Origin of the sequence: Leuconostoc sp. BM2 (assembly GCF_002095565.1) — a bacterium.
Lineage (GTDB): Bacteria > Bacillota > Bacilli > Lactobacillales > Lactobacillaceae > Leuconostoc > Leuconostoc falkenbergense.
Map to the genome: position 1 here is coordinate 170,262 of NZ_MOWQ01000001.1, position 44,579 is coordinate 214,840.

Annotated in this window: 36 protein-coding genes, 1 tRNA gene and 3 pseudogenes (1 of these 40 only partly in view); 2 read left to right on the top strand and 38 right to left on the bottom strand. The window is 39.6% G+C overall.

Annotation, left to right across the window (positions count from 1 at the left end; all coding sequences use genetic code 11):
- From obgE to BMG01_RS01015, 25 genes and pseudogenes are all read right to left on the bottom strand, one after another.
- Nucleotides 1–453, bottom strand: the 5' portion of a protein-coding gene (gene obgE, locus BMG01_RS00895) for a GTPase ObgE (protein WP_004915468.1). It extends 867 nt beyond the left edge of the window; the window shows 453 of its 1,320 coding nt (coding positions 1–453); the start codon lies at nucleotides 451–453; its stop codon lies off the left edge, out of view.
- Nucleotides 454–561: 108 nt separating this feature from the next.
- Nucleotides 562–2,361 (bottom strand): excinuclease ABC subunit UvrC, encoded by a 1,800-nt coding sequence (uvrC, locus tag BMG01_RS00900; protein WP_004915471.1) that lies wholly within the window; start codon nucleotides 2,359–2,361, stop codon nucleotides 562–564.
- A 98-nt stretch (nucleotides 2,362–2,459) separates the two neighbouring features.
- Entirely contained in the window at nucleotides 2,460–4,076 is a 1,617-nt protein-coding gene (locus BMG01_RS00905) for a CTP synthase (RefSeq protein WP_004915474.1), read from the bottom strand.
- A 172-nt stretch (nucleotides 4,077–4,248) separates the two neighbouring features.
- Nucleotides 4,249–5,631 (bottom strand): amino acid permease, encoded by a 1,383-nt coding sequence (locus BMG01_RS00910; protein WP_004915477.1) that lies wholly within the window; start codon nucleotides 5,629–5,631, stop codon nucleotides 4,249–4,251.
- A gap of 381 nt (nucleotides 5,632–6,012) precedes the next feature.
- Nucleotides 6,013–6,086: transfer RNA gene (locus BMG01_RS00915), tRNA-Lys, on the bottom strand.
- Nucleotides 6,087–6,274: 188 nt separating this feature from the next.
- Nucleotides 6,275–7,309 (bottom strand): HoxN/HupN/NixA family nickel/cobalt transporter, encoded by a 1,035-nt coding sequence (locus BMG01_RS00920; RefSeq protein ID WP_004915479.1) that lies wholly within the window; start codon nucleotides 7,307–7,309, stop codon nucleotides 6,275–6,277.
- A gap of 435 nt (nucleotides 7,310–7,744) precedes the next feature.
- The gene (locus tag BMG01_RS00925) at nucleotides 7,745–8,734 is read right to left on the bottom strand and encodes a DUF4097 family beta strand repeat-containing protein (protein WP_004915482.1); all 990 of its coding nucleotides are present in this window, start codon (nucleotides 8,732–8,734) and stop codon (nucleotides 7,745–7,747) included.
- A gap of 1 nt (nucleotide 8,735) precedes the next feature.
- A complete protein-coding gene (locus tag BMG01_RS00930; RefSeq protein WP_004915485.1) occupies nucleotides 8,736–9,341 on the bottom strand; it encodes a DUF1700 domain-containing protein in 606 nt (201 codons plus the stop codon).
- 4 nt (nucleotides 9,342–9,345) lie between these two features.
- Nucleotides 9,346–9,654, bottom strand: coding sequence for a PadR family transcriptional regulator (locus tag BMG01_RS00935; protein ID WP_004915488.1), 309 nt, complete (start codon nucleotides 9,652–9,654; stop codon nucleotides 9,346–9,348).
- Nucleotides 9,655–9,858: 204 nt separating this feature from the next.
- The gene (locus BMG01_RS00940) at nucleotides 9,859–10,647 is read right to left on the bottom strand and encodes an L-threonylcarbamoyladenylate synthase (RefSeq protein ID WP_004915491.1); all 789 of its coding nucleotides are present in this window, start codon (nucleotides 10,645–10,647) and stop codon (nucleotides 9,859–9,861) included.
- 61 nt (nucleotides 10,648–10,708) lie between these two features.
- Nucleotides 10,709–11,293, bottom strand: a complete 585-nt coding sequence (gene leuD, locus BMG01_RS00945; RefSeq protein ID WP_004915493.1) for a 3-isopropylmalate dehydratase small subunit — start codon at nucleotides 11,291–11,293, stop codon at nucleotides 10,709–10,711.
- 9 nt (nucleotides 11,294–11,302) lie between these two features.
- Nucleotides 11,303–12,679, bottom strand: coding sequence for a 3-isopropylmalate dehydratase large subunit (leuC, locus tag BMG01_RS00950; protein WP_004915496.1), 1,377 nt, complete (start codon nucleotides 12,677–12,679; stop codon nucleotides 11,303–11,305).
- Nucleotides 12,676–13,749 (bottom strand): 3-isopropylmalate dehydrogenase, encoded by a 1,074-nt coding sequence (gene leuB, locus BMG01_RS00955; protein WP_004915499.1) that lies wholly within the window; start codon nucleotides 13,747–13,749, stop codon nucleotides 12,676–12,678. The genes leuC and leuB overlap by 4 nt, the downstream gene beginning before the upstream one ends.
- Nucleotide 13,750: 1 nt before the next feature.
- Nucleotides 13,751–14,923, bottom strand: coding sequence for a 2-isopropylmalate synthase (locus BMG01_RS00960; protein WP_004915502.1), 1,173 nt, complete (start codon nucleotides 14,921–14,923; stop codon nucleotides 13,751–13,753).
- A 302-nt stretch (nucleotides 14,924–15,225) separates the two neighbouring features.
- Complete coding sequence (locus BMG01_RS00965; RefSeq protein WP_004915505.1) at nucleotides 15,226–15,531, bottom strand: metal-sulfur cluster assembly factor; 306 nt, start codon at nucleotides 15,529–15,531, stop codon at nucleotides 15,226–15,228.
- Between the two features lie 3 nt (nucleotides 15,532–15,534).
- Nucleotides 15,535–16,965 (bottom strand): Fe-S cluster assembly protein SufB, encoded by a 1,431-nt coding sequence (gene sufB, locus BMG01_RS00970; protein WP_004915507.1) that lies wholly within the window; start codon nucleotides 16,963–16,965, stop codon nucleotides 15,535–15,537.
- A gap of 13 nt (nucleotides 16,966–16,978) precedes the next feature.
- On the bottom strand, nucleotides 16,979–17,413 hold the full coding sequence (gene sufU / locus BMG01_RS00975; protein ID WP_004915510.1) for a Fe-S cluster assembly sulfur transfer protein SufU: 435 nt from the start codon (nucleotides 17,411–17,413) through the stop codon (nucleotides 16,979–16,981).
- Entirely contained in the window at nucleotides 17,400–18,626 is a 1,227-nt protein-coding gene (locus BMG01_RS00980; RefSeq protein ID WP_036067211.1) for an aminotransferase class V-fold PLP-dependent enzyme, read from the bottom strand. The genes sufU and BMG01_RS00980 overlap by 14 nt, the downstream gene beginning before the upstream one ends.
- The gene (sufD, locus tag BMG01_RS00985) at nucleotides 18,607–19,797 is read right to left on the bottom strand and encodes a Fe-S cluster assembly protein SufD (protein WP_004915514.1); all 1,191 of its coding nucleotides are present in this window, start codon (nucleotides 19,795–19,797) and stop codon (nucleotides 18,607–18,609) included. The genes BMG01_RS00980 and sufD overlap by 20 nt, the downstream gene beginning before the upstream one ends.
- A 1-nt stretch (nucleotide 19,798) precedes the next feature.
- Nucleotides 19,799–20,599, bottom strand: a complete 801-nt coding sequence (gene sufC, locus BMG01_RS00990; RefSeq protein ID WP_004915517.1) for a Fe-S cluster assembly ATPase SufC — start codon at nucleotides 20,597–20,599, stop codon at nucleotides 19,799–19,801.
- Complete coding sequence (locus BMG01_RS00995) at nucleotides 20,580–21,443, bottom strand: helix-turn-helix transcriptional regulator (RefSeq protein ID WP_004915518.1); 864 nt, start codon at nucleotides 21,441–21,443, stop codon at nucleotides 20,580–20,582. Before BMG01_RS00995 ends, sufC begins: the two co-directional genes overlap by 20 nt.
- Before the next feature lie 323 nt (nucleotides 21,444–21,766).
- Nucleotides 21,767–22,333, bottom strand: a pseudogene (locus BMG01_RS01000) (ECF transporter S component).
- Nucleotides 22,320–23,120: a hydroxymethylpyrimidine/phosphomethylpyrimidine kinase gene (locus tag BMG01_RS01005; RefSeq protein WP_004915528.1), complete on the bottom strand. Its 801-nt coding sequence runs from the start codon at nucleotides 23,118–23,120 to the stop codon at nucleotides 22,320–22,322. The pseudogene BMG01_RS01000 and the gene BMG01_RS01005 overlap by 14 nt, the downstream one beginning before the upstream one ends.
- A 273-nt stretch (nucleotides 23,121–23,393) precedes the next feature.
- Complete coding sequence (rpoE, locus tag BMG01_RS01010; RefSeq protein ID WP_004915531.1) at nucleotides 23,394–23,984, bottom strand: DNA-directed RNA polymerase subunit delta; 591 nt, start codon at nucleotides 23,982–23,984, stop codon at nucleotides 23,394–23,396.
- A gap of 26 nt (nucleotides 23,985–24,010) precedes the next feature.
- Complete coding sequence (locus BMG01_RS01015) at nucleotides 24,011–24,457, bottom strand: DUF1934 domain-containing protein (protein WP_004915534.1); 447 nt, start codon at nucleotides 24,455–24,457, stop codon at nucleotides 24,011–24,013.
- A 66-nt stretch (nucleotides 24,458–24,523) separates the two neighbouring features.
- On the opposite strand from BMG01_RS01015, the gene BMG01_RS01020 reads away from it, so the two are divergent.
- The gene (locus BMG01_RS01020; RefSeq protein WP_036067221.1) at nucleotides 24,524–25,870 is read left to right on the top strand and encodes an HD domain-containing protein; all 1,347 of its coding nucleotides are present in this window, start codon (nucleotides 24,524–24,526) and stop codon (nucleotides 25,868–25,870) included.
- Nucleotides 25,871–25,910: 40 nt separating this feature from the next.
- On the opposite strand, the gene pgmB is transcribed toward BMG01_RS01020, so the two are convergent.
- The 12 genes and pseudogenes from pgmB to BMG01_RS11620 form a co-directional block, all read right to left on the bottom strand.
- Nucleotides 25,911–26,585 carry a beta-phosphoglucomutase gene (gene pgmB / locus BMG01_RS01025; RefSeq protein ID WP_004915538.1) on the bottom strand — a complete coding sequence of 225 codons (675 nt, stop codon included), beginning with the start codon at nucleotides 26,583–26,585 and terminating at the stop codon, nucleotides 25,911–25,913.
- On the bottom strand, nucleotides 26,578–28,944 hold the full coding sequence (locus BMG01_RS01030) for a glycosyl hydrolase family 65 protein (RefSeq protein ID WP_084013407.1): 2,367 nt from the start codon (nucleotides 28,942–28,944) through the stop codon (nucleotides 26,578–26,580). The genes pgmB and BMG01_RS01030 overlap by 8 nt, the downstream gene beginning before the upstream one ends.
- Before the next feature lie 25 nt (nucleotides 28,945–28,969).
- A pseudogene (locus BMG01_RS01035) lies at nucleotides 28,970–31,015 on the bottom strand (glucose PTS transporter subunit IIA).
- 31 nt (nucleotides 31,016–31,046) lie between these two features.
- Nucleotides 31,047–31,748 carry a trehalose operon repressor gene (treR, locus tag BMG01_RS01040; protein ID WP_004915547.1) on the bottom strand — a complete coding sequence of 234 codons (702 nt, stop codon included), beginning with the start codon at nucleotides 31,746–31,748 and terminating at the stop codon, nucleotides 31,047–31,049.
- A 230-nt stretch (nucleotides 31,749–31,978) separates the two neighbouring features.
- Entirely contained in the window at nucleotides 31,979–34,315 is a 2,337-nt protein-coding gene (locus BMG01_RS01045; protein ID WP_004915550.1) for a Xaa-Pro dipeptidyl-peptidase, read from the bottom strand.
- Between the two features lie 116 nt (nucleotides 34,316–34,431).
- A complete protein-coding gene (locus BMG01_RS01050; protein ID WP_036067733.1) occupies nucleotides 34,432–36,204 on the bottom strand; it encodes an oleate hydratase in 1,773 nt (590 codons plus the stop codon).
- 151 nt (nucleotides 36,205–36,355) lie between these two features.
- Nucleotides 36,356–38,890 (bottom strand): M1 family metallopeptidase, encoded by a 2,535-nt coding sequence (locus tag BMG01_RS01055; protein ID WP_004915555.1) that lies wholly within the window; start codon nucleotides 38,888–38,890, stop codon nucleotides 36,356–36,358.
- An 85-nt stretch (nucleotides 38,891–38,975) separates the two neighbouring features.
- Nucleotides 38,976–39,920 carry a phosphoglycerate dehydrogenase gene (locus BMG01_RS01060; RefSeq protein ID WP_004915558.1) on the bottom strand — a complete coding sequence of 315 codons (945 nt, stop codon included), beginning with the start codon at nucleotides 39,918–39,920 and terminating at the stop codon, nucleotides 38,976–38,978.
- Between the two features lie 2 nt (nucleotides 39,921–39,922).
- Nucleotides 39,923–40,885, bottom strand: a complete 963-nt coding sequence (locus BMG01_RS01065; protein ID WP_004915560.1) for a sugar kinase — start codon at nucleotides 40,883–40,885, stop codon at nucleotides 39,923–39,925.
- 25 nt (nucleotides 40,886–40,910) lie between these two features.
- Nucleotides 40,911–42,188 (bottom strand): hypothetical protein, encoded by a 1,278-nt coding sequence (locus BMG01_RS01070; RefSeq protein ID WP_004915563.1) that lies wholly within the window; start codon nucleotides 42,186–42,188, stop codon nucleotides 40,911–40,913.
- 8 nt (nucleotides 42,189–42,196) lie between these two features.
- Nucleotides 42,197–42,940, bottom strand: coding sequence for a sugar phosphate isomerase/epimerase (locus BMG01_RS01075; RefSeq protein WP_004915565.1), 744 nt, complete (start codon nucleotides 42,938–42,940; stop codon nucleotides 42,197–42,199).
- A 10-nt stretch (nucleotides 42,941–42,950) separates the two neighbouring features.
- Nucleotides 42,951–43,208 carry a hypothetical protein gene (locus tag BMG01_RS11620; RefSeq protein ID WP_036067214.1) on the bottom strand — a complete coding sequence of 86 codons (258 nt, stop codon included), beginning with the start codon at nucleotides 43,206–43,208 and terminating at the stop codon, nucleotides 42,951–42,953.
- 110 nt (nucleotides 43,209–43,318) lie between these two features.
- Here BMG01_RS11620 and BMG01_RS01085 point away from each other — a divergent pair, with 110 nt between their 5' ends.
- A complete protein-coding gene (locus tag BMG01_RS01085) occupies nucleotides 43,319–44,305 on the top strand; it encodes a LacI family DNA-binding transcriptional regulator (protein WP_004915573.1) in 987 nt (328 codons plus the stop codon).
- Nucleotides 44,306–44,467: 162 nt separating this feature from the next.
- Here BMG01_RS01085 and BMG01_RS10895 read toward each other — a convergent pair.
- Nucleotides 44,468–44,579: pseudogene (locus BMG01_RS10895) on the bottom strand (IS30 family transposase); the annotation flags it as partial.

Sequence of the window (44,579 nt, forward strand, 5' to 3'; positions counted from 1 at the left end):
ATTGCGAATTTCACCTGGTTCACCATTTTCGGACAACTCTGGTGCAGGATTAGCAGGCGTAGCAAAATGAATGTTTCCACGACCGCCACGACCACCTTTAGCTACAACGAGTTCTTGCCCATTTTCTAGCAAATCAGCTAATACTTCACCCGTGTCAGCGTCGCTAACTGTTGTGCCTTGTGGCACTTTAATATAACGGTCATCAGCAGATGCCCCAGTCATACCTTTTGTACCACCATTACCGCCAGGCTGTGCCTTAAAATGACGGTTGTATCGGAAGTCCATTAATGTCCGCAGACCTTCGTCTACTTTAAAAATGATTGACCCACCGTGACCGCCGTCACCACCGAAAGGTCCTCCCATTGCTACGAACTTTTCGTGACGGAATGACACGATACCGTCGCCACCTTTTCCGGCTTTTACTTCAATTTGTGCTTGATCTACGAATGCCATAAAATTGTCATGGCGTTGACCTCAAGTCAGTCGCCACTTTTCTCCTTGTCTGCACACCCTGTGTGCTTGCGTATGTTAAACACTCTAGTTTACCATAAAAGCGTAAAATTAGCTACGCTCCCCTGCATTCAGGGACAGGTGAATAACCCGCGCTAGTTTTTCGTTAATGCCAATCGCTGCCAATTCATCAATGCTTGCCGCCGTGATTTTTGGTAATGACCCAAATTCACGCAATAATTTTTGGCGTGTCTTGGGCCCTACGCCTTGAATTGTGTCGAGTCGAGAAGCTAACGAATGCTTACTCCGTAATTGGCGATGAAAACTAATGGCAAAACGGTGAACTTCTTCTTGTACACGTTGAATTAAGAAAAATCCCTCAGATTGTTTGTCTAATGTCACAATTTGTTCTGTGTGACCATCAATTAAATCAGCCGTCTTGTGTTTATCATTTTTGACCATTGCAGCAATTGGGACATTTGTAAGGCCAAGTTCGTCGATCAATACCTCTTTAGCTGCATGTAGCTGAATCTCACCACCATCCATTAAAATCAAATCAGGTAAATCACCACCCTCTTTGAGCACACGACTGTAACGTCGACGGATTACTTCCTGCGTTTCAGCCCATTCATCAGCGTGATGAGTAGACTGAATTTTGTACTTGCGGTAGAGATCCTTGTTTGGGACGCCATCATCGAAAACAACCATCGCACTGACAATCTCGACCCCTTGCGTATGAGAATGGTCAAATGCTTCAATCCGATGTCCCATCGGGATATGCAACGCGTCGGTGATTTCTTTCATAGCACCAGTTGTTTTTCGTTCATTTAATTGCATCAAACGGAATTTTTCTTCTAAGACGATTTGCGCATTTTTGGCGGCCAAATCAAGTAAATCCCGTTTTTCACCACGCACTGGTATTCGAACTGGTACGTTCAATATTTCGGAAAGCGCCTTGGTATCGATGCCCTTTGGCACCAATACTTCTCGTGGCTTCTGAATATTTTTTTGTGCATAAAACTGCTGTATGAAGCTCGTAACCTCTTCATCAGCCTCGCCAACAATAGCAAAGGTTCGTTTAAATTGGCGAATTAGGCGGGCTTGGCGCAAGAAAAAGACTTCAACCGTCATCCAGCCCTTATCCAAATAATAATTGAATAAATCTCGTGGTGTGGTATCGCGTGATAATACCCGTTGGCTTTCAACTGTTTCATCAATATATTTCAACTGATCACGCAAATCCGCTGCATGTTCAAATTCCAGCGATGACGCTGCTTTTTGCATCTTTTCGGTGATTATTTTTCTCACTGCCTTAGTGTCGCCATCTAGAAAATGCTTGATACGTGTGATTTGTTGATCATATTCAGTTTTAGGCACTTCATGCCAACATGGTCCCAAACACTGCCCCATATTGTAATACAAACAAGGCCGCCCTTGAAACCCATTACAGCGACGTAAAGGATAGTTTTTCTCTAAAAATCGTAATGTTTCCTGCGCTGCATAAACGTTTGGATATGGCCCAAAATAAAAACCACCGTCTTTTTTAACTTCGTTGACTAACGCCATTTTAGGATCACGTTCTTTGGTGATTTTGATGTAAGGATATCCCGTACCGTATTTGAGCCGAATATTATAGTAAGGTTTGTACTTTTTAATCAATTCATTTTCAATTAAAAAGGCTTCCTTATCAGAATTAGTCACAATAAAATCAAAATCAACAATATTGGCAACCAATTCAGCTGTCTTGCCATCGTGATCTTGTTTAAAGTATGATCTTACTCGGTTTTTGAGATTTTTTGCCTTGCCGACATAAATAATTTTACCGTTAGCATCTTTCATTTGATAAGAGCCCGGTTCAGCCGGTAGCAAGGTTAATTTTTGTTCAATATGTTGTGATGGATTTGCTAACATAGTTTCATTATACCAGTCATGTCACGTACTGCTATAAAAACGGTCATGACAAGCGATTAAAAATCCTACCATTATAGATGATAGGATTTTGAGAATAATTATTTTTGATGCGCCAAGGAAGCTGCCAAAAAATCATGGTAAAGACCTTCTGGACGATCAGGACGTGATAAGAATTCAGGATGGTATTGCGCTGCAACGAAGAAGTCATTTTTAGGATATTCGATTACTTCCATCAAACGATCATCCGGTGAAGTTGCCGCAAAGACCATACCAGCTTTTTCAAATTCATCACGGAATTTGGTGTTAAATTCATAACGGTGACGATGACGTTCTTCCACTTCTGGCTTATTACCATAAGCTTTTGCTGTCAATGTGTCGTGCAACAACATAGCTGGATACAAACCTAATCGTAGTGTACCACCACGATTTTCAACATTTTCTTGATCTTTCATCAAATCAATAATTGGTGCTGATGTCTCTGGATTTAGTTCAGTTGAGTTGGCATCTTTGTAACCCAAAACATTTCTCGCAAATTCAACTGATGCTAACTGCATGCCCAAGCACACACCTAAGAATGGTGTATTATTTTCACGGGCATAACGAATCGCTTCAATTTTGCCTTCTGTACCACGTGCGCCAAATCCACCTGGTACAATCACACCATCTGCGTCTTGCAATAAATCGTTAACATTATCAGCAGTGACCGTTTCTGACTTAATGTGATTGATGTTAACTTCTGCTTCTTGCGAGTAACCAGCATGTTTCAAAGCTTCATTGACTGAAATGTAAGCATCTGGCAAGTCCGTGTATTTACCAACTAAGGTAATGTTAACTGCTTTCTTAGGATGCTTAATTGATTCAACCATTGTTGACCAAGCTGTCATATCAGCTTGTGGTGCGTCAATTTGCAACTTATTCAAAACCACATCATCCATGCCTTGTGCTTGCAAATTCAATGGAATTTCGTAAAGAGTTTCAACATCTCGTGATTCAATAACAGCGTCAGCTTTAACATCAGTGAAGGTTGATATCTTACGTTTGAGTCCTTCTTCTAAGGGTTCTGATGTACGTAAGACAATCATGTCAGGCTGGATGCCCAATGAACGCAATTGTGCAACCGAATGCTGCGTTGGTTTTGTTTTGGCTTCACCAGCTGCAGTCAAGTAAACAATCAAACTGGTATGAATATAAAAGACGTTTTCGTTGCCAAGATCAGACTTCATTTGACGTAACGCTTCAATGAATGGCAAGCTTTCAATATCACCAACCGTACCACCGACTTCGACAATAACGACATCCGCATCAGTCGATTCAGCAGCTTTCTTCATTTTGTCTTTGATAGCATCTGTGATATGTGGAATAACTTGAACTGTTCCACCGTCATAGTCACCACGACGTTCCTTAGCCAAAACTTCAGAATAAATACGACCCGTTGTCACGTTAGAATACATGTTAGTATTGATATCCATGAAACGCTCATAATGACCCATATCAAGATCTGTTTCCAGACCATCCCCTGTCACAAAAGTTTCACCATGTTGATAAGGTGACATCGTTCCGGGATCAATGTTGATATATGGATCTAGTTTTTGAATCGCTAACTTGAGCCCGCGATTTTTCAGCAAACGACCTAAAGATGCAGCCACAATTCCTTTACCAAGCGATGACACAACGCCGCCGGTAACGAAAATATACTTCACTTGTTTATCTGCCATGATGCCTCCTCATGATTCCATCTGCGTTTACAACCACAGAAATGACGTAACAATTAGGGGTAAAATAAAATAGAAAAGCTCCCAAGAAAGTCTTGAGAGCTTTTAACGTTTGTCCCAACAAATGGGAGCCCTAATTTATAATACAGAGTTAGTCCTCATTTGTCAAATTGAATTACTCATTAATTTTCTTAGCGTGCCAAGCACGTGTTGCAAAGAAAACAATTGTCATGATGATTAGAAAAGCCAACCCAACAAGCAATGGTGCTCGTGTGTCGGGGTTAATCATCATAAATACCAACGTTACCAATAACATCAAAATCGCAAAATAGTTGGTGTATGGCGCAAAAGGCATTTTAAAGGGATGATCTGCCATTAATGACGCATGAGCTTTGCGGAATTTGATTTGGCTAACCAAAATGACAAACCAAGGCACCATACCGGGCAACGTACTAGCTGAATAAACCAATACGAAAATGCTAGAACTACCATGCCAAAACATTGGCAAAACTGCATTTAAAATGATGCCTAACAAAATACCACCAGAAATTGCTAACACAGGCAGCGTTGGCACACGATGCTTAGATAATTTCAAAAACTTAGGTGACAATTCTTTTCCCAAAGCCAATGTGTACAGCATACGACTTGATGAAAAAATACCCGAATTCAAAGCCGACATTGCAGCGGTCATCATGACAAAATTAATGATCCCCGCAGCAGCTGTAATACCTACTCGTGAGAAAGTCTCCACAAATGGCGATCCCACTTGATCTAATTTATCCCAAGGATAGATAGTAATGATAACAAAAATAGCACCAATATAAAATATTAAAATACGCGCAACAATTGATTTGATAGACTTAACAATGGCAACCTGAGGATTGGCAGCTTCACCTGCTGTAATACCAATAATCTCAATTGCTTGATATGACGTAATGACAATTGATAACGCAAAGAAAAATCCTTTTATCCCACCAGCAAAAAATGGTCCGTGTGCCCACAAATTTGAAAAGCCTAACGGTTGCCAATGATTACCAAATCCTAGTAAAATCACGAGCAATCCTAGAATAATCATGAAGATGATAGTGACAACCTTGATTAACGAAAACCACGTTTCCATTTCACCATAGGCTTTCACTGTCACTAAGTTAGCTGCCGTCAACATCGCTAATACGACAACACCCGTCACCCAATCGGGAATGTGCGGGAACCAAAAGTCTAAGTAAATTCCCACGGCAATGGTTTCACTAACACCAACTGTCAGCCATTGAAATACATTTGCCCATACCGTGAGATATCCAGCTACGGGATGAATATATTTTGTAGCGTAATTCGCAAAAGATCCAACAGATGGATCAACATATAACATTTCTCCCAAAGCACGCATCACCAAATACAGCACTAAACCAGCCAATGCGTATGCTAACAGTACAGAGACACCGGTCCATTTAATAGTTGCTGAAGATCCCATGAAAAGGCCAACACCAATTGTGCCGCCTAATGCAATCATCTGCATTTGACGTGATGATAAATCTCGATTCAATTCTTTTCCTGCCATAACTCGTCCATCCTCTTTTTTAAACAAATAAAAGCGCCCTTAAATAAAAATTCAAGGGCGCTTTCCGCGCGGTACCACCTTAGTCATATCAGCCGTTATTACAACCAGCCAATTCATTTCACTCTCATTGGAATAACGACCAATGACACCGGTCATACTTTCACGTGCGCTACTCGTATGTCACTTCGGAGGTAGTTATTCACCATCATTGCTTTGCCACTCTCACCAAGTATGGCATCTCTTCAACAACAACAATAGTTACTTGTCCTCTTCAACGTTTTCATCAATAATACACTAATTTACTATTTTAAGCAAATAAAAAACAGAATTCCTAAGAATTCTGTTTTTTATGGATCACCCAAGGTCGCCTGATTAACTCAGTGCTCCCGCTCGGATTCGAACCGAGGACCTTGGGATTAAAAATCCCCTACTCTAACCAACTGAGTTACAGGAGCATTTCTTATGCCTTAGCACATTTATATATATTACAGACTTTTCTAAAAAAAAGCAACCCCTTTTTTCAACTAAGTTTTATTACTTTTACAAAGCTGACACAAGTGGCTTAGACCGGCAAATTTCAGTAGCTGTAAATGGCATAATGTCACTCATTTTCAAAGCTTAATGAACATGTCAGATAAAAAAACTATATGACTTGCTCCTCATCCCTTTCAGCTAAATGAAACACATGCCAGATAGTAATGGCAACAATCCAAGCCACAACAAACAAGCAAACCAAAATAATACCCATTTGGTTAAAATCTAACCCATTTGCCCATTTCGTTAAACCATTTTGCCAGCCAAACATGACGGCAAATGACTGAATAAAGTCCACAAACCCAATGAATCCTGCAGCTAAAATAGAAATGCCTGTAATCGTCAAATTATAATAGACTTTTCGATATGGTGACGAAAATACCCAATGATAAGTTGTACTCATAAAGAAACCGTCAACTGTATCCATCAAACACATTCCCGCTGTAAACAGCAACGGAAAAGCCATTGTTGAATACCATGGTATACCCTCATTAGCAGCGGTAGCAGACGTTGCTAAAACCGCAATTTGCGTCGCAGTGTCAAATCCTAAACCAAACAAAAAACCAACGATTGCAACTTGCCAATTATGTTTTATCATGCCCAATAATTTCAAAAATAAACGATATATTTTGGAGGTATTAACTTGCTCATCATCCTTATCCTCTTTACCATTGTGATTGCGCATTGACGCGAATTTCACCCAAATATCATGCAAAATGAAACTATTGACAATAGCTAACATCATCAACATAGCAGCTGCAATTGAAGTCCCTAAGGCACCACCAATATGTTCAAAAACCGGCATGGCATGTTTTGCCCACTCGACAAATAGAACTGTTGCCAATGCCATCAATACCACGACCATTGAATGACCAAATGAAAAACTGAAACCGACACCGCGTGTATTTTTGCCATCATTTAGCATTTTACGTGTCATGTTATCAATGGCAGCAATGTGATCGACATCAAATGCATGCCTTAGTCCCATGGTAAATGATAAATAAGCCATTGCTATCATTTCAGGATATTGCGACGCACTGGTCATTAATAACATTATTCCTGCAATTAAAAAAAGGACAATTATTGCGCCATAGCGCATTGCATCTGTCTGTAACGTTGTTTGTTTTTGTGTGCGTAACATCATATTTTTTCTTCTCCTTGCACTGTAAAAATAAGATTATCATAGGGTATATCTCTGGTAAACATAGCGAACAAATGGTGTCCTTAGTAGACAAAATATGTCCTTTTAACATGTTACTTTGACGAGAATATGATCGATAATCGCTGACTACATTTGTTGCTTTGAGTGCATCAACACAAAAACACCCCAACTATATTAAAGTTGGGGTGTTTTTAATGTTGTCCCAACTATCTACCAAACGATTTTTGTTTAGTAGATAGTCACTCAAAGAACCTACTAAACCTCAATTGAGAAGTAGGTAGAGGAGAGAATGATTGACTTGCTTCATTGTTTTATGCATAATTTTACCTCTTTTTTTGTTATTTATTTAACAATATAATTAAAAGTATATTATTAAAATTTCATTTTGTCAAACGTTTAATAAATCAATATTGTTTATCATTGCTTGATTCTTATATCCCCATCATCTGTTGATATGATATATTTGCCAGTTGTCCCTTTATAAGCATAAGTTGACTGATCATCCTCATGCTGATTAAAAGCCGAGATGTCGCCATCCTGCGTTTTAGCAACCACACTACTTCTACCAATAGCGATTGCAACATCACCATCTTGTGCAGTGATGTTTAGTTCACCTGAAAGCTCATTACTTAACAAATTAATATCACCATCTGACACATTTATTTCACCAACATTCATGTGGTTTTGATGCATGTTTAGATCACTATCTTGAAGTTGAATCGTCGTTCTATCGCTAATGTGCGTATTTTTTATAGTTACATCCCCATCATTACTTTTAATCGTAGCTGTGGACGCAGCGATGTTGTTTAAATCAGTGTCCTCAGTATCATCGAGTTTTAAGTCATGATTGACTGTCATGTCTTTTAACTTTGTATCTGCAACATGTTGTAACGTTATTTTATCTGCTTGAATACCTGACAGACTAACATCGCTGCTATTCTGACCATTAATTTGAAGATTAGACAAATTTTGTGATTGCGGTACTGTAATCACAATTTCTTCTTGGTATCTCTGGCTATGGCGCTGCCAAGTGAATCCAGTAATATTAAATTCAATATTAACCTCGCCTCGAGATACACTGCTAGTCTGTTTATCAGTAATTGTTAAATGACTTTGTTGATAGTTCATTTCAGGTAACTTGTGATAAGTGAATACCTTAACAGTGGCTTGCTTAACATCACCCGTGACAACGCGTACGGGTAAAGCTGTTGAAATATTAATGCTTTTTACATTGTCAAAAGTATATGATTTTTGCGATATTTTGCTTTTCTTTGTTTTTTGATCAATAACTTTGAAACCATTATCCCAAGTAATAGCACTAGAAGCCCCACCAAAGCAAATGCCAATTAGTGCCATTACAACACCAATAACAACCAAAGTTAATCCAATCTTAACGCCTCGTTTCATGTTACCTATCCTCCTGATGTACGTGATTTTTATCAATGAAACGACGATAAATTAACTTGCTAAACTTCGCCGTTTTATTAATTAGCCACCTCAAAAGAGCAACACCAGCTGGTATGCCAGCCACCATAATTCCTAATATCGTCAACCCACAGCCAATATAATAAAGGCCCGTCCAAGTTGACTGCAGCAATACACCAACGCCACTAATAGCTGCCAACATACCTGTCAAACCAAGCGCAATTATAATCGCAATCAAAGCCGCGACAAGGGCAAAACAAACCGCAACTAGCGTAACCAAAATAATAAACACAGGTAACGCTAACGGTGACGCCAACAGTGCCAAGGCAATCCACCAAATTAGTTTAATATTTGACCGTGAATTTTTATTATTTGTATCATCTGCTGATTTTTCATCAGCCTTAATTGAATAATCAGCTAAAATTTTTCGTGAGAGTTGTTTTGGTGTACCTAATTCACCTACACATGCTTCATATGTGATTAAATCTGCATCCATCAAATACTCACGATAGAAATTCAACGCTTCCTCTTTATCTGAATGGTGCAACTGGTTTAGTAATTGGTCTAATTCAGTCAAATAATTCTCCATCTGCTTATTTCTCCTTCAATAATGTGTTGACATTGGCTTGAAATATTAACCAATCTTGTCGAATACTAACCAGTTTGTCACGACCCTGCGCTGTAATTTGGTAGTAACGTCGATTTCTACCTTGATAAGGTTGATCATAAGTAGTCACGTATTGATTATTTTTTAATCGTCGTAACACCGGATATAGCGTTGATTCTGAAACGGAAATGGTGCCTTGTACTCTCTGTGTTAACGCATAACCGTAATAATCTTCTTTATCTAATATTGCTAACACGCAACCATCTAATAATTCTGAACTCATTTGAATTGCCATACTTATTTTCTCCAATACTATACGACATATAATATATGTTCAAAAATATTATATGTATTTTTAATTGTTCTGTCAACAAAAAAATATCTCAACAAATGTCGTCATTGAGATATTTTTTGTTGCCTAATTATCTTTTAATAACCTGCTATCAATGAGAAAGAAATCATAGTGGTAATTTGGCTTTTAACTGTTTTATGCAATTTTTTAATAATAAAATCCGTGACGATAATCCCATGACGAGAAAATATCACTCATAATTTTCATAATTTTATCGACATCTAGTCCTTTACGAATAACGATTGGTGCTGGTTGAACACCAACAGCGCCATTTTGTTCTGGGATAAGCTTACCTGCTTCGTCAACCATTGATACCATCACACCTTGTTCGTAACGTGTGTCCAGCGTCTTATCAGGTTGAATTGATGCCACATAATCATCGGCCTCAATAATTAGGTCAGCAGCATTTTCAATTTGATCACCAATACCAGCTACTAATCCTCGGTTCCCCTTACCAGAAGGATTAGCTGAACTTGCAAATGAGAACTTGCCATACTTTTCCCACATTTCTTTGGCAATATTTTCACTTGGTGTGCCAAACTTGATAACAAAACAACTCGTTTCACGTTGATCCATCATCAAATCTTTTGTACCGTCATTTGGTATCTTGCTCTTAGCTTCTTCTTGCCATGGTAAGATGCACCCCAACAAAATGTCCTCATCCCAATGTTGTTGATACATTTGTTCGATTTCAGGTGTCATCTGCGCTAATTCTTTAACTTGTTCTACTGAACCACATAATACGACACCTGGCTTGTTACGCTTACGATTTTTAGCAGCAAACTTTCTTTCTAATCCTTTATCGTCTGAAGTCATGATAATATAACCCACCTTTGTTGGGCTAACAATCATTCCGCCATCTTCTTTCAAGATATTAATGGCTTCAGCTTGAACGCCACCATTCCAATGAATCTTTGCTGTTGTTGCTTCTGTCATGATAAAATACCATCCTTTTAATATATTGCTTTTTGTTTTTGATTATAAATGCTTTACGCATTTATCCGAAATTTGGTCGCTGCTTTTCGAATTCAGCGATCAATTTTTCATATTTCATCGTGTTATCAATATCGTCTTCACCATTGATAAACTTTTCTTTCCATTGTGAGTTGATGTCAAAGTGGAAAATATTATTTTTATAAGTCACAGTTTGTTCGGGTAAATCAATTTGAATAGTTTCATCTGCTTGAATGCCTCGCAATATTTTCCGATTTTCTTCAGGCAGCACAATTGGTAGCAAGCCATTCTTGGTTGAATTCATGTAAAAAATGTCTGAAAATCCGCCGCCAATTACTGCTCTAAATCCATAATCCGTTAGCGCCCATACCGCATGTTCTCGTGATGATCCTGATCCAAAATCATTGCCTGTAATTAAAATTGAAGCATCCTTATGTTCTGGTTTGTTTAGCTCAAACGCCTCATTTAACGAGCCGTCGGTATTGTAACGCCAGTCATAAAATAAATCTTTCCCAAACCCGGTTTTTAAAATATTTTTCAAAAATTGTTTAGGCAAGATAATATCAGTATTAATGTTGTCATTTGGAATTACAACTGCTCTGCCTGTCTCGCTTACAAAAGCTTCCATGTTATCCCCCTATACAAATTCATCTGTCGTAATATCAACAAAGTGACCAGCGATTCCTGCCGCAGCAACCATAGCTGGAGAAGCCAAATGCGTTCTTGATCCTGCACCTTGGCGTCCAATAAAGTTTCTATTTGATGTTGACGCAACATGCTTGCCTGCTGGAATTTTGTCAGGATTCATTGCCAAACATGCTGAACATCCTGGCTCACGCCATTCACAACCAGCATCTTCAAAAATTTGAGCAATTCCCGATTTGATTGCACAATTTCGAATGACCCGACTACCTGGCACGATCCACGCAGTGACGTTGGGCGCTAAATGATGACCTTTCATCATATTTGCAGCAATTTCAAGATCTTCGTAACGGCTGTTCGTGCATGAACCAATGAAAATGTAATCCAAATTAATATCAACTGGCTTCATATTGGGGTGTAAACCAATATATTCATAGGCATTAGCATCATTTTCATCTTTAATTTCTGGCAAATACTGATCAACAGGTGTTGCCATTCCTGGATTTGTTCCCCATGTCACCATCGGTTTCAAATTTGATACATCAAAGGTCAGTATCTTATCAAAATCACTTTCATCATCTGTATAGAATTGTGACCAATAGTTTTTAGCAGATTCAAAATCTTTTGGTGCTTGTTCACGGCCTTCAATATAGTCAAACGTCGTTTGATCTGGTTGTACCATACCAGTTCTTGAACCAGCTTCAATTGACATATTACACATCGTCATACGTGCTTCCATTGAAAGATTTTGAACAGTTTCTCCATAAAATTCAATCGCATAGCCGACACCAAATGACACCCCATATTTAGCAATGATGCCCATGATAATATCTTTGGCATACGTATTTTTAGGCAGCTTCCCAGTAACCTTAATCCCCATGGTTTTTGGTTTCACCTGCCAAATTGTTTGGGTCGCTAGCACGTGCTCAACTTCGGAAGTACCAATTCCAAAGGCAATTGCGCCAAATGCACCATGAGTTGCTGTATGAGAATCACCACATACGATTACTTTTGCAGGCTGTGTTAGACCGCGTTCGGGTCCCACAACATGCACAATGCCTTGTTTGTCATCACCAATCGATGCTAATGGTATGTTAAATTCCTTTGTGTTTTTGACCAATGTATCCATCTGTAATCGGGACATTTGATCTTGCACATTAAATATATCTTTCGTTGGTACGTTATGATCCATTGTTGCAAAAGTTAAATCTGGTCGTCTAACACGGCGGTTCGTGCTTCTCAACCCATCAAAAGGTTGAGGCGAGGTCACCTCATGTACCAAATGCAAATCCACATAAATCAGTTGAGCCTCACCAACTTCTCCAGCAATGACGTGTTTTTCCCAAATTTTGTCAAATAGTGTTTTGCTCATTTTATATCCGCCGATTCATAATTTTTTATGTAATCAACCATTTTTTGTGTGACTTCATCGGTCGTCATCGTGCCACCCATATCTGGTGTCACATAGTGGTTTTCAATAATGTAGTCTACTGCTGCAGTAATTTTATTGGCAATCTTTTTTTCATCAAAGCTTTCTGATAACATCATCGCTACCGTATTCACCATAGAAATGGGATTAGCTATACCTTGACCAGCAATATCAGGTGCTGAACCGTGAATTGGTTCATACAAATTAGGACCACTTTCACCAACTGACATAGAAGGTATTTGTCCAATTGAGCCTGTAATTTGTGCTGCTTCATCACTTAAAATGTCCCCAAACAAATTAGGTATAATCACAACATCAAATATTGTTGGTTTTGACATAATAGCCATTGTCATCGCGTCAACATAGTAATAGTCGATTGTCACATCCGGATAACTTTTGCCAACTTCATTCGCAATTTTTCGCCAAAACTTTGATGTAGCCAATACATTTGACTTATCAACAATCGTGATATGCTTGTTTCGCTTTTGAGCCATTTTAAAACCTTGATGCATAATGCGAGTGACTTCTGCTTCGCTGTAATACATCGTATCAATGGCTTGATGCGCTTCCAGCTTGCGTGGCTTTCCAAAGTAAGCACCAGAGGTCAGTTCACGAACGATAACAAAGTCCGTATTTTCAACATACTCTGGCTTCAATGGTGAGCGGTCAATTTGCGCTTGAGTCACTTTTGTTGGCCGTATATTAGCAAATAAATTAAGTTTTGATCTAATTTCTAATAGTCCTTGTTCTGGACGTCGTGGCGCATTATCCCATTTCGGTCCACCAATTGCACTAAGTAGCACCGCATCAGCTTGTTTTGAAACATCAATCGTTGCCTGTGGTAAAGGGTCACCAGCTCGATCAATACCATCACCACCAAAAGGTGCATCTATCAATTCATAAGCAAATGTTGTATCTTTTGTCGCAGCATCTAATACTGCCAACCCTGCTGTCATAATTTCTGGACCAATATAATCGCCTTTTAAAACTACTATTTTTTTAATGGATGTCATATTATTGATAACTCACCATTTCTTTTTCTTCAACGACTTGCATAATAACCTTTAATTGCTCGTCTGTAATCAAGTCAGACTCTTCAGCAACTGATTTAAAAATAGGGAAAATTACTTTCATATCATCACGCGTCACATCATAACCTAAACTATTTAGTTTTGACATTACCGCATGCGACCCCGACAATTTACCCAGAGGTAAGGATGCCGTAGCACCAACCATTTCTGGCTTCAAAATTTCATACGTTTCTGGATTTTTTAAGTACCCATCTTGATGAATACCTGACTCATGGGCAAAGGCATTGCGTCCCATAATTGGTTTATTACCCGCAACTGGCATGCAGGTTGCGCGTGCGACAACGTCAGAAATGACTTTGGACTGAGCTAAGACAATATCTGTTTCAACATTGAACTTTTCATGACGCACTTGAATCGCTGCGGCGGCTTCAATCATGTCAACATTTCCAGCGCGTTCACCAATACCATTAATTGTGCCCTGAATTTCCGTCGCCCCATGCGCAATGCCTGCCAAAGCATTAGCTGTTGCCATTCCCAAATCATTATGCGTATGAGTTGACCAACCAACTGTGTCAAAACCAATAATATTTTGACGCAAGTTTTCAAAAACTTCACCGTATTCTTCTGGCGTATCATAACCAACTGTGTCTGGTATGTTAATCATTGTTGCTCCGGCGTCAATGGCTGTTTGCACGCTGGCTACCAAAAAATCAGGTTCAGTTCTCGTCGCGTCTTCAGGTGAAAACACAATATCTTGCATATATTGCTTAGTAAAAGTAACGTCTGCTTTGATTTTGTCCAATATTTCTTCTTTAGTCATGTGCAATTTGAACTCACGATGAATGGGTGAAGTGGCAATGAACGCGTGAATCATTGGATGTTTTGCATTCTTAGTTGCCTCAATAACGGCATTAATGTCATTTCTGACCATTCGTGCCAAACCGACAACTTTTGCGTTAGTCACAACTTCTGCAATTCTTTTCACTTCCTCAAAGTCTTTCTGAGAAGCCGCAGGAAATCCTGCTTCAATGGCCGCAACGCCATAATTATCCAGTTCTTTTGCTATTTCAATCTTTTCGTCAATTGAAAAGTTAACCCCAATTGTTTGTTCACCATCACGCATTGTTGTGTCATAAAAAGTTACTTTGCTTACCATAATTTTCTCCTTAAATTAAAATCCCGGATTAGTCAATATGACTAGTCCGGGATTATGCACTCACATCCTTTTATTCACTAGCCATTAGATAAATAACTAACAACTAGCTCAAAAGCTCAACTTGTTAGGGTAGTCTAAGCAAGTTGAGGAGAAGGGCTGCGTTTGTTTTGTTAATTTGTACTGTGGCCTGATTTCTCATGTGAAACACTTCCTTTTAATTTAATAATACAATCATAACGAGTATGTCATTTGTCGTCAATTTTCAGGTGTGTTTTATTCCAAATTTATATAATTTTGCCACACTATAATCCTAACGCCATTTTAGCGTATCGTGACATTCTATTGATTTCCCAAGCTGGTTGCCAAGTGAGTTCAACTTTGGTGGTCTTAACTTCAGGTAAAATTTTTAATGCGTCATCAATCATTTCTTCCAATACACCAATCAGCGGGCACCCCATTGTTGTCAACGTCATATTAACAGTGACGTCACCGCTAGCGCTGATAGCAACACCGTTAATTAGTCCCAAATTAACGATATCAACTCGTAGTTCTGGGTCAATGACTGTTGTCAAAGCATCCATAATACTTGCCTCAATTTTTTGATTCATACCTTATCCTACCGATCCAACCATTTCAAATTTCATTAATCGATTTAACTCAACAGCATATTCCATTGGCAGCTCTTTTGTGAATGGCTCAATAAAGCCCATAATAATCATCTCTGTGGCTTTTTCAGCAGAAATACCACGTGTCATCAGATAATACAATTGCTCTTCGGAAACACGTGAAACTTTTGCCTCATGTTCCATCGACACATTGCCATTCAAAATTGTGTTGTATGGAATCGTATCGGCTGAAGATTTATCATCAAATAAAATTGTGTCACACTCGACGTGAGCAAATGACCCATCAGACTCGCGACCAAATTTCACTGTACCGCGATAATCTGTGGCACCACCATCATGTGCAATTGACTTTGAAATGATAGACGACGAGGTATTTTTGGCATTATGAATCATTTGCGCGCCAGAATCTAAATTTACGCCCTCACCAGCAACGGCAATTGATAACATGGTACCTTTTGCACCCTCGCCCTCCAAATACACTGATGGATATTTCATCGTCGTTTTTGAACCAAAATTACCATCAACCCATTCCATCGTTGCGTTTTCATGCGCTGCTGCACGTTTTGTTTCCAATGAATACACATTATTTGACCAGTTTTGAATCGTCGTGTAGCGGCAATAGCCGTCTTTTTTAACAATCACTTCTACCACAGCAGCATGCAACGCATCCCCTGAATACATTGGCGCTGAACACCCTTCAACATAATCAACATGTGCCCCTTCGTCAACAATAATCAATGTCCGTTCAAACTGACCCTCATTTTCAGTATTAATTCGGAAATAAGACTGAATCGGTGTCGTCACGTGGACACCTTTCGGTACATAAATGAATGTACCACCAGACCAAACTGCTGAATTTAAGGCCGCTAATTTATTGTTGGTTGGTTTAACAAGTGACCCAAAGTATTCTTGAATAAGCTCGGGATATTCTTGGACCGCAGTATCTGTGTCGGTAAAAACAATCCCTGTCTTAGCAAATTCTTCTTTCATGCGATGGTAAACAACTTCGGACTCATATTGTGCAGAAGAGCCGGCTAGCCACTTCCGTTCAGCTTCTGGAACACCCAAGCGTTCAAAGGTGGCTTTCAATTCCGCTGGCACGTCATCCCAGTCACGATATTTGTCATTGGTTGGCTTGTTATAGTAATAAATATCATCAAAATTGATTTCGCTTAGGTCCGGTCCCCATTGCTGCATTGGCATTTTGAGATATGTTTGATATGCCTGCAATCGGTAATCCAGCATCCACTCCGGTTCATTTTTTTTAGCTGAAATTTGACGGATAATGTTTTCATTTAGTTCTTTACCCGTCGAAAAAACTGCTTGATAATCGTCTTGAAAGCCTAATTCAGTCACCTTATCATTTGAAATAGCTGCCTTTGTTTGATCAATAGCTGCTTGTCTGTCTATTTCCATGCTTGCACCCCTCTTATTTTTCTATTGCTAATAATTCTGCCAAAGCATGCCATGCTAAAGTTGCACACTTGATTCGCGTTGGAAATTTAGTCACACCTAAAAGAATTTGCGCTTCCCCAAGAGCGTTATAATTTCCCGCTTCGCCACGAACCATTTCTGAAAATTGATCTACTAGCTGAGCAATCTGGCTGGTATTTTTCCCGATAACTAAATCCGTCATCATCGAAGCAGAAGACTTTGATATGGCACAACCATCTCCATAAAAATGAATATCAGTCACAATATCATGATCTATATTAAAAGCCAAATCAATGACATCACCACAGGTGGGATTATACTTTCGAATATGATAATTTTCGGTTCCCAACATAGGCTGATAATGATGCGGATGTTGCGCGTACGCCATAATCGTTTGACGGTACAAATAATCTAAATTATGCAAACTCACGGTTAAAGTACTCCTTAATTTTTTCTAAGGTGGCAACAAAGCGATCAATTTCTTGACGTGTATTATAGATGTAAAAGCTAACACGAACGGTCGCAGCAACATCTAAATAATGCATCAGTGGCTGTGCACAATGGTGTCCTGCTCGTACCGCAATACCTTCTTGATCCAAGGCAGTCGCTAAATCATGCGCATGAATACCCGCTATATTAAATGCGATTACACCAGTGTGCTGTTCACTCTCTTGCGGACCATAGACAGTCAGACCATCAATACTTTTAAACTTTGGCAAAGCATAATCAACCAATGATTGTTCGTATTTTGCTACCTCAATCATCCCGATATTTGTTAGATAATACACAGCAGCTCCCAGACCAATAGCACCAGCAATATTTGGTGTTCCCGCTTCAAAACGCCAAGGCAATGGTTGAAACGTTGCTTCATGTAAATCGACAAATTCAATCATTTCGCCACCAAATTGTGCTGGTCGCATTTGATTTAACACATCATACCTGCCGTATAGCACACCAATACCGGTTGGTCCCAGCATTTTATGACCTGAAAAAGCAAAAAAATCAACACCCATTTCTTGCACGTCTATTGCCATGTGAGGCACTGACTGTGCCCCATCAGCAATCATAATGGCCCCGTGTTCATGTGCCATCTGAGCTAATTTTTTAATTGGATTGACCACGCCCAACACGTTCGAAGCATGAGTAACTGATACGATTTTGGTTTTATCAGACAGTTTTGCTTCGGCATCCGCCAAGTCTAAAGTACCGTCTTCTTTAAGATCAATATATTTCAAGCTAGCACCAACCCGCTTGGCCAACTGTTGCCACGGGACAATATTAGAATGATGTTCCATGTACGATAAGAGAATTTCATCTCCTTGTTTAACATTTTCTACACCATAAGTACTTGCCAACCAATTCAACGATTCAGTTGTGCCACGTGTGAACAACACTTCTTCTCGCCTTTTGGCATGTATCAATTTTTGGAGTTTATCCCGTGCTTGCTCATATAAATTGGTAGCACGTTGTGATAATTCATAAATACCGCGATGCACATTTGCATTGTCGTTTTGATAGTAACTAGTGATGGCATCGATGACAAATTGAGGTTTCTGCGAAGTTGCAGCGCTGTCGAAATATATCAGAGGTTCGCCATTAATTTTTTGGTTAAGTATTGGAAAATCAGTTTGATTCATCTTCATGTTTTAACTTTCTGTCAATTTCCGTCACTACCTGCTGTTGCGCTTCCTTTGTTGGCATTTTTGCTAATACTTCACCCATAAATCCGCGAATAACCAGTTTTCGAGCAACTTGTTCACTAATGCCTCGACTCATTAAATAATACATTTGATCCTCATCAACACGACCAACGGAAGCGGCGTGGCCAGCAGTCACATCATTTTCATCAATTAATAATAGCGGATTAGCATCACCGCGTGCTCGACGTGATAACATCAAAACACGTGACTCTTGTTGTGCATCTGAGCCTTGTGCACCTTTAATAATTTTGCCAATACCATTAAATACTAGAGTTGAGCGGTTTAAAATGACACCTCGCTGGAAAATATGCCCTAATGTATGACGCCCTCGATTCAAGATAGTGGTCACAAATCCTTGTGTTTGCTTTTTTGTTGTCAGCCCAATAACATTGGCATGTGAGGTAGCCCCTTCACCGTTCAATTGACTAGCTAAGCGGATTATCGCATTGCCATCATTAAATTCAGCATTTTGCCAATCAAGTGTGGCATGGTCTCTCACTTCAGCCTCACGATTAATATAAGCTGTTGTTTGCTCGTTAAAGGCGTCAATATTAGCATAAGTTACTTGGGCACCAACATCAGCGATGACCTCAACAACAACTGAAGCTTTGGATTTTTGATCGCCTATCGTGTGTATTTCTTGCAAAATATCCGCCTTAGCATTTGCACCAATATAAACAAAAATACGCGCAACCAAATCTTTGCCAGAAGCAGCCAAATGATTTAGTGTTAAATGCAAAACGTCATCAAATTGGACATTTTCTGGGATATATACAAAAATTCCTGTATTAAATTGCGCAAAATTTTGTGCAGATAAACGATCAGTTGTCTTAGTAATGACGGTGCCAATCATTTTTTCTAGCAGTGCCGGGTAATCGATTTTTGCTTGCACCATACTCATCAAAATCACACCTTGAGCAGTCATTGCCTCGGTCAAATGTTGGTAAGTTGTCGATAATCCACTCACTTCGATACCATTGCCCTTATTTTTCATAAAAAATGGTGTCGTGGCTGTTTCAGTCGCTGGTATCATATCATCTAGTTGCCACGCGTTATACCGTACTTTGGCAAATGTAGGCAATGGTAAAGATTGTATTGAATGATTATCAGCCATATTAATCCTCCACAAAATATGAGTTCACATCTTCGTCAGTTAACTGAACACTCAAACCCAATTCATCTCGAAGGCCAGCATAGCCTTCAGTTTCCAGCTTTTTGGCCAATTCGGCGCCACCTGTTTTGACAATTTTTCCGCCCATCATCACATGAACAAAGTCTGGCACAATATAATCCAAAAGTCGCTGATAGTGGGTAATCATTAACGCGCCAAAATCACTAGATCGCATGTCATTGACGCCTCGGGAAACAACTTTCAAAGCATCAATATCTAATCCTGAGTCAATTTCATCCAAAATCGCAATTTTTGGTTCAATCATCATCATTTGCAAAATTTCATTGCGCTTTTTCTCCCCGCCTGAGAAGCCTTCATTGAGATAACGTTCCGCCATTTCTTCAGACATAGATAAAAATTCACGTTTTTCATCCAGTTTTTCAATGAATGACATAACACCCATTTGATCATCTTCTGGACGGCGTGCGTTAATGGCAGCCCGCATGAACTCAGCGTTGGTCACACCTTGAATTTCTGATGGATATTGCATTGCCAAAAATAAACCAGCGCGTGCGCGTTGATCCACTGACATGTCAGCTAAATCTTGATCATCAATGGTAACATGGCCTTGAGTCACCTCATAAGCTGGGTGCCCCATAATGGTTTGCGATAGTGTCGATTTACCAGTACCGTTTGGTCCCATAATGGCATGAATTTCACCAGTATTAACGACCAAATTAACCCCTTTCAAAATTTCTTTTCCTGCCACTGAGACATGTAAGTTTTCAACCTTGAGTGTTGTCATTTTTATTTCCCCCTTTTCGTTGACTGAGCTTTTTTAGGATATCTTCGTTATTATGTATTTTAGCAATTACCCGCGCATTTTCAATCATTTCATTGACAATAAAATCTTGACTGTGCCACATGTCGCTTGCTTGCACCAATTGCCAGAAAAAGTTTTCCAAAAAATAAGTGCTATCATCTGCATGTGCTAAGTCAATCCCATAAGTGGCCAACATCATTGCCAGTTGATAGTTTTTCATCAACATCTGATATTCTGCTAGTAAATAGACAATTGCTTCTTGACAACCAGTGTGATCATTGACAGCATTTGATTTTTGATGACGCCAGACGTCTTCAAACGCTTGTTGCGCCTTGGTAAATTGACCACAATGATAATAATAATGACTGGTTATCGCATAAAACAATAATTTGTATTGTTGATTGAAACACGCAATATCAATGTGCGATACCAATTTTTTCGCTTTATTATCATCTTTCACCAAAATTACCATGTAAAAATATTTGGCAATTTGATAAGTTGACAACTCTTTGTCCAGTATTTTGTCCAGCGCTACTTGTTCTATATTCTTTTTAAATTGATTAACATTTTGGTAAAATAATGCTTTTAAAGCCTGTGCTAGTAACTTTTCATTGCGTGTTTGATGTGAAGAAACTGCTATTGGAAACACATCATTCAATGTCAATCCTATTCGTTCACACAGCGCAATCATAATATCAAATGATGGAATCTGTTGATGTTTTTCAAATTTTGAAAGCGTGGCTTGCGTACAAATACCTGCACAAAGTGTAACCTGCGATATCCTGAGACGTTTTCTCGTCTTAATAAATTTTTCTATGTTGATCATATTTCTCCAAAATCCTACAAAAAAGCACCTAACTGTCAAAACAGTTAGGTGCTTAATCCGATATCCCAACCGTCTACTCTATTTCTGAAAGAAAATAGTAGACGATTAACACAAAATAGCCTACTAGTCACATGAGGACAAGGAGTGCAAAAAATGTGTTGTTCAATTGTGTTGTTATCTTATTCATAATATTGGTACTAATTGTATGCTCATTATTTACCAATGTCAAATCAAAAAATTATTTATATCAAATTTTTTTGTCATGAAACTGTTTATGCCGCTGTTCAAAATTTTTAATAAAGCAATGTAGCACAATAATCAATTTATATGAAATTATTTTTGACAAATAGCTGTTCAAATCGTTCTGCTAGCCAGCGATAGACAACAAAAACAACTATCATTGTCATCACACAGTTAATCACTGTTGGAAATAAGGACGATACTGTTGCTACTATCGCAGGTTGTATGGTCATGCCCTTGAACAAACTCATCACAAAATTATGCCCTGTTGTCATGACTAACTTGGTAACGACAGCCGCCAAAATAACCACAATTAATTTAACGCTCGTACCATGTTTTTTATAGTGAACCAGTGAAAATACATAGGTAGCAATACCACCAACGACGAAACATTCAAAAAAGTAATATGGGGCTTCCATCACATAGCCATGAAATAGATCAAACAATGCTAGCCCAAAACCGCCAGCAAGCGCACCACGTTTAAACCCTAAAAGTAGTACTGACAATAGCACTGCTGAATTTCACAAATGCACAAAAGGTTTTCCAATTAATGCCGGCATTGGCACCTGTATACTGGTTGCAACAAAGGTAATACTAGTGAACAATGCCACCAGTACAATGTTAATAACGGCGTTATTATGTTGTTTCATAATGATTATCTCCCTGCCAAACATGGCCCACAAATTGGTTTAATTGAATTGCATTAGCAACTGCTTGAAATGTAAATTCTTTGGCCTCTTTAACTGAAGCACTGATTGAATTATTTTTAACCATATTAGCAAGAATTGCTGCCGAAAATGTACATCCTGCCCCATGATTATAATCTGTTTTTATGATTTCATTCTGGAATACTTCAAAATTTGTCCCATCATACAATAAATCCGTCGCTAAACCGTCAGCAAATCGGTTTCCCGATTTAATCACGACATTTTTGACGCCGTAATCATAGATTTTCTTTGCTGCTTCTTTCATTTCAGAGACATTATTGATTGATTGGACATCCGTCAACAATGCTGCTTCCAAAACATTAGGCGTCACAATGTCAGCCTTCGATAATAATTTCTTTTTATAAGTTGTCAAATCAATCGTTTTGTCATGAGCAATTGTCAACTTTGTAGCCATCACTGGATCCACCAGCAACATACCAAATTTAGCCGTTTCGAGATAATCAATTAAAATATTAAAATTATTGATATCCGAAATCATACCAACCTTAATCCCCGCTAGCGTAATAGATAATGTCGTTTGCAGTTGAGCTGAAACAGTTTCAGTTGGCATTGGATATTGCGCCACTTGCCAGTTGTTTGGATTCATAGTGACAATATTTTCTATCGCCACTACGTTAAATCCATCATATCTTTCAAACGTTTTAATGTCTGCCTCAATGCCCCCACCGCCACTCGTATCTGAACCACCAATAGATAATATTTTTTTCATAATTACCTCGTTTTCAATTAGCTATATTGTTATTTAAAAAATGTTAATTTAGTGTTATCTCATTTAATATACACTACTTCAAAAAATATTCAACATTCACTAGTTCACCTTTTTTTAACGAACATTCTACTTTGTCAGAAAGTTGATGTTCTCATGATAGCAAAATAAGCAGTTAGTCATCGCGCGTGCTCCGATAACTAACTGCTTATTGTAGATACTTTTTAAATGATACTCACCCAACTTAGTGTTGCCAGTTGAGCCAACTATCTCAAATTACTTTTCTTGATCACCATCACCAAGATCGTCAAGATCATTACCACCAGTTAATTCCGTCATGTTGGCATCAATTGATTCATCTTCACTCAAATCAATTTCGTTGGCATCGTCATCATCGTCGTCAACAGCCACATCATCGTCTTCAGAATCATCTTCGGCGTCATCATCTTCAACTGTTGTGAAATCTTCATCTTCGGGATCATCATCGTTATAATCGATAACATCATCATCAGATGCATTATCAGCAAATACGTTGACTTTCTTTTTAGCTGACTTTTTACGCTTCGGTGCATCTTCTTCATCATCAAGTTCATGAATTGATTCATCAATGGCATCAACTGGATACCAAGCACGTAATGCCCATTCATTATTACCAAGTGAAATGAATGAACCATCTGTATTCAAGTCAGTGTAGAATTGTGATAAACGTGGCTTAAAAGTTTCTGAATCAATTTCCAAAAAGTCTTGAATCTCTTGAACGAGTGAGCTGAAAGGCATTGCTACTTTATGTTCAGTCAAAACAGCAGTTGCTATTTCGACAAGTGCTAATTCTTCTTTAGGGTGATTGCCTAATGTTGTAAGTGACATATTGCACGTCCTTTCGGGGTTTCTAACTAGTCTAGCATACTAGATTTGGCGCTAAATTGCAACCGAATTTCGTATTGTCCAACAATTTGTTGATTAGCATATAAAACATAATCCACGTCAACTTCACCTCGCCAGTTTGCCAAATCAAAGTGGGTCACCAATAAGGTTGTTAGCGTTTCAATTTGCATTTGTCCGGCTGGTGTTTGATACAAAGCTGGAACACGTTGTGATTTCACAAATGCTAATTTGGTTATTGTCTCACCAGAGCGATTTAAGCGCACGCGTTCATCATCAATTTTGAACATAACTTGTGTTGTCTGATCGTCAATAATCTCTGTATAACGCAAATAAAGTGCGCCATTTTTTAACAATAACTGACCATCTGTATCAAATTGAAAGTCTTCGATATCATTTCCCTGACGAATTTTCGTTTTTAGGTGAACTTTTACGTCCGATTGCCCGTTAATTATCATATTCTGCCCCTATCTCAATCTAAAATCTATTATAATATAAGAAAGCACAAAAGGGCATACTATATGATGTTAGATAAAAAAATTACTAATGAAAAAGTTCTACGCGATCCTATTCATAATTTTATTCATATTCAAGATCAAGTTATTTTGGATTTGATTAACACCCCTGAATTTCAGCGGTTGCGTCGCGTTAAGCAACTTGGCATTACCAGTTCAGTGTTTCACGGAGCGGAACATTCACGTTTTGGGCACTCTGTGGGTGCCTATGAGATTGCTCGACAGATTACCGAACACTTCGATCAATATTATGGCGATGTGTGGGATTCAAGTGAGCGCTTAGTCACGCTTGTCGCTGCCTTGCTTCACGATGTTGGACACGGTGCATTTTCTCATACATTTGAACACCTATTTGGCACAGATCATGAAGCAATTACACGGGAAATTATCATGGGTGATACGGCCGTACACACGATTTTGGCACAAGTATCAACAGATTTTCCCAATAAAGTGGCTAGTGTTATTGCTAAAACTTATGAAAATCCACAAGTCGTGCAATTAATTTCTAGTCAAGTTGACGTTGATCGCATGGATTATTTATTACGTGACGCTTATTTTACTGGTACTAAATATGGTGAATTTGATATTGATCGTATTTTGCGTACCATGCGCCCAACCCCAACCGGCATTGCCTTTGATATCGCCGGTATGCATGCCGTTGAAGACTATGTTGTGTCACGTTATCAGATGTATTTACAAGTCTATTTTCACTCTGTCTCACGTGGTATGGAAGTGCTGTTAGAACATATTTTGACGCGTGTTCGCGAGCTTTATCAAGCCAGCCATCACAACCCTGTACCTGAAAAGGACTTCGTTGGCCCACTTTTGGCGCCATTATTTGATGAAAAGCCATTGGGATTAGACGATTATCTCAAGCTCGACGATAATGTGTTTATGACTTATATCAATATCTGGCAATCCCACCCCGATCCGATTTTATCGGACTTATCACAGCGTTTTCTTGGACGTCGCCCGCTCAAGTCAATTGCTATCACCAATGAGACGGCACCTTTATTGGGCGAGTTAGAACAGCTTGTGGATAACGCGGGCTTTAACCCTGATTACTACACAGCACGTAACGATGCTTATGACTTACCATACGACGATTACAAACCCAACGTGGCCAAGCCAAGAACGCAAATTGACTTTTTGTTAGCTGATGGGACACACCGCGAACTCTCTGATTTATCAACACTCGTCGCTGCGATTAAAGGCAAAGCGTCACTTGATCAGCGATTCTTTTTCCCGAAAGAAATGTTAAATATTGAGCCAGACGAATTATTTGCTGATACTTTCAAGACCTTTCGCAGTTTCATTAGAAATAATGCGTTGACAACACCTAATCCTGAAACTTAAAATAAATCACCGTAAATCAAATTACGGTGATTTTATTTTGTTATGCATTCATTTGTTTTGCGATATTAGCCAAGGAAATTTCATTAGTTTCAGCAAACCAAATGTCTGGTTGAGCATCTTTAGCTGCTTTACCAATGCCCAGTGCCGTTTGCCCTGCACCTTTGATCGCTTGCACGCCAGCACTGGCATCTTCTAACCCAATGATTTGTGTTGGTTGTAGCTTCAATATCTCCCCTGCTTTGGTAAATATTTCAGGATCTGGTTTGCCATGTGATAACGTGGCTGGATCCACAATGCCGACAAAATCAGCCATGATGCCTAATTTTTTGAGTATCGTTGGTGCGTTTTTTGAAGCACTGGCAACACTCGCGACGTAACCTTCACGTTTTATTTCGGCTAGAAATTCAGTCATTCCGGGCAAAATATCTGCCGGTGTCAACGCTTGAATTAATGCAACATAATGTTGATTTTTTTGTGCCGCAAATGCTGCTTTTTCATCATCCGTGTAGTCATTTTCATGACCACCTTCAGCTAAAATCATATTTAGCGAATCCATACGACTAATACCTTTAAGTTGACGCCCTAATTCAGCCGACCAAGACACATTCAAGGACGTAGCCAAATCATGCCAAGCTTGCTCGTGAAACTTAGCGGTATCCGTGATGACACCATCTAAATCGAATGTAAAGCCTTTTATTTCTGAAAAATTAACCATGATAAGACACCTCTTTTGCCTCCCCAGCTACCAAATCAATCGCTTTGTCATAAACGTGAACGGTTATGGCTTGATCGCTCATCAATACCATGACAGTTGGCTTGATATCAATATCAATTAAGACACCTCGATATTGCTGTGTAAAGTGTAATTCAGACCACTGTTTTGGTAATCGTGGATTGATGCTGAACTGACCGTGCAATAAATCAACTCCAGCATAATCATTTTGAATGACTGATAATGTTTCGCCCATGACACCCATGTGAACACCCTCTGCGGTTGTACCACCTTGAATATCATAATAATCAGAACCAATTGCGTCTGTCAAAAAATCATACGCTTGTGTTTCAAATTTTGTATCACCTTGTCGCGCCAACTCGACATAGATACCAGCAAATACTGGGCGAGAAGTCGTTGAACCATGTGTTGTGCGGTCTAAGTAATAGGCTGTATTCTTTGCCAACCAATCATCGGGTAATTGATACCCAAGTTGATGAATCAGTGACTCTGTCTGTTGCGCACCTAGGTTATACAATAGCATTAGAAAGTCAGCCTGTTTAATGACCTGATAATCATCAGGGGACTTGCCTTCTGACTTGAGTATCCTATCAATTCGGTGAATATCACCATACTTAGCTTGATATGCTGAAAAATCGAGATGCTTAAGTTTGAAGAAACCTTCATATTGTTCGACAATGCCACGATTATCAATGGATAACTTCAAATGATGACGAATGTCTTCTGCTTTTTCCGCTTCATTTTGAGTATACCCAACTGCTCGTGCTGCCGCGTCAAAATCAATATTGACGTTCTGCGATAAATCATGCAGATAGTTCAACAACCAAACCACCATAACGTTTGTATAAGCGTTATTGAGCAATCCACCAGCATGAGCACCGGGAATTTCTTCATGGAATTCGTTAGGTCCCATAACGCCTTTAATTTGGTAACGGTCACCGATTTTCTCTGCTTTGTTAATCCAAAAACGACCAACTTGGATTAACATGTTTAAACCGCCTTTATCAAGATGGTCATAGCGTCCTGTCACCTGTTGGTAAACCCACATATTATAGGCAATTGCTAATGAAATGTGGCGTTGTAATCGAGAATTATCTGGAATCCAAGTGTTATCAACTGTGTTCAAATGAATCAGTTGACTTTGCTCGTCACCATACATTCCTGATTGCCAAGGATACATCGCACCTGATTCGTTCTCTGATATAGCATTTTTTTCAGCCGCTGATAACCGCTTCGTGCGATAATTCAAAACAGCACTAGCCGATTTGGGTTCGTTGACTGAGTAATATGGTAGTGCAAATAATTCATCCCAGAAAATATGACCACGATACCCCTCACCAGTCAAACCACGAGAGCCAACCGAAGCATCCAAATATGGATTTGCGTTTGGATTAGCCATCTGATTAAGGTGAAAAATATTCATACGCGTCAACTTTTGCATGGCATCGTCGCCACTAATTTGAATATCTTTGGTTTGCCATAATGATTGCCAATAATCATGACTCTCGCGTTGAATTTCGTCAAAAGTCGTGTTGGCTATTTCATTTTGAACAAATTCAGCAAGATCGCCGTCCGTCTCTAAATCACTTGCAACTGCCATCACCCGTTCAATTGAAAATGGTTGTCCGGCCTGACAATCATTTTCGATGTGTGTTGCCACCTGATTTTCAGTTTTTGTCGTTTTTTCAACACTTTCACCTATTGTTTTTGCTGCTAAAGCAACAGTAACATCAGTTGTTCGTGTTTTGATGATCATCAGATCATCCTGAACTGACTGGACATCAAATTCTTGCGAGTCAAAATCACGATAGCGTGCCACATTTTTGTTTTCGACGCTGCCATCAATAATCGCATCAATCGCAATGTGTGCGTCATAATTTGAGGTGATTTGAAAACGTAAACCTAACTGATGCCAGTGAACTGGATTAATCACCTTAACAGTTTTAATGGTGACAAAATGTTGTGAGTCTCCCGACACCTGCACTTGATAATCATCTGTCAATTCACCCGTTTTAAAATTAAGGCTGCGTTTTAGTGATTTGATAGTTGAGTTGTTGATTAACAGAGATTTACCATCAATTTGCACCTTGATTAAAGCTACACTGGGCAAATTCACAAGGTCTTCATTAATGACATCGCGCCCTGCAACGGGCGTTGATGTTTGGTTAAAAATACCAGCCCCGTACAACCCGGGATAAAAATCATCATCATAAGCGTTTGTCACAAGTGCGCCACGCCAGCCCAGAAAGCCATTTCCTAAAGTTAGCAAGCTCTCGCGACCGTAATTTTTAACACCACCAACAATGTCGTTGTAAGTTAATAACCAATTTTCATTTGTCATGTTCACTCCTTAAACAATTCTCACTTTACTTGGCAACTGCGTCTTTAAAGGCGTTTTTCTTTTCAACAGTCTTAACTTGACCTGTATCTGAATCTTTAAATCCGAAGAAGTAAACCATCGCAAACGACACCGCAATTGTCGCAATCTAAGCCACCCAGAAAATCAACATATTATTATCCGCACCTGTTTGACCCTTTGGCACCGCAAATGATGGGAAGCCAATCAATGATCCTGTGAATCCGTACATATTCAAGTTGAACAAACCGGCAATTAAGCCGCCGACAGCACCACCAATGTTAGCCATCCAGAATACACGGCCATACTTCAAATTAATACCATACATTGCTGGTTCTGTAATACCTGCCATCGCTGATAGGAAGCCCGCACCAGCCAATCCCTTAAGTGATGGAATCTTGGTCTTAGCCCAAACAGCCAAGGCACCAGCACCCTGTGCAATCATAGTAAAGTTCACAATTGCATTCAAAGTAGAGTGACCAGTTTGTGCAATTTCATTAGCAATCAATGGCACAACCATCCAGTGCAAACCGAAAATAACGAGTGCTTGATACAAACCACCAATAATCAAACCAGACAATGGATAATTTAAGTGCAAAAGCCAGTTAACAATTGTTGAAATACCTTGTGATACCAAAGTGATAGCTGGTCCAACGACAACAACAACGACTGATCCCACAATTAATAGCGTTAGCAAAGGTTGGAAAATTGAACGTAATACTAATGGCAAATGCTTTTTGAGCCAATTACCTACTGGACGTGCCAACCAAGCGGCAAAAATAATTGGGAAAATTGAGTATGCGTAACTTGGAATATTGATGGGTAAACCAAAGAAACTTGAATTAAGGCTTACACCAAACAAACTACCCAGCGCCTGCGCTGGTTGCACAACTTTGCCATCAACAACATGCGCCGTTGTCAAATTGATAAAGTCAGGCTTAACCAAGAAAGCACCAATAGCGGCAACTACGAAAGGATCACTTTTAAGCTGTTGCGCTGCGGAAAAGCCAACTAAAATAGGCAAAAAGTAGAACGGTGCCATGGCCATTGACTGTAAAATCGTAAACGTACTTGATGCTGGATCAATGAAGTAAATCGCTGGAAATGACGCTTTGTTTGAAAACAAGCTCAAAAATCCATTTAACATACCACCAGCAGCCAATAAACCGATGATTGGCATCATTGAGCCAGTTATCGTACCAATGATTGCTTGAAATGCATGGACCAAGGGATTCTTGGAACCTTTTTCTTGTTTGGTTGCAGCAACTGCATCTGCCGTCGCCGCATCATCTACGACACTGCTGCCTAGTTGCGCCACGACTTCATCATAAACGTCGGTGACTGCAGGTCCAATGACAACTTGATATTGCCCCAACGAATCAGCATAATTGACACCGGCAACCCCATTTAGGGATTCAATCTTGTGATCATCAGCGACTGTGTGGTCCTTCAAATAAAACCGCAAACGCGTGATACAATGAATGACCTTATCCACATTTTGTGCACCGCCGACGCCTTGAATAATGTCTGCCGCTAAGGGTTCGTACTTCGTACCATTTCCTTTTGCTGGTGCTGATGATGTTACCGGTGTAATAGTTTTCACAGTAGCGTCAGCAACAGTCTCACCAGCTGAAACATTCTCTTTACCAGAAATCAGTGTTAATTTGTCTAATACATCAGCCGTATTGGTAAAGACAACCATCGTTGTTGTATCAAGATGTGCTGCTTTGATTTCTGCTAAATCAACATCCCCAACATGATCCCCCGCTTTGACCTGATCACCTTCTTTAATTCGCCACTCGAAAGGCTTACCATCGAGACTGACGGTTTCCAAACCAACATGTGTCAGTACCTCCAATCCGTCAGAGCGTCGAACACCAAATGCATGTCCTTGCATGGCGATAACGACACCACTAACTGGGGCTACAATATCATGCCCAGTGGGTTGTAGGGCGAAACCATCTCCCATGGTTTTTTTACTAAATACTGGATCAGCCACATCAGCAAGTGAGATAACGTGACCTGCTAGTGGCGCTAAAATTTTTGTATCTGCCATTTTTTCTCCTCAATACAATTAACAACAACACTCAATGTCGCCTTGAAAATTCAACGCTTTTAAAGCGATCGGCTCGGTTTCTGGACTCAGTGAAAGAGATAATGCGACCATCATTCAAAAATGTCTCTGATCTAATCACAACGATTGGAATGGATTCAGCTAATCTCATTAATTGCCTGTCCGTAGCATTGGCAGGTTCAACCGTAATGGTTTTCTTAGCATAACTAATCACCAATCCCAATTGCTGTTCAAACAGTTCAAATAATGACACTGATTGCGATAATTTTTTGATTTCAGGCACAACATCTTTTAAAACGTAATCGTGATCAATAATCACTGGTTCGTTGTCCAAATATCGAATTCGGACAACAGCAGTTGCCGGCACAGGCGTGTTGTCACCATACTCAAATACCGATGGTACCTCACTATCTGTAATCGACAACAACTGTGTCCGTTCATCTAATTTCAGACGCGCAGCCAACTCACGATAACTTTCAACATGTGAAATAGGAAATGAGTAGCGATTTTGATTAATGACGAACGTGCCTCGTCCTTTAATTCGCATAACATATCCTTCATCAACTAGCATTGCCACAGCTTTTCGTGACGTCTCACGAGCCACGTGGTAACGATTCATTAACGCAAAATCACTCGGTAACATCTCATTATTGGGATATTTGCCATCGTTGATTTCTTTCAGTAGTTCATCGTGGATGATTTGATATTTATTCATTTTTAATCTCCTTCACTGATGTCTACAACACCAATATACCATCTGTTGAAAGCGTTTACAACGCTGTTTTAAAGGTTTTTTAGAGATTGTATAGACAAGTAGCCTAGTGTTAGTATCTGATAACCTTTTGACGACTAGACAGGATATTTATTCATTTTGGTCGTTCAGTTATGCACAAATAAAAAAGTGTAAAAAAAAAGCAACGAATAGTTGCTTTTCTCTTCATGTCATCATTTATTAACAATTGGTAAATCAATTTGACTATTGGCTAAATCTATCGTGTAAACAATATCTTGATTACCGCGGACGGTCATCTCGAAATCAGTCGCATACAAAACAACACCAAGTTGGTGACCTGAACGTATTTGATAGTGAGTTGGTTGTAAAGTCAATGAGACATTAACAAACTCGTCTGCCTGCAAATCATCAGTTTGCCAAACATTGGTTCGATTTTGCAAATTAATATGACCTAATGTTACCATTTTCTGATTTGCCTTGGTCATTTCAAAAGCCATCAAACGTGTTGGGCTAAAGTTTCGTCCGCGATCAACTGTGGCTTCTTGTGGTGTTGGTGAAACTTTCAGATATTGATCGGTCCCATAATCCACAATAATAGCGCTTAATAAACCAATATTTTTTGAGGATTTGACCCGTAAATTTAGCGTGATTTCACCATCAATCGTCTGAGCGGTTGATAATGCTTCTGTCTTAAAAATCTGTGTTGTTTCTGGTATTTTTCCTGAAATCAATGCTTGACGCCAAGCATTGAAATGCTTGCCATACTGCTTGAATTGGTCCTCAGGTAGCCAATCCCTGAAGCTTACTTCACCAGCTGATTGTGGGCTACGCGACAATTTTTTATCCGCGAAATGATAACTGACTTTTTGACCAATCCCCCAATCTTCTAGGGCATGCCAAGCTTCTGGATTGGTGTTATCTTGCCACGTCACTGTTGGCAATGAAGTCGTCGCGTCCACATGCAATCCCAATAGTTTTTCGGAAAACCAAAGATTAATTTGATCAGAAAAATCAAGGGAACGGTTATTATTGATGTAAATATGTTCTCCTTGATGCAAATATATCTTTTTAACATGATTATTTTGCTTTAAGGCAGACCAAAGCTGGTAAACTTGACGTGGTTTAACATTCCAATCATTTAAACCGTGAACCATCAGCATATCGATTTTGATATTTTGTACATGTTTCAGGTAATTACGCGAATCCCAATAGCGGTCATAGTTGCCGTTATCACGTGCCATAAGACGTGCAGTTTCTGATTGAAAGGCTTGCCACTGAGAACGTGTCCGCCACCAATCTGCTGGATCTTTCATTCTTGTGTAAACCAATTCAGCCAACACGTCCATATCTTCTCCCGGAAAGCCACCCGGTGCCACCACTAAACCATTATCACGGTAATATTGATACCAATTCGAAATAGCAGCTTCAGACACAACTGTTTCTAACCCTGCAACGCCAGTTGTTGCAACAGCAGTTGCTAATGTGCCCAAATACGAACGGCCTGTCATCGCAATTTTGTGACTCGACCAGTCAGCAGCAATTGCGATATTATCGTATCGATTCGTAAAAGCCACTCGGTTACCGGCAAGCCATTCGACAACATTTTTCATCGATTCGACTTGCTCGGGTGACCCCGTATCTTGCATACCATCAGCATGCCGTGTACCGACACCAGCAGAATAAGCAATCGCAAAACCACGCGACAAAAAGTATTGATTAAGATCAACTGGCAAACCAGCTTCAGCTGTAAATGAAACTTCCGTTTCAGTTGCGTGACCTGAAACTTTTCGCGGTTTGGCAGTCGAAGCTGATAGTCCTTGATATGTCACGTCATTTTTATCAACTTGAGTTGGTTCTTTCCGCTGCAAAGGCACATTGACCAAATGAATTTTAGCATCATTTTCTTTGACATTCAGTCCCTGATAATATGGAGAAGCAGTGAACAAAACGGGCAATGGTGTCTCACTTTTTGGACGAACAATGTCGACTTGTACTAAATCAAGCTGGCCATCGTTATCAGTGTCAACACTCGTTTCTACCCAGACAGACTCGCGAATCAAATCATTTGTATCAAACGTCGATAATGACTTACCATTAAAAATGAGACGTTGATTGTTTTGTGGTAAATAACCCTGACTAACTAATGCATCAATCAACAATAATCCAGTGCTATTATGAGTATTTAGCAACGTATACCAAGCATGGGGGATAGTATCAATCGCAACAATCGGCAAGCCTAGTTTTTGAAATGTCGCTACACCGTCAAAGTTATTATTGGCTAATTCATCATTGAATCCTAGTAACTGTGCACCAATACGATAAAAAACTGCTTGATCCACTGCTAGTTTTTGTTGGAAAAAACTATAAATTTCTTGTTCAGCCGTTGCCAAATGCAACCGCAACCAATCATTTTGAGCTGAAATAGAGTGGTAGCTAGGCAAAGCCTGTCTTAACAGCGTTTCAAAGTTGTCACTGTTAAATCCTAATGCTTTTAATTCCTGTAATTCAGTCGCTAAATCTACCTTAATTCGCCCGTATTGATTAATCATATTTTTTTCCTTTAATTGTTATTATTATCTCATTATACGACAAAAGCACCCGCCTGACGACGCGTGCTTTTATGACGACATAATTTAATGATGAGAAGCTACTGTTTCAATCATGCTCACATCAAGTGTGCTTCAACAAGCAGTTCTTCTAACCATGTCCCTTTAATTTTTTTCATGCCAACTTTTTGAATTAACTTAGGAATTGGCAGATTCATATCCGTGATGGCTTTTTTGTCGTTCATATAATACATGGCACGTAATAATTCACGAATATCGTAAATTGAATTAAACACTTCCGGCACACCGCGTTCAACATCTAGCAGACTATACACGGCTTCCATTGCTGTACGGACTGAGTATTCAGTCGTAAACACTGTATCGCGTGATGGTGACTCCGCAAAGTTACCAATGAATGCCAAATTAACCGACCCGTCAGGAATGACTTTTGGTCGATCACCCATAACACGTGGCATGAAGTAACTTGTGATAAATGGCATGTAAACCGGCACTGTATTAATCGACTCTTGCTTGGATAATTGCTGAATTTTACTTTCTGGTACGCCAAGGTGATAAAGTAATTCTTGCGTAATTTCTTCACCGGAGCAATCAACAATCGTCTTTTTCACATAGTTGCCGGGCACATCAGAATACAAGCCATAAATCCAGACAGTTGTTTCATTTGGCTTTTGAGTTTTGAAGTGAGGCTGACGATGTACGGCAAAACTCATTAGCCAATTAGAATCTGTAATTGTAATAATGCCGCCAGTATTGATTTTACCATCGTGCAAATCACGTTTCGTCAAACGTTCAATATAGGGATCAATTTCTGTATTTTCAATTGTGGCAGTCGCTGACACAAACCAACTTTTTGCAGGTAAATCTTGATAAAAGACCGATGGATGGCCAAATTCATCAGATTGTGCCGCCAAGTTTTCCCATAACTGCCATGATCCACCCGGCTCAGTAGTTACTGGTGCTGGTTCAAAGTGGCTGCCATAAGTTGTACTTTCGGTGATAGAGCCGTTCGTTACAAACACCAAATCGTTGGCAGTTAATGGTCTTGTTTCGTGTTGCCCGCTAACGGTTAATTCTAGTGACTTAGCCACCTTTTGACCATTATCAAAATCCACAATAATGTTATCTACCGTGGTATCAAATTGTACATCAACACCATGGTCTTCTAAGTAATGAATCAAGGGCAAAACCATCGAGTCATATTGATTATATTTATTAAATTTCAGGGCTGAAAAATCTGGTAATCCATCAATATGGTGAATAAAGCGCATGGCATAGCGACGCATTTCAACAGCAGAATGCCATTTTTCAAAGGCGAACATCGTTGCCCAGTAAGTCCAAAAATTGCTTTCAAAGAAAGCATCTGAGAAGTAATCTTCAATCGTTTGCGTACCCAACTTGGCTTCTGGTGTCATAATCAGTTTGATAATTTCTTGTGATGATTTACCCAAAGTATAGTCGCCGTCATCTGGCACACGATTACCGCGATCGTAAATCAATCGGCAATTTGAAGAATTGGGATCATCTTTGTCTAACCAATAATATTCATCAAGATATGAAGCACCCGGAATTTCAAGTGATGGAATTGATCGATACAAATCCCATAAGCACTCAAAATGATTTTCCATTTCACGACCGCCACGCGTTACGAATCCCACGTTCGGGCGTGCTATGCCATCTAATGAACCACCAGCTAATGGTAGCTCTTCTAAAATATGAATTGCCTCACCTTTCATTTGACCATCTCTAATCAAAAATACCGCAGCCGACAACCCAGCCAATCCGGAACCAACAATATACGCTGACTTTTGATCAACCCCCTTTGGCTTTCGTGGTGTGGCAAATGCCTCATAATTACCATTACTATAATACATGATGATCTCCTTTCAATTTGAAAACGCTTTCAATACACTTATATTTTATCGCTAATCATATCACAATTGCAATTTTCATAAGTACATCATCAGCCAAAGAAAAAACCTGATAGTTTTACAAACTATCAGGTGACTCACCTACAAATACTTTTTATTGCGTCACTTCAGCAACTGCTGCATTGACAGCATCTTTTTCAGCTGCAACGAGTGCTACACGACTTGTAATCACGCTGGTATCCATTTTAATTTCACGCGTCAGTCCCGGTGTATCTAATTTCGGTTCAAAGAAAGCTTTAAATTCATCAAGGCGAGTTTGTGTCTTGAAAACATTTGCAATGACAGTGATATAGGTCGTAAACTCCATATCACCACCCACTGTATCTTCTAGCCATTGCCACTCTTCACGTACCCAATCCCAAGCGGCTTGTTGTCCGTCTTCGTTAGCCAACAGCCCATAGAACCAACCACGCAAATCTTGTGGCTTAATTGTGTCAGCATCCTCAAATTTGCCAACTAGTTGTTCAATCAGCGCCTTATCAGTTGTGCTAGTGATAGCTGCACGCAAATCAGACTGATAGCTCGCGTCAGAAGTAGCGTGATATTCAGCCAGTAATTGATTAAACAGATCAGCAGACCCAAACTGTTTCATTTCATTTGCCAAAATGAAGACACGTGTACCAGCAGAAAGGCTCGTCAAATCATTTTCATGAGCTACAAATATATCATGTGCCGCTGCAATTGCGGCTGGATTTTCAGCATACAACGCAGCATTGATAATATATGGGCGCGACAATTGGTCGTCATTTGACTCACCATCAATATCTTGCCAGCCTAAACGTGCTAATTGATCTTGACTCAGTTGGTCATACAACCCCTTCAAAGCCTTTTCCTCATCAGAATGAGCGGTCACGAACTTTTTCAAATTCACTGCAACGCGGTAAAGTGCTGCGGTCACAACAGCCGAATGACTATTGGCAAAACGACCTAGTAATGGCACTAATTGTGCATAAGAAATTTGTCGTCCTTCAGCTAATAATCTCAAATCTTGCAAAATTTGTAATTGTGAAATCGCATCTAGCTGATCTGATTGACTTAAAATATCTTGTAGCAATGTCTCATCATATTTAACAATAAAATGAGAATTATTACCAACGTTCAAACGGAATGGTGTACCAAACTGTTCTCTTAACGCTTCATAATTACCAATCGTCACTGACTGATCTTTGAAAATAGCGGGTACGGCATCGTAATTACTGTTCAATGGAATGGCCCATTGACGGCCAACCTCTTTGCCATCGCCAATAAAGAACTGTTGTTGTGAAAGCGTCAATTGCCCATCAACAACAGCTGCTGTAACGACTGGATAACCAGGCTGTTCCAACCAAGAAGTCATGATAGCACTCACATCAATGCCAGAGGCTTGCCCCAATGCAGCCCATAAGTCAGCTCCAGTAGCATTACCAAATTGATGCGCAGCAAAATAAGCTTTCAAACCAGCACGCAAAGCCTCATCCCCAATCAACGCACGCACCATAACTAGCATACGCGCGCCTTTAGCATAAACAATAGCACCGTCAAACAGCGCATCAATTTCTGCAGGATGTTCAACTTGAACATGGACAGATTGCACCCCATCAGTCGCATCTCGTTGTAAGGCAGCTGGTGCATCAGCTGTTTGGAAACTTTCCCAAATGTGCCAATCAGGCTCTAAAGCATCAATGGCGACATACTCCATCATATTGGCAAAACTTTCATTTAGCCACAAGTCATCCCACCACTTCATCGTCACCAAATCGCCAAACCATTGGTGCGCCAACTCGTGGGCAATCACAGTTGCTACTACCTGCTTGGTATCTAGCGCTGTGTTGTCAGGATCAAGTAATAAGTATGCCTCACGATAGGTTACTAAGCCCCAGTTTTCCATTGCACCCGCTGAAAAATCAGGTAACGCAAGTTGCCATGAATGTGGCAATGGATAAGGCGTTTGATAGAAGTCTTCATAAAACTCGATTGAGCGCTTCGCAATATCTAGTGCAAAATCAAGCTCCTTAGCCTGATGTGCTTTGGTTGCGAAGACACCAATTTTAACACCACTTGTCGTTTTGGTCTCTTTCTTTTGCAAGTCACCAAAAGCAAAGGCAACTAAATATGTTGACATACGTACTGTTGTATCAAAATAGTGTACACCATTTGCTTCACGCACTTCAGGCATGTTCGCCAAGATAGTTTCGCCTGGCTGTTCATCAAACTTAATGGCTAAATCAAAAGTTGCTTTGGCTTCTGGTTCATCAATACTTGGAAAAGCCTGTCTGGCAAAATTGGTTTCAAATTGCGTGCCAATGATCTGCTTTTTCTCACCATCAACTTCATAATATGAAGGATAAATGCCCATCATCGTATCAGTCAAAACTGTCGTATAAGTAATAGTAACTTTTGTTTCACCTGACTTAGGTAATTCAATCCGAATAGCGTCTGCGTCATGGTCTACCATAAATGTCACATCTTGCTCGTCCGCTTGGACCGCACTAATCATCAAATCCTTTTGATGAATCGCAATCGTTTCTGATTTAGCGGTTCCAGTAATTGTGGTTTTACCACTAATCCGCTTAGATTCTCGATCAATATCCAAATAGATTTCATAATGTTTTGGTTGGAATGTATTATAAAATCGTGTCAATTCAGCCATAATATCTCCTATCAATTGTTAGAATAATTCCATTATACGCTTTTAAAATAAAAAACGTCCCACAAGCGGGAAGTCAAAACAATGGTTATGCTTCTAGATGGTTAACAGCTGCTTCTGGCTGTTCGCCTTTAAGCACCCGCACAATATCATTTGTAGCATCAACTGCCATACGTGCTTTTGTTTCAATTGTATTTGAAGCAATGTGTGGTGTCAGCAAAACATTTTCTAAGCTAACCAATGGGTTGGTTACTGGCAAAGGCTCTTCTTCAAAGACGTCTAATGCCGCACCGGCAATTTCATTATTTTTAAGTGCTGCAACAAGATCTGATTCGACGATAATGACGCCACGTGCCATGTTAATCAGGTACGCGTCATTTTTCATCATTTTGAACTCGGCTGCGCCAATGGAATGCTCTGTTTCTGGCAAAGCTGGTAAATGCACCATCACATAATCTGCTGTCTTGAAAATAGTATCACGATCAACAATTGATACGCTATCAGTTGATTTAGCAAATGGATCATACGCAATAACTTTTACATCAAATCCGCTCAACTTTTTTGCAACTTGTTGACCAATTCGACCAAAGCCTAAAATACCAACCGTCTTGCCTTCAATATCACGACCGGGGTGTGACTTACGATAGTTCCAATTATCATCGTGAATGGCTTTAGCATCTTGATAGAGGTTTTTACTGATAGCTAACAGCTCTGATACAGCTGTTTCAGCTACTGACCCTGACAGAGCTTTTGGCGTGTTGACCACATAAATGCCCCGCTTTGTGGCAGCATCAACGTCAACAGCGTCATAACCAACACCATTACGCGCAATTACTTTTAGGTTTGGCATGGCATCCATAATGTCACCATCAAATGGTTGCGTGCCAATCAAGACAGCACTTGCGTTTGCGCCTTCAGTTTTCATCGTTTCACGGGCACGTCCAGTGCCAACAACCACTTCAAAACCAGCGTCTGTTAGTATTTTTTTACCTACTGCAGGAATATCATCTGGTAAATAAATTTGTTCTGTCATGCTTATGCCTCTTTCTGTTCTTTTGCTAAATAACTTGCCAATTGTTCTGGTGTTGGGTAACCGTCATTGTCGCCCGTTGTTTGAACTTGCAATGCACCAACGGCGTTACCACGTTCCACTGCTTGTGCCATTGTCAAACCTTCAATCAAGCCAGTAATGAGTCCCAATGCAAATCCATCGCCAGCGCCAACTGTATCCACTACTTTTTCAACTTTGAATCCCTGAACTGTGTAACTATCACCCGCTTTATTTTTGACGTATGCGCCTTCAGGACCAAGTTTAACAACAACCGTTTGCGTGCGTTCACTATTTGCCAAATAGAAATCGGCGATTTTTTCTGGATTACGCGAGCCCATTAAAATTTCACCTTCGTTAATGCCCGGCAAAACAATTTCGCCATATTTCGCCAAATCGTTAATGGTTGCAATCATTTTTTCTTGTGATTCCCACAAAGCAGGTCTCAAGTTAGGGTCAAATGTTGTCCGAATACCACGTTGAATTAGTTGTTCGGCAAAGTAACGGAATGCTTCTCGCGCTTGATTAGAAATAGCAGGAAAAATACCTGATAAATGTGCAATTTTAACGCCATCAAAATCGATGTGATCAATATTTGATTTATCAAAGTGAGCCGCAGCCGAATTGCGTCTAAAGTTAAAGGTTGAAGGATCACCTTTATCCACTAACTCTTTCAATTGAAATGCAGTCCAGTTATGGTCATCTGTTGAAATATAATGATTACCTACATGATACTTGGCAATTTCTTTTACTGCAAATTGTCCCAACGGATCAGCACCCACTTGAGAAATATATTCAGTTGAATGTCCCAGACGCGTCGCACCAATCATCACGTTTAGCTCTGCGCCACCCAAAAACTTATAATAGTTAATGCTATCAACTAACCCAGCATTCAAGTCAGTTGATGTAAAGGTTACAATTGGTTCACCTAATGTCAAAATTTCACTCATTATTTTACTCCTTAAACTCTTGTTTTTAGTGACCGAAGAAAGCAAATACTAGCAGTTCATTGACAATTGAAACTGCCCACATAACAGGAATGCCCATCTTCCAAAATTCTTTGGTTTCTAACTTTGAATATGTCAACGCCCATGTGTTCCATGATTGTGTTAAATCAATTGAAACCGCCATGATGCTTGCTGTATATAGCAATGGCAATAAGAAAATTGGTTGGAAAGTACCCGTAGCGGCCAAAACCGCAGCAGTCGCGGCACCGGCACCCCAAACATGCAAAGGCCCACGGAATAATGCCAATGGTGCTAAAATACCAACCGCAATCGCCAGCACAAGTGGACTACTTGGCAAGATAACTTCGATAATGCTTTTAAAGTGAGGCACATTCATTGTGGCAGCACCCGCAAACATCACTAGTGCCATCAAAAAGATAATCAGTCCTGAGATATCATTAATTGCTTGAGACACTGTTTTGTTAATGAATTCAACCAGACCTTTATAAGATTTCATCTGGCCCGTCAAAAGCAAAGCAATAATGGTTGCCAATAACAGCGCAGGAATTGCATCCCAGTGGAAAAACATATTTAATGCAACTGGTAAGACTGGCACAATGAAAGTAATTGGATGCGTCTTTTTAAAATCAGCTTGATTATTGGCGGCAATCGTCTCAATTTTGCCATTTTTAATACTTTTACTATTAATTAGAATGAAGATGATCACACCAATCAATTGAACACTCATCGCTGCTAAACCAAATATCAGATACTTTCCCGAGAAACTAACAGATGGGAAGAAAGCCTTAATTTGATTAAATAACACCACGTTAATGTACATTGGCGCACCAATTGCCATGGTAAATGCTGGTATAGCGACTTTTTTTGGAACGCCGATTGATAGCAAAATTGGAATTAAAATAACACCAATTGCGATTACTGATCCAACACCATAAGCAGATGAGAAAATCAACGCCGTGACCAATACCACCAAAATAGCAGCCAATATCGGTGCTTTTCGACCAACTTTTTCTGTTTGAGCTGAAATTGACCCGGCAATGCCTGAATCAACCAACACTCGCCCAAACCAAGAACCAAAAACAATATATATAATCGTTGGACCATAATTTAACGCCGGTGTTGCAATAACGTCTTGAATGACTTTATTGAATGGCACCAAGCCAATAACTGACCAAAGTAATGCCATTACGAAGAAGCCAATCACAAGATTGCCACCCTTCACAATGTAATAAATGAACCCGACAAATGTCAGTAACAATAGGATACTAATAATAATGTTAGTCATGATTTGCCTCAGTTATACGCTTCTAGTGCCTGCACACCATCAATAATGACTTGCTCGCTAGCAGTTGGATACTCAACTGCGACTGGTACGTCTTGTGGCAAAATCGTCAAGATTGCTTGCCAATTGATATCCCCGTCATTTAAAGGCACTGTCACAAGATTATCCCCACTACCCTTATCATCTTTCACATGAATGTAGCGAACGTAAGGTGTAAGTGCTTTCGCTGCGACAACTTCATCTTCGCCGACATAACGCCAATTACCCATATCATAGACATAGCCTATGTCGAGCTTAGCTGCTTTGGCAGCAGTCATGAATGCCTTAATGGCATCAATTTTACCTGATACCTGTGTTTGGTCATTTTCAATATTGGTTTCAATACCACGATTTAATAAAGCATTTAGTCGTTGGATATCTTCAGGTAACAATGTATCAAAATCACCTGTATTAAATTTGATCACGCTAACGCCAAGTTGCGCAGCCTCATCATAATATTGTTCCAATTTTGGATTGACACGATGATTAACAAAGACTTCATCTGGCACCGAATAAAATAAACGTAGTTGATGTGCTTTTGCGTAATCAGCAATAGCTGGCGTTTCAGCGGCAATGTAATCAAAATATTCACGACGTAATTCAGCTGACTGAACGCCCAATGCAACAACTTTTTTTAACATGTCTAATTGCTGCATGCCGTTGTCATGATCTTTAGCAAACACAAGATGGTTCAAGACGATTTGAGATTTTTTCATGATTCACTCCTTAATACTTGTTTAAATCTTTTACATGTTCTAATAATTCGTCAAAGCCTAAATCAGACAAATTATTAGTATCGTTTTTATCAAAATTTTCACTTTCAATTCTATTGAATTTTTCAACAAGGAAGTACGCAGATAAGTAGGCAGCCAATTCCTTTTTGGCCATACTCTCTAATTCCTTTGCATTAAAATCGAAGTTGAACGATTCAATGAATCTCAAGGCAAATTTTTCTGGATCAATGTGCATTTGTTCTTTAGCTATCTTAGTGTCCTTTTTAGTTTATCGTTTTCGGAAACCGGTTTACAAGATATATTGTAAACGCTTTCAAATATTTGTCAACCCCCAATTTCAATTTGTCGTATAATGTTTTCATGGATAAAAAAGTCACAATTAATGATATTGCCGCCCAAGCAGGGGTATCAAAAACCACCATTTCGCGTTATTTGAATGGTAAATTTGATAATATGTCAGGCAATACAAGAGCGCGTATCAAGGAAACAATTGATAAACTCGATTATCGGCCCAATCGTCAAGCGCAAGCCCTAAAAACGCATCACTCTTTTTTAATTGGCGTTTCAGTCGCTGATATTTCTAATATGTACACATCACGTTTGCTCAAAGGCATTGGCGAATATTTTCAAAAAACACATTATCAAGTCTTGATTATGGACGCCGATAATAGTGTTGAGCGAGAATTAAGTAACCTTGAAAAAATGATGATTGAACAAGTCGATGGCATCATTTTGCAACCACTTGTTCATCAACCTGAACATTATCAGTTGCTTGTCGATGAAAAGACACCAGTAGTCCAAGTAGATCGTTACACTGAACCATTCACTTGGCCTGCTGTTGTGTCTGATAATTTTCAAAAATCAGTCGAATTAGCTAAAATTTTCAAAACGAAATCATACGATGCTATTCTTGTTTTGGCCAACCACATCAATGGCGTATCTAGCCGAATGAATCGTTATAATGGTTTAGAAGCTGGCTTAACTGGTAGTGGTATCACCGTCAAACTAATTGAAATTGATGGCAGCGATTGGCAATCATTATTACATGCGGAAATCAAACAGCACCAACATCCAGCCATTTTTGCGCTCAATGGACAAGTGCTTTGGTCTGCCGTGCGTTTTGCCAAGGCACGCTCACTCAATATTCCTGAAGATGTCGGTTTAATTGGCTATGACGACGACCAATTTGCCGATATGATCACGCCGGCAATTGCATCAGTGTCACAAAATCCCCAAGAAATTGGCCGTGTCGCAGCAGAGCAATTATTATCAAGTGTTAACGGTCAAGCCACACCACCAAAAAATACCCGTATCCCATCCGAAATTCAAATGCGTGACTCTCTTTAATTTGTCAATCAGAATGACTTTACCATGCATTGTCAGATAACAGCCTTTATTGGTAAATACGGCGAAAATAATCGACTAGTGTTAAAATTGAATCATGTGGTTTTAAGCTTAAAACGCCACATACATTAATTTCATGATTACTAACAAGGTAGATTGCAAGAATTAACCGAACACTGCAAACTGCTGAAAAACCTTTCGTGGTGATTGCCAGTTGAGTGTTTTCATTGGTCTCGCATTGATCCAATGATTAATTTGATCTAATTCTTTGGCGCTA

Excerpts from the sequence above, each read along its gene's own strand:
- uvrC (WP_004915471.1), bottom strand. The coding sequence starts at position 2,361 with ATGTTAGCAAATCCATCACAACATATTGAACAAAAATTAACCTTGCTA.
- BMG01_RS00905 (WP_004915474.1), bottom strand. The coding sequence starts at position 4,076 with ATGGCAGATAAACAAGTGAAGTATATTTTCGTTACCGGCGGCGTTGTG.
- BMG01_RS00910 (WP_004915477.1), bottom strand. The coding sequence starts at position 5,631 with ATGGCAGGAAAAGAATTGAATCGAGATTTATCATCACGTCAAATGCAG.
- BMG01_RS00920 (WP_004915479.1), bottom strand. The coding sequence starts at position 7,309 with ATGATGTTACGCACACAAAAACAAACAACGTTACAGACAGATGCAATG.
- BMG01_RS00925 (WP_004915482.1), bottom strand. The coding sequence starts at position 8,734 with ATGAAACGAGGCGTTAAGATTGGATTAACTTTGGTTGTTATTGGTGTT.
- BMG01_RS00930 (WP_004915485.1), bottom strand. The coding sequence starts at position 9,341 with ATGGAGAATTATTTGACTGAATTAGACCAATTACTAAACCAGTTGCAC.
- BMG01_RS00935 (WP_004915488.1), bottom strand. The coding sequence starts at position 9,654 with ATGGCAATTCAAATGAGTTCAGAATTATTAGATGGTTGCGTGTTAGCA.
- BMG01_RS00940 (WP_004915491.1), bottom strand. The coding sequence starts at position 10,647 with ATGACAGAAGCAACAACAGCAAAGATTCATTGGAATGGTGGCGTTCAA.
- leuD (WP_004915493.1), bottom strand. The coding sequence starts at position 11,293 with ATGGAAGCTTTTGTAAGCGAGACAGGCAGAGCAGTTGTAATTCCAAAT.
- leuC (WP_004915496.1), bottom strand. The coding sequence starts at position 12,679 with ATGAGCAAAACACTATTTGACAAAATTTGGGAAAAACACGTCATTGCT.
- leuB (WP_004915499.1), bottom strand. The coding sequence starts at position 13,749 with ATGACATCCATTAAAAAAATAGTAGTTTTAAAAGGCGATTATATTGGT.
- BMG01_RS00960 (WP_004915502.1), bottom strand. The coding sequence starts at position 14,923 with ATGGTAAGCAAAGTAACTTTTTATGACACAACAATGCGTGATGGTGAA.
- BMG01_RS00965 (WP_004915505.1), bottom strand. The coding sequence starts at position 15,531 with ATGAATCAAAAAATTGAGGCAAGTATTATGGATGCTTTGACAACAGTC.
- sufB (WP_004915507.1), bottom strand. The coding sequence starts at position 16,965 with ATGGAAATAGACAGACAAGCAGCTATTGATCAAACAAAGGCAGCTATT.
- BMG01_RS00980 (WP_036067211.1), bottom strand. The coding sequence starts at position 18,626 with ATGAAGATGAATCAAACTGATTTTCCAATACTTAACCAAAAAATTAAT.
- sufD (WP_004915514.1), bottom strand. The coding sequence starts at position 19,797 with ATGGCTGATAATCATTCAATACAATCTTTACCATTGCCTACATTTGCC.
- sufC (WP_004915517.1), bottom strand. The coding sequence starts at position 20,599 with ATGACAACACTCAAGGTTGAAAACTTACATGTCTCAGTGGCAGGAAAA.
- BMG01_RS00995 (WP_004915518.1), bottom strand. The coding sequence starts at position 21,443 with ATGATCAACATAGAAAAATTTATTAAGACGAGAAAACGTCTCAGGATA.
- BMG01_RS01005 (WP_004915528.1), bottom strand. The coding sequence starts at position 23,120 with ATGAAAAAAATATTATCTATTGGTGGTTCAGATACGAGTGGCGGTGGG.
- rpoE (WP_004915531.1), bottom strand. The coding sequence starts at position 23,984 with ATGTCACTTACAACATTAGGCAATCACCCTAAAGAAGAATTAGCACTT.
- BMG01_RS01015 (WP_004915534.1), bottom strand. The coding sequence starts at position 24,457 with ATGATAATTAACGGGCAATCGGACGTAAAAGTTCACCTAAAAACGAAA.
- BMG01_RS01020 (WP_036067221.1), top strand. The coding sequence starts at position 24,524 with ATGTTAGATAAAAAAATTACTAATGAAAAAGTTCTACGCGATCCTATT.
- pgmB (WP_004915538.1), bottom strand. The coding sequence starts at position 26,585 with ATGGTTAATTTTTCAGAAATAAAAGGCTTTACATTCGATTTAGATGGT.
- BMG01_RS01030 (WP_084013407.1), bottom strand. The coding sequence starts at position 28,944 with ATGACAAATGAAAATTGGTTATTAACTTACAACGACATTGTTGGTGGT.
- treR (WP_004915547.1), bottom strand. The coding sequence starts at position 31,748 with ATGAATAAATATCAAATCATCCACGATGAACTACTGAAAGAAATCAAC.
- BMG01_RS01045 (WP_004915550.1), bottom strand. The coding sequence starts at position 34,315 with ATGATTAATCAATACGGGCGAATTAAGGTAGATTTAGCGACTGAATTA.
- BMG01_RS01050 (WP_036067733.1), bottom strand. The coding sequence starts at position 36,204 with ATGTATTATAGTAATGGTAATTATGAGGCATTTGCCACACCACGAAAG.
- BMG01_RS01055 (WP_004915555.1), bottom strand. The coding sequence starts at position 38,890 with ATGGCTGAATTGACACGATTTTATAATACATTCCAACCAAAACATTAT.
- BMG01_RS01060 (WP_004915558.1), bottom strand. The coding sequence starts at position 39,920 with ATGACAGAACAAATTTATTTACCAGATGATATTCCTGCAGTAGGTAAA.
- BMG01_RS01065 (WP_004915560.1), bottom strand. The coding sequence starts at position 40,885 with ATGAGTGAAATTTTGACATTAGGTGAACCAATTGTAACCTTTACATCA.
- BMG01_RS01070 (WP_004915563.1), bottom strand. The coding sequence starts at position 42,188 with ATGACTAACATTATTATTAGTATCCTATTGTTACTGACATTTGTCGGG.
- BMG01_RS01075 (WP_004915565.1), bottom strand. The coding sequence starts at position 42,940 with ATGAAAAAATCTCAAATCGTCTTGAACCATCTTGTGTTTGCTAAAGAT.
- BMG01_RS01085 (WP_004915573.1), top strand. The coding sequence starts at position 43,319 with ATGGATAAAAAAGTCACAATTAATGATATTGCCGCCCAAGCAGGGGTA.